This is a genomic window from Microcoleus sp. PH2017_24_DOB_U_A (assembly GCF_020738205.1).
GTDB lineage: Bacteria > Cyanobacteriota > Cyanobacteriia > Cyanobacteriales > Microcoleaceae > Microcoleus.
The window spans coordinates 1-45,009 of the sequence record NZ_JAEQCT010000081.1 but is presented as its reverse complement, the minus strand read 5'-3'; the positions used below and the strand labels follow the sequence as shown (position 1 = coordinate 45,009).

General features: G+C 45.3%; 37 protein-coding genes and 1 pseudogene. 21 read left to right on the top strand and 17 right to left on the bottom strand.

Going from position 1 to position 45,009, the window contains the following annotated elements; translation table 11 throughout:
- Nucleotides 1-717 precede the first annotated feature (717 nt).
- Nucleotides 718-2,475: a DNA repair protein RecN gene (gene recN / locus JGK07_RS22520; protein WP_293224884.1), complete on the bottom strand. Its 1,758-nt coding sequence runs from the start codon at nucleotides 2,473-2,475 to the stop codon at nucleotides 718-720.
- Nucleotides 2,476-2,487: 12 nt separating this feature from the next.
- Between recN and JGK07_RS22515 the strand changes: the two genes are divergently transcribed.
- Nucleotides 2,488-3,960 (top strand): TAXI family TRAP transporter solute-binding subunit, encoded by a 1,473-nt coding sequence (locus tag JGK07_RS22515; RefSeq protein ID WP_293190495.1) that lies wholly within the window; start codon nucleotides 2,488-2,490, stop codon nucleotides 3,958-3,960.
- 576 nt (nucleotides 3,961-4,536) lie between these two features.
- Here JGK07_RS22515 and ruvB read toward each other — a convergent pair.
- A complete protein-coding gene (ruvB, locus tag JGK07_RS22510) occupies nucleotides 4,537-5,637 on the bottom strand; it encodes a Holliday junction branch migration DNA helicase RuvB (protein WP_293196652.1) in 1,101 nt (366 codons plus the stop codon).
- Nucleotides 5,638-5,708: 71 nt separating this feature from the next.
- Here ruvB and JGK07_RS22505 point away from each other — a divergent pair, with 71 nt between their 5' ends.
- From JGK07_RS22505 to JGK07_RS22475, 7 genes are all read left to right on the top strand, one after another.
- On the top strand, nucleotides 5,709-6,248 hold the full coding sequence (locus tag JGK07_RS22505) for a hypothetical protein (RefSeq protein WP_293224886.1): 540 nt from the start codon (nucleotides 5,709-5,711) through the stop codon (nucleotides 6,246-6,248).
- A gap of 326 nt (nucleotides 6,249-6,574) precedes the next feature.
- On the top strand, nucleotides 6,575-7,381 hold the full coding sequence (locus tag JGK07_RS22500) for an ABC transporter permease (RefSeq protein WP_293190518.1): 807 nt from the start codon (nucleotides 6,575-6,577) through the stop codon (nucleotides 7,379-7,381).
- A gap of 308 nt (nucleotides 7,382-7,689) precedes the next feature.
- On the top strand, nucleotides 7,690-9,102 hold the full coding sequence (locus tag JGK07_RS22495) for an ABC transporter ATP-binding protein (RefSeq protein WP_293183314.1): 1,413 nt from the start codon (nucleotides 7,690-7,692) through the stop codon (nucleotides 9,100-9,102).
- A gap of 15 nt (nucleotides 9,103-9,117) precedes the next feature.
- Nucleotides 9,118-10,638, top strand: a complete 1,521-nt coding sequence (locus JGK07_RS22490; protein WP_293196651.1) for a class I SAM-dependent methyltransferase — start codon at nucleotides 9,118-9,120, stop codon at nucleotides 10,636-10,638.
- Nucleotides 10,639-10,814: 176 nt separating this feature from the next.
- Nucleotides 10,815-16,178, top strand: coding sequence for a glycosyltransferase (locus tag JGK07_RS22485; RefSeq protein ID WP_293196654.1), 5,364 nt, complete (start codon nucleotides 10,815-10,817; stop codon nucleotides 16,176-16,178).
- Between the two features lie 278 nt (nucleotides 16,179-16,456).
- Entirely contained in the window at nucleotides 16,457-17,182 is a 726-nt protein-coding gene (locus JGK07_RS22480) for a bifunctional 2-polyprenyl-6-hydroxyphenol methylase/3-demethylubiquinol 3-O-methyltransferase UbiG (protein WP_293183318.1), read from the top strand.
- Nucleotides 17,183-17,310: 128 nt separating this feature from the next.
- Complete coding sequence (locus tag JGK07_RS22475; RefSeq protein WP_293183320.1) at nucleotides 17,311-18,591, top strand: glycosyltransferase family 4 protein; 1,281 nt, start codon at nucleotides 17,311-17,313, stop codon at nucleotides 18,589-18,591.
- A 178-nt stretch (nucleotides 18,592-18,769) separates the two neighbouring features.
- Here the strand turns inward: JGK07_RS22475 and gatC are convergent, their stop codons facing one another.
- Both gatC and JGK07_RS22465 read right to left on the bottom strand, forming a co-directional pair.
- Nucleotides 18,770-19,051, bottom strand: a complete 282-nt coding sequence (gene gatC / locus JGK07_RS22470) for an Asp-tRNA(Asn)/Glu-tRNA(Gln) amidotransferase subunit GatC (RefSeq protein ID WP_293128462.1) — start codon at nucleotides 19,049-19,051, stop codon at nucleotides 18,770-18,772.
- 229 nt (nucleotides 19,052-19,280) lie between these two features.
- Complete coding sequence (locus JGK07_RS22465; RefSeq protein ID WP_293183322.1) at nucleotides 19,281-19,802, bottom strand: photosystem I assembly protein Ycf3; 522 nt, start codon at nucleotides 19,800-19,802, stop codon at nucleotides 19,281-19,283.
- 674 nt (nucleotides 19,803-20,476) lie between these two features.
- On the opposite strand from JGK07_RS22465, the gene JGK07_RS22460 reads away from it, so the two are divergent.
- The 4 genes from JGK07_RS22460 (at nucleotide 20,477) to JGK07_RS22445 (ending at nucleotide 24,190) form a co-directional block, all read left to right on the top strand.
- Nucleotides 20,477-21,409 (top strand): glycosyltransferase, encoded by a 933-nt coding sequence (locus JGK07_RS22460; protein WP_293183324.1) that lies wholly within the window; start codon nucleotides 20,477-20,479, stop codon nucleotides 21,407-21,409.
- 311 nt (nucleotides 21,410-21,720) lie between these two features.
- Nucleotides 21,721-22,410, top strand: a complete 690-nt coding sequence (locus JGK07_RS22455) for a class I SAM-dependent methyltransferase (protein ID WP_293152513.1) — start codon at nucleotides 21,721-21,723, stop codon at nucleotides 22,408-22,410.
- 177 nt (nucleotides 22,411-22,587) lie between these two features.
- The gene (locus tag JGK07_RS22450; protein ID WP_293183326.1) at nucleotides 22,588-22,749 is read left to right on the top strand and encodes a hypothetical protein; all 162 of its coding nucleotides are present in this window, start codon (nucleotides 22,588-22,590) and stop codon (nucleotides 22,747-22,749) included.
- A 124-nt stretch (nucleotides 22,750-22,873) separates the two neighbouring features.
- Nucleotides 22,874-24,190, top strand: a complete 1,317-nt coding sequence (locus JGK07_RS22445) for a hypothetical protein (protein ID WP_293183328.1) — start codon at nucleotides 22,874-22,876, stop codon at nucleotides 24,188-24,190.
- Nucleotides 24,191-24,509: 319 nt separating this feature from the next.
- Here the strand turns inward: JGK07_RS22445 and JGK07_RS22440 are convergent, their stop codons facing one another.
- Nucleotides 24,510-24,776 (bottom strand): hypothetical protein, encoded by a 267-nt coding sequence (locus tag JGK07_RS22440; RefSeq protein ID WP_293183330.1) that lies wholly within the window; start codon nucleotides 24,774-24,776, stop codon nucleotides 24,510-24,512.
- Between the two features lie 172 nt (nucleotides 24,777-24,948).
- Nucleotides 24,949-26,124: a SpoIID/LytB domain-containing protein gene (locus JGK07_RS22435; RefSeq protein ID WP_293183332.1), complete on the bottom strand. Its 1,176-nt coding sequence runs from the start codon at nucleotides 26,122-26,124 to the stop codon at nucleotides 24,949-24,951.
- A 397-nt stretch (nucleotides 26,125-26,521) separates the two neighbouring features.
- Here JGK07_RS22435 and JGK07_RS22430 point away from each other — a divergent pair, with 397 nt between their 5' ends.
- Complete coding sequence (locus JGK07_RS22430) at nucleotides 26,522-27,460, top strand: ribonuclease Z (RefSeq protein WP_293183334.1); 939 nt, start codon at nucleotides 26,522-26,524, stop codon at nucleotides 27,458-27,460.
- Nucleotides 27,461-27,660: 200 nt separating this feature from the next.
- On the opposite strand, the gene JGK07_RS22425 is transcribed toward JGK07_RS22430, so the two are convergent.
- The gene (locus tag JGK07_RS22425) at nucleotides 27,661-28,047 is read right to left on the bottom strand and encodes a hypothetical protein (RefSeq protein WP_293183336.1); all 387 of its coding nucleotides are present in this window, start codon (nucleotides 28,045-28,047) and stop codon (nucleotides 27,661-27,663) included.
- A gap of 74 nt (nucleotides 28,048-28,121) precedes the next feature.
- On the opposite strand from JGK07_RS22425, the gene JGK07_RS22420 reads away from it, so the two are divergent.
- Nucleotides 28,122-28,415 carry a type II toxin-antitoxin system RelE/ParE family toxin gene (locus JGK07_RS22420; protein ID WP_293183338.1) on the top strand — a complete coding sequence of 98 codons (294 nt, stop codon included), beginning with the start codon at nucleotides 28,122-28,124 and terminating at the stop codon, nucleotides 28,413-28,415.
- Entirely contained in the window at nucleotides 28,412-28,726 is a 315-nt protein-coding gene (locus tag JGK07_RS22415; protein WP_293183340.1) for a hypothetical protein, read from the top strand. The genes JGK07_RS22420 and JGK07_RS22415 overlap by 4 nt, the downstream gene beginning before the upstream one ends.
- Nucleotides 28,727-28,817: 91 nt before the next feature.
- Here the strand turns inward: JGK07_RS22415 and JGK07_RS22410 are convergent, their stop codons facing one another.
- From JGK07_RS22410 to JGK07_RS22380, 7 genes are all read right to left on the bottom strand, one after another.
- Nucleotides 28,818-29,393 (bottom strand): hypothetical protein, encoded by a 576-nt coding sequence (locus tag JGK07_RS22410; RefSeq protein ID WP_293183342.1) that lies wholly within the window; start codon nucleotides 29,391-29,393, stop codon nucleotides 28,818-28,820.
- 135 nt (nucleotides 29,394-29,528) lie between these two features.
- Nucleotides 29,529-29,762 (bottom strand): hypothetical protein, encoded by a 234-nt coding sequence (locus JGK07_RS22405; RefSeq protein WP_293183344.1) that lies wholly within the window; start codon nucleotides 29,760-29,762, stop codon nucleotides 29,529-29,531.
- 23 nt (nucleotides 29,763-29,785) lie between these two features.
- Complete coding sequence (locus tag JGK07_RS22400; RefSeq protein ID WP_293183346.1) at nucleotides 29,786-30,832, bottom strand: ATP-binding protein; 1,047 nt, start codon at nucleotides 30,830-30,832, stop codon at nucleotides 29,786-29,788.
- Nucleotides 30,833-30,866: 34 nt separating this feature from the next.
- Nucleotides 30,867-31,274, bottom strand: coding sequence for a hypothetical protein (locus JGK07_RS22395; RefSeq protein WP_293183348.1), 408 nt, complete (start codon nucleotides 31,272-31,274; stop codon nucleotides 30,867-30,869).
- A gap of 56 nt (nucleotides 31,275-31,330) precedes the next feature.
- Complete coding sequence (locus tag JGK07_RS22390) at nucleotides 31,331-31,909, bottom strand: hypothetical protein (protein WP_293183350.1); 579 nt, start codon at nucleotides 31,907-31,909, stop codon at nucleotides 31,331-31,333.
- An 18-nt stretch (nucleotides 31,910-31,927) separates the two neighbouring features.
- Nucleotides 31,928-32,269, bottom strand: coding sequence for a hypothetical protein (locus tag JGK07_RS22385; RefSeq protein WP_293183352.1), 342 nt, complete (start codon nucleotides 32,267-32,269; stop codon nucleotides 31,928-31,930).
- A 21-nt stretch (nucleotides 32,270-32,290) separates the two neighbouring features.
- Nucleotides 32,291-32,722 carry a hypothetical protein gene (locus JGK07_RS22380; protein WP_293183354.1) on the bottom strand — a complete coding sequence of 144 codons (432 nt, stop codon included), beginning with the start codon at nucleotides 32,720-32,722 and terminating at the stop codon, nucleotides 32,291-32,293.
- Nucleotides 32,723-33,157: 435 nt separating this feature from the next.
- Between JGK07_RS22380 and JGK07_RS22375 the strand changes: the two genes are divergently transcribed.
- On the top strand, nucleotides 33,158-33,688 hold the full coding sequence (locus JGK07_RS22375) for a LuxR C-terminal-related transcriptional regulator (RefSeq protein ID WP_293196649.1): 531 nt from the start codon (nucleotides 33,158-33,160) through the stop codon (nucleotides 33,686-33,688).
- A gap of 256 nt (nucleotides 33,689-33,944) precedes the next feature.
- A complete protein-coding gene (gene secA, locus JGK07_RS22370) occupies nucleotides 33,945-36,761 on the top strand; it encodes a preprotein translocase subunit SecA (protein ID WP_293241850.1) in 2,817 nt (938 codons plus the stop codon).
- Between the two features lie 239 nt (nucleotides 36,762-37,000).
- On the opposite strand, the gene JGK07_RS22365 is transcribed toward secA, so the two are convergent.
- Both JGK07_RS22365 and JGK07_RS22360 read right to left on the bottom strand, forming a co-directional pair.
- Nucleotides 37,001-37,294: a DUF3288 family protein gene (locus JGK07_RS22365; RefSeq protein WP_293184890.1), complete on the bottom strand. Its 294-nt coding sequence runs from the start codon at nucleotides 37,292-37,294 to the stop codon at nucleotides 37,001-37,003.
- A 163-nt stretch (nucleotides 37,295-37,457) separates the two neighbouring features.
- Complete coding sequence (locus tag JGK07_RS22360) at nucleotides 37,458-38,006, bottom strand: tetratricopeptide repeat protein (RefSeq protein WP_293184891.1); 549 nt, start codon at nucleotides 38,004-38,006, stop codon at nucleotides 37,458-37,460.
- 278 nt (nucleotides 38,007-38,284) lie between these two features.
- Here JGK07_RS22360 and JGK07_RS22355 point away from each other — a divergent pair, with 278 nt between their 5' ends.
- On the top strand, nucleotides 38,285-39,025 hold the full coding sequence (locus JGK07_RS22355; RefSeq protein ID WP_293225944.1) for an SDR family oxidoreductase: 741 nt from the start codon (nucleotides 38,285-38,287) through the stop codon (nucleotides 39,023-39,025).
- Between the two features lie 179 nt (nucleotides 39,026-39,204).
- Nucleotides 39,205-40,188 (top strand): NADPH:quinone reductase, encoded by a 984-nt coding sequence (locus JGK07_RS22350; protein WP_293184893.1) that lies wholly within the window; start codon nucleotides 39,205-39,207, stop codon nucleotides 40,186-40,188.
- A gap of 124 nt (nucleotides 40,189-40,312) precedes the next feature.
- Here the strand turns inward: JGK07_RS22350 and JGK07_RS22345 are convergent, their stop codons facing one another.
- Nucleotides 40,313-42,352 carry a protein kinase gene (locus JGK07_RS22345; RefSeq protein ID WP_293190504.1) on the bottom strand — a complete coding sequence of 680 codons (2,040 nt, stop codon included), beginning with the start codon at nucleotides 42,350-42,352 and terminating at the stop codon, nucleotides 40,313-40,315.
- A 565-nt stretch (nucleotides 42,353-42,917) separates the two neighbouring features.
- Here JGK07_RS22345 and msrP point away from each other — a divergent pair.
- Nucleotides 42,918-43,901, top strand: coding sequence for a protein-methionine-sulfoxide reductase catalytic subunit MsrP (msrP, locus tag JGK07_RS22340; protein ID WP_293184895.1), 984 nt, complete (start codon nucleotides 42,918-42,920; stop codon nucleotides 43,899-43,901).
- A 279-nt stretch (nucleotides 43,902-44,180) separates the two neighbouring features.
- Nucleotides 44,181-44,912: pseudogene (locus tag JGK07_RS22335) on the top strand (serine/threonine-protein kinase); the annotation flags it as partial.
- Nucleotides 44,913-45,009 lie beyond the last annotated feature (97 nt).

Genomic DNA, 45,009 nt, shown 5'->3' with positions numbered 1-45,009 from the left:
TTTGAACCTCCCCAGGGCTAAAGCGACGGGGATTCGGGCCCACCCAAAAGGGCGACAGTGGGACATTCAAATATCCCTCTAGACCCTCAAGCTTGTGGCTATTGGGCTTACTTTTTATTTGTTTGTTTTCCGAGTCCATCACTCTTGCCAGATAGGTACGCTCCTCTACCTGCCTTTATTTGCCCTTTAAGTATTCTGGGTTAGCGTGCCAGATATCTCGGTTGCCGGGATTTCTCCGCACTAGGTTGATTCAACACGTAGTGTGGCTGAAGCCGCGCACTCGCTCCAAGGCGACTGAAGTCGCTAATCGGCTAGACCCCAGCCTTAAAAGGACGGGGCTTGCGCCTCGTTTTTCGGTCATTTTCAGTGTAACCTCCGACTCGGAAAAAAAGTCCGCCTTTTGACCCCCCGATCGCCTGGAGGATCAGATTAGGCTTTGAAGAACTGAGTTTGACGCCGTTCGATCGTCGGTTGTCAGTTGCAGTTTTTTTGCAGTTTTGGGCATTGAAACTGGTTTTTTAAATCTCCATATTTCCTTCAAACCGTTTGGGAGACTCGGAACGGTGAGTAAAAGAAGAGCAAGAAGACTTTCGTTATCTATCGCGATGAAGTCAGAAGACATACACAGCAAGCTCGATCGCGATTCATATTTTACGTTAAGTTTAGGTGGATTTACTGACAAGACTATTTTTGATTGGCGATTCGGGAGCAATGCTGCTACTTTGAGGGTTTGGCCGACTGACTTTGGCGCAATCCGGCGGCTTCGACGAGTAGTGATTCGGCGAAGGCGATCGCCTCTGTGGCCGATCTGCCGCTGGCGAGTTGGGCGAGTTCTTCCCGTCGCTGCTGGCTGTTGAGGACGGCAACTCTGACGACAGTCCGTTCGCCCGGTTCGGAGTTGGCTGCTTCGCCGATAGTTGCTTCGGCTGCGATCGTCTGTTTGTTGACGCGAAAATGACAATCAGCCATGGCGGCGATTAGCGGCTGGTGGGTGACGCACAAAACTTGGTGTTTGTCGGAGAGTTGATAGAGCTTTTTGGCGATCGCACCGGCGACTCTCCCGGAGACTCCGGCATCGATTTCGTCAAAAATTAGGGTTCCGGCGCTTTCAATTTGGGAAAAACAGGCTTTGATGGCGAGTAGAAAGCGGCTCATTTCTCCCCCGGAGGCGATCGCCCCTAAAGGTTGCAGCGGTTCCCCCGGGTTGGGGCTGAAACAAAAGGCAATTTGGTCAGCACCGGTGGCGGTTGGGCTACAGGGCGAGATCTCGACTTGAAATTGGACTTTTTCCATAGCTAAGGGCTTAAGTTCTCCCACGAGGTGGGTTTCGAGTTTCAGGGCTGCTTCGCGCCGCAGGATGGTGAGGTGGCTGCAAGCGTCTTTTAATTGCTCTAGAGCAGTCTGATATGCGAGTTCTAAGGCTTCCATTGACTCGCCTCCTTCTAAAAGTTCGTTTAGTTCGTTTTGGATGCTGTGGTAGTAGGCGATCGCTTCTGAGAGCTGCCCGTATTTGCGGCAAATTTGTTTGAGTTCGCGAATCCGATCTTCTACTTCTTCGAGTCTTTCGGGATCTGCTTCTAATTGTTCGCCGTAGCTGCTAATTTGGCTGCTGGCTTCTGTGGCTTGAGCTAGGGCGTCGCTGACCATTTCTAAAATTGGTTGCAACTGGACATCGTAGACTACCATGTCGTTTAAAATTTCCTCGGCTTTGCTCAACAAGTCGGCGGCTGAGGCGCTATCGCCGTCGTTTTGGTAAAGGGCCTGGTGAACTCGGTAACTCTGCTGCTGCAATTCGACGACGTGGCCGAGGCGGATTGATTCTTGTTCTAGCTGTTCGAGTTCCCCGCCGTCTTCGATGTGGGCTTCGCTAAGTTCTCGGACTTGGTATTCTAATAAATCCAGTCTTTGCAGCCGCTGTTGTTCCGACTGACGCCTGCGGTTGAGGGCTGTTTTGGCGCTGGCAGCCCCCAGCCACGCGGTGCTGGTTGTCGATCGCGCTTGAGTGAGTTTTTTACCACCGTACAAATCCAGCCATTCTCGCTGGAGAGTTTCTTGGCCGAGGTGGACGGTTTGGCCTTGGGCCGTAATTTCCACAAGCCGATCGCGCAGTTGCTCCATTAACTGGCGGTTGACGAGAATTCCGTTCAAACGCGATCGACTCCGCAAAGCACCGCTAGATACGTTAATTTCCCGGCTGCAAACGGCTAAATTGCCATCTATGGGTTCGATTTCTTGCTCGAAGAGCCACTTGGCGGCGGATGAGTCTAATTCAAAGGTAGCTTCCAATATTGCCCGCGTTGCTCCGGTGCGAATCGATCGGCGATCGACTTTCCCGCCCAAAACTACATCGATCGCATCTAAGATAATCGATTTTCCAGCCCCGGTTTCCCCTGTAAATACGTTCAAACTCGGGCCAAAGTCTAGATCCAGGCGGTCAATTAGGGCAAAGTTTTCTATTCTGAGGGATAGTAACATGGGGAATTGGGAATGGGGAATTGGGAATGGGGAATGGGGCATAGGGAATGGGGAATGGGGCATTGGGAATGGGGCCCGCGCAGGGCATTGACTCCTCCCCTATCGGGCGCGTCGAATTTCCCGAGTCTTCTTTTGATTTTCAACTACAATACTTGTAATTTTGCCATTATCGATCGAGTCTCAACATCAATGCAAAGTAAATTACTGCTGCCCGTTGCTCTCTTAAGCTTTGTCCTGATTGGAGCTTTTGGCTGGAAGCTTCACCAAGACAAGGAGCGAGTCTATCAATTAACACTGGCCACGGGAACAAAAACTGGGAATTATTACCCTTTCGGACAGGCACTTGCTGATGTCGTCGTGAAACACAATCCGCGCATCCGCATTCAAGTTATTGAAACTCAAGGTGCTGAGGAAAATATGCGGAAGCTTGAGTCGAATGAGGCTCAGTTAGCGATCGTACAAAACGATACGGCTGCGGTACCTTCTGCTCGGGTAATAGCTTCGTTGTTTAAGGAAGTTTTTCATTTAATTGTTTCCGAACAGTCGGGAATTAAAAGTATTTCGGATTTAAAAGGCAAACATATTGCACTGATGGCAAGAGGCAGTGGTTCTTACAGTTCTTTTTGGTTGATGAGCGAACATTATGGTTTAAAAGAAACCGATTTTATGTTTACTCCAAATTCTTGGACAGAGGCTAGTAAATTATTTAGTAATGGGGAGGTTGATGCTATTTTTAGGGTACTGCCTCCCGGCAGCGATCTGGTTAGAAACTTGCTGCAAAATACGCAGGGAAAGCTAGTACAGATCGACCAAGGATCTGCCATGAAAATAAAGTTGCCTTATTTGGAAGCCGATATGATTCCTAAGGGTACTTACAAAGCCGATCCGGCTGTTCCCGATGCAGATTTGGCGACCGTGGGAGTGCAGGCTACTCTGTTGGCCCGGAAGGATGTCGATCCGGAGATCGTGCGGGAAATTACGCGGATTGTGTTCGAGTACCGCCGCAATTTGGTAGCTGCTAATTCGCTGGCGGCAATGATTAGTCAGCCTGGAGGAAATGGGGGTTTGGCTTTGCCCCTACATGAGGGCGCTCAGGCTTATTACGATCGCGAAAAGCCGGATTTTTGGGCGGCTAATTCCGATCTTATGGCTTTATATTTATCTATCGGAACGCTTTTCGCCTCTTGGGTTTGGCAGTTGCGCTCGCGCTTTGTAGAAAAACAAAAAAATCAAGCCGATCAGTTTAATTTGGCGATTTTAAGTTTGATTCAAAAAATTCGTCAAGCGAAAACTTCGCATGAAATTCATTTCTTGCAAGAAGAGTTATTTGAGATTTTTAACCAGGTGATTGTAGATTTGGACGAAGATCGGATTGATTCTGATTCTTTTCAATCTTTTACTTTTACTTGGGAAACTGCTATAAGAATTGCGCGCGAGCGAGAAAAGATGTTGCGGGAGTTGCGTCTGGCTTCGGATAGTGTGTGATTGATTGTGATAGACATATAGCCTTTACCAAAAAGATGAGGTATGTTGTTGGGATGCGAGCCCCAAGAGCGCTTGCATCGCAACTACGTACCAAGAAAGGTATGTTGTTGGGATGCGAGCCCCAAGAGCGCTGAAGCGCAACTACGTACCAAGAAAGGTATGTTGTTGGGATGCGAGCCCCAAGAGCGCTTGCATCGCAACTACGTACTAAGAAAGGTATGTTGTTGGGATGCGAGCCCTCTTAAAATTTGTTAGATAGCAAGTTATATCAATTTCGGTTGTACTGTCAGGTGATGTTGAATGTTAACTGTTGACTGTTAATTGTTTACGGTTTAAAGAATACCGATGCAACCGGAAACGATATAATGTATCAATCAACAACATGACGAGTTTCGTGCAGGGCTTTGTGATAGAATTTTCAGTGATGATTGAGAATTGCCTTTCCTGATGCACTGTAGCGCTGTTTGTCAGGTGCGTCGCTGTAAGATTATCGATATTTCTTTGGGAATTTTCGAGGGCGACGCACCCTACGACTGTTCCATCGCAATTATTTAAGCACGCTCCATCTAACGCACCCTACAATAATTTAGGTGAGACAAAACCTAGGTGTTTCCAAGCAGCGGCTGTGGCAATTCTACCCCGACTTGTTCGCTGCAAAAATCCGATTTGCATTAAATAAGGTTCGTACACATCCTCAATTGTTTGAGTGTCTTCTCCTGTAGAAGCTGCGAGGGTTTCTAAACCCACGGGGCCGCCGTTAAAGTTTTCGATCATTGCTGTCAAAAGAGACCGATCTGTCCAATCCAAACCTAGCGGATCGACGTTGAACAATTCGAGGGCGACGGAGGCAACTTCGGCGTTGATTGGCTTTAAATTTTTGACTTCGCTGTAGTCTCTGACTCGGCGCAGCAAACGGTTGGCAATCCGGGGTGTTCCGCGAGCGCGGCGGGCAATTTCTTCGGCTCCTTCTGGGGTGATTTGAGTGTCAAGAACTTGGGCGGTTCTTTGGACAATTAGACTAAGTTCGTCTATTTCGTAATATCGCAGTCTTTGGATCAAGCCGAAGCGATCGCGCAATGGAGATGTCAGCGACCCAACTTTGGTGGTGGCGCCTACTAAGGTAAAGGGTTTCAGCGGAATGCTGCGGATTTTGGCGCTTTTTCCTTGACCGATCGTAATATCTAAGCGGCAGTCTTCCATCGCTGGATACAGGATTTCTTCTGTAACTTTCGATAATCGGTGAATTTCGTCGATAAACAGCACGTCGCCTGCTTTCAGGTTGATTAGCAATCCGACAATATCTCGCGGTTTTTCTAGGGCGGGGGCTGTGGTGATTTTGCATTCAACTTCCATTTCTGCTGCTAAAATTAGCGACATTGTGGTTTTGCCCAATCCCGGCGGGCCGTAGAGTAACAGGTGATCCATCGGTTCGCCGCGGGATTTGGCTGCTGCAATTGCGATCGCCAAAACTTCTCTCAAGTCTTTTTGCCCGATATATTCAGCTAACCGCTGGGGCCGGATTTTGTCTTCTTGTTTGCTGTTGATTTCGTCGGGTAGTTCTTGCGATTCTAGTAGCGATTCCGTCTCGGGTTTGGCGGCTTTTTTCCGGGGTGCCGGGGCTATGTCTTCGGGTAGATTTGGGTCGGGTGGTTGTTGTTTGGAGGAGATAATTGCCATAGTTATTTGCGATCGGGCAATGGGAATTGTTTACAATTGTGAGCGGAATCATTACCAGTATTGAGTTCGCTATGAGTATTCCATCTTCTTTATTAGCCTCGGAAAGCATAACTTTTGAGGGGGCGATCGAGCTGACTCAATCTTTATTGCCCCAAATTGAGGGTTCACGACTTTCAGAGGCCCAGATCGAGCAAGCAGTGGCCTCTCTGGTGAAAACTAAGAACGGTGCTCGGGGTTTTTTTGTTACTTATCTGACGGACGAGGGACAGGTGGCAGACAGGCCTTCACCCGGAGCGATCGAGGCGCTGCGATCGGCTCCTGAGATCGTAGCAGAACTGCTGGTGAAAAATTTAGCGATGTCGTCGGCGATGGTTGTCTATCATTCGCGCCATCAAAGCGAGGAAAGAGCCGCGGGTTCTGCTAGAGTGCAGGGGCGATCGCACAATTTGATTCAAATCCTGCAAATGCCCGCCTGTAAAGCTGTAGCGTCCGAAATGCTGGAAAGTTTGCAGAATGCTAGCGGCGAGTACGAGGAATTTTTTGAACGGTGGGGCTACGACGACGAGCAAAAACTGGCGATACGTTCAGCAGTGAGTCAGGCGATCGGGTAAAGTAGACCTCTAGCAAAAATAGCTAGGATGGGCTACAGTCCCGCTCAAAAAATTGATTAAAAGGACTTTTGCAATTTTGTCTCTTATTTTCTTCAGTCTGCGGAGGCAGACTTCGTTTGTCTAGACGCGGTTTCAACCGCCGAGTCCGATCTTTGCCAGCAGATGCTTGATCAAAGCGGCGGGGCTGTGGAATAATTGCGGTTTAGCAAAAGCTGCACAATCGTAGCTGGAGTTGATTTAGGTGTGAAGGTTAGTGAACGAGGGCGAAAAAATTGCTGAGAACGGTGAAAGGAGTTGCCCAAAAAGCCCGATCGGCTCGCGGCAGGATGCCCGCAAGCAGCCAACGGTGGACGAAGCTGCATCTACTGACAACATTGGTGCGCCGGGACTTGGAAGCTCAATACAAAGGTTCGATTCTGGGCAATTTGTGGCCGCTGCTGAATCAGCTATCGCAATTGGTGATTTACACTTATGTATTCTCGATCGTCCTCAAGGTCAAGCTCCAACTTGCAGGGTTCCCCGAAAACAGTGACATTACCTTTGGAGTCTGGCTGTTTGCAGGTTTATTGCCTTGGAGTGCCTTCACCAGCGGTTTGATTAAATCGGGAGTATCCGTGGTTGGGCAGCCAAATTTAGTCAAAAAAGTGGTATTTCCCCTCGGTTTGCTGCCGCTAGTGCCGATTTTGACCGCTTTTATTGAAAGTTCTCTCGGTTTAGCAGCTTTGATTTTGATCGTAGCAGTGTCCACGCAAAAGCTCAACGCTACTTTATGCTTGCTGCCACTGGTTTGGGCGCCTCAGTTGCTGCTAACAGCGGGCTTGGGATATTTGACAGCGGGCTTGACAGTGTTTTTGCGAGACATTCCTCAGACATTAGGTGTTATTCTAAATTTTTGGTTTTATTTGACGCCGATCGTCTATCCAGCATCAATCATCCCCGAAGAATGGCGAGCGTGGATATTTTGGCTCAATCCAATGGCCGCCATCTCCGAGATTTACCGAGATCTGATACTGCTTGGAGAAGTCAAGCATTGGGGTGAATGGGGTGTCGCCACCCTGATTTCTGCTGCTATATTTTGTGCAGGTTTTGCAGTTTACCGCCGTTTGCGCCCCGCTTTTGCTGACGTGCTTTGACAGTTGACAGTTGACAGTTGACAGTTGACAGTTGAGGGCGACCTCTACCTGGAAGTCCGAGGATTCGAGTAATGAATCGTCTTTTTTTGATTTCTCCCTACAAGGGTTCCGGCTTTAAACCAATTTCTCCTGGTAAACTTATTTGAGATCGCAAGTCAATCTAAAATCTAAAATTCCAATAAAGGTTTGTAGTGAGGACTCGCATTCCTCATAAAAATCTGAGGACTAAAGTCCTCACTACAAACCTATTTTTAGTGAGATCGGACATAATATCAATCTAAAATCTAAAATCTAAAATCTAAAATCGGATGACAGAAAATGTAATTTCACTAAAAAATGTTTCTAAATGCTTTAAGCGATACGATCGTCCAGGAGACCGCTTAAAAGAAATTATTTACCCCAGCAAAAAACTCGCTGACGAATTTTGGGCTCTCCACGACATCAATCTGGAAATTCCTCAAGGACAAACTCTAGGAATTGTCGGCCGCAACGGTTCGGGAAAAAGCACTCTTTTGCAAATAATTGTGGGGACTTTGACGCCCACCACCGGCAGCGTGGATGTGAAAGGACGAATTTCCGCTTTGTTGGAACTTGGAAGCGGATTTAACCCGGAATTTACCGGGCGGCAAAATGTATTCTTCAACGCTCAAATACTGGGATTCAGTCAAAAAGAAACTGAAGCAAAGTTTGACGAAATAGCTGCTTTTGCTGATATTGGAGATTTCATCGAACAGCCAGTCAAAACTTATTCCAGCGGTATGTTTGTCAGGCTGGCTTTTGCTGTTGCGACTAGCGTCGAACCGGATATTTTGGTGGTTGACGAAGCACTTTCGGTAGGCGACGAAGCTTTTCAGCGCAAGTGTTTTGCCCGCTTGCAAAGCATTCAAGAAGGTGGCGGCACGATTTTATTTGTCTCTCACGCTGCTACTTCGGTGGTGCAACTTTGTACGTCAGCAATTTTAATGGATAGCGGAGAATTGCTGCTCGCTCACACGCCGAAGGTGGTAATTTCTAAGTATCAAAAGTTGATCTATGCAGATCCAGATAAAGTATTGGGGCTGAAGTCAGATATTCGATCGCTAAATCAACTCACAAAGCAAGAAAGTGACAACAATCTTCAGGATGCTAATTTAGAAAGCACAAAGACGGAGGTGAAACCCGAGCAATATCACTCGAAATCCCAGGAACATTATGATGAATTTTACGATCCGGGGATGATACCGTCGAATACGGTGAGGTATCCGTCTCGCGGAGCGGAAATTATCAACCCCCACATCGAGACTCGGTCGGGAACTGTGGTAAATCACTTGATTGGTCGTCAAGATTATGTTTACACTTACTCTGTCACTTTCTCGCGGTCAACTTCCAAGGTGAGGTTTGGAATGTTGATTAAAACGATTAGCGGTTTTGAGTTAGCTGGTGCTTCTTTAAAGGCTTCCAGTCAGTCCGTTAGGTATGTGGAAGCGGGAACGACAATTGTCGTGAAGTTTCAGTTTAAATGTTTGCTAAATCCTGGGGTTTATTTTTTGAATGCGGGGGTTGTGGGAACGGTAGATGAGGATTTAACTTATCTGGATCGCTGCGTTGATGTGGCGATGTTTAGAGTTCAGTCTTGTACTGAGTCCTGCGGTAACGGCATCGTTGACTTGCTGATCGAACCGTGTTTAACTGTTGTTAATTCTGATTCTCTGGTGAAAAAGGCGTCAACCGAAGTCATCTAAAATTCTGTGAAAACAATGAGCGAGAGCAATTTAGATTTAGTCCAAAATCCGGTAATCGAAGCATTTATTCGAGAGCAAACTAAGTTTCCCGAAGATTTTAAACTAAATATCTGCGAAAACGATGAAATGTATTTGTTTGCGTTGAGCAATGTCAAGGACGATCGCGATCGGGCTTTGGTGCGCTATTATTCGCTGGGGCGCCGCATCCTGGATACGGTTAAACAGGTTGTGGATTGGCATTTTGGCAGTTTTGAAAATGTACCATCTTTTCTAGATTTTGCCTGCGGTTACGGTAGATTTACACGGTTTTTGATTCAGGAAATGCCGCCGGAACAAGTTTGGGTTTCTGATATTTATGCTAATGCGGTTAAGTTTCAAGCTGAATACTTCGGCGTTAGCGGTATTGTTTCGACTGGCAAACCAGAAAATTATTTAATCGATCGCAAATTTGACTGCATTCTGGCTAATTCTTTTTTCAGCCATATGCCGGAAAGAACTTTTACAAGTTGGTTGCAAAATTTGTACGATTTGTTGACTCCTAACGGTATTTTGATGTTCAGCGTTCACGATGAGTGTTTGCGTGCTCCTAATGTAGAAATGCCTGCTAATGGTATTCTGTTCAGCGCCCTCAGCGAAAGTCAGTCTTTAGATAAGGAGGAATACGGCACAACTTATGTAACTGAAAAGTTTGTCAGAGAAGTTGTCGATAAAGTTAGCGCAGGTAAGGCTTTTGTTCACCGCATCGAAAAAGGTATATGCAGGTTTCAGGATTTGTATGTTGTCACAAATCAACTATCTAGAGATTTTTCGGAGTTGAAATTCAATCAGCACCCGGAAGGATATGTTGATGTTGCTGCTTTTACAAATAAGGAGAATTTGTATCTGGAAGGATGGGCGGCAGATCTGAATGGCGGCGGTAAAATTGAGGATTTGCAAGTGCTGGTAAACGGTGAGTTTGTGCAGAGGTGCGAGCCTTTTTACGATCGCCCGGATGTGGCCGGACACTTTGAAACTGATGTGGCTTTGCAGTCGGGTTGGAACTGTTATTTACCGAAAAACTCTGTGGCGCCGCAGGATGTGTTAACCGTTAAAGCAATCAATAACTACGGTTTGACATGGATTTTGGAAACTTGCACTGTGCAATCGCTGGTAAGGCAAAAGCAATCGCGGTCTTTGTTGGGGTCTACTCAACTCAAACTTCAATTGGTTGAAACTCAGCTAGCTGGGGCTAAGATAGAATGGGAGCAAAGTCAAAGTAAGTTAATGATTACTGAAACTCAGTTAGAAGAATCTCATACTAAGTTGGAAGAAACTCAAAATCAATTAATTTCAGTTCACTCGCAGTTGGAACAAACTCAAAGTCAGTTAGTGTCTCTGCAAATGCAGTTGGAGAAGACTGAAAATCAGTTGATGAATGTCAAGCAAGAACTAGAGAAATCGCAATGTCGAGTTGTGGCGATGGAAAGTAGCAAGTTCTGGAAGCTGAGAAGCACGTGGTTTCAAGTCAGGCGAGCGCTCGGTTTAGCGGGAGAATAAGACAAGACCATTTTAGATTTTGGATTTTGGATTTTGGATTTTAGATTGTGGATTGGAGATTGGAGATTGGGAGAGATGAGGGACTAAGTGTTGGGATATTACCTATAAGTTGCATTTTGGGCTAAATCGTGTAGCGAGTAAAAATGGTGTGGGAATTAGGGCGAGGGAGAGAAATTGTGAATATGAATGACAGCAAACCGTCGGTTTTTATTGTTACTGGAATGCACCGTTCCGGTACATCTTTAACGGCTTCTTTGTTTCAGAAAGTCGGAGTTGATATTGGCAAACAGTTGGTGGGCCCGGCGGTGGGAAATGTGAAAGGTCATTTCGAGAATGTTGATTTTGTTGAGTTTCACAAGAGTGTTTTACGATCGCACGGCATAGATGAACTCGGCTGTACGTTTGAACAAACGATTCCGGTAGCAGCGGAATATGTGGAAATTGCCAAACGGGCGATCGCGCAAAACCAACAAACTGACAACCATTGGGGCTGGAAAGACCCGCGAACCGCCCTGTTTTGGGATTTTTGGCTAAATTTGCTTCCCACAGCCAATTTCATCTGCGTTTATCGATCGCCCTGGGAAGTCGTGGATTCGCTGTACCGCCGCGGAACCGATGTCAGCTTGCTGCAAAACCCCGAAATGGCAGTAAAAATGTGGATTCACTACAACCAAAAAGTCTTAGAATTGTCCGAACGTTTTCCCGATCGCTGTCTGTTGGCCAACGTTTACCCGATCGGCAACACTCCGGAATTTTTTATCGATCGAGTCAACGACAAATTTAACGTTAATTTAGGGGCGATACCTGCCGACAATTTTGAAGAATCTTTATTAGTCAACGATATTGTCAAAAGTCACAGACCAAGTTTAATAGAACAATATTTTCCCGAAGCCTTAGAACTATATCAAGTTTTGGAAACCCAAGCTGGCAATCTGGGCAGCGAATCGAATTCTGCCAGCGATAAAATTATTCATTTTCCAGCATCTTCTGTCGGGCCTTTTGAAGATTGGCTAAAAATCCGCTTGCTGGAAAAACAGCAAAAAACCAGCAATTCCGAAATCAAACAGTGGCAAGAAGAATTTCACCAAGCCCAGGCGAAAGTGTTGGGATTGGAGGCAGAATTAGGAGAAACTCAAGTACAACTTGCAGGCAAAGAATCAAATTTTCAAGAAGCTTTAGCAAAACTGCTCGGATTAGAAACAGAATTAGGACAAACTCAGGCACAGCTTGCCGGTCAAGAATCGCAATTTCAAGAAGCTTTAGCAAAAGTCCTGAAGTTAGAAACAGAATTAGGACAAACTCAGGTACAACTTGCAGGCAAAGAATCACAATTTCAAACAGCTTTAGCAAAAGTCTTGGAATTAGAAGCAGAATTAGGACAAACTCAGGTACAGCTTGCCGGCAAAGAATCGCAATTTCAAACAGCTTTAGCAAAAGTCTTGGAATTAGAAGCAGAATTAGGGAAGAGTCAGGTAAAATACGAAGAAAAAGAATTCAAATTGGAGCAAAAGTTAGCTGAGTTACTGTGGTTGGAAACAATACAGAGTCAAACTCAGGAAAAATTAAATGAAAGTCGGGAAGACTTAGAAAAATCGCGCCAGGAAACAGAAAGAGTGCGGGCAGAAATTGAGGCAATCAAGTCTTCTGACTGGTGGCAAATCCGAGAAAATTTGTGGGGTTTTAGGCGCCGAATCCGTGACCTCTTCCCGAAATATATTTTTTCGTTAGACCAACCCACTACTTGGCAAATTAGCGATTCCAATCTACTAATTGTGGGCTGGGTATTTAACACAAAAATTGAGATTAAAGCAGTGCGCGCCCGAATTGATGACAAAATATTTTCGGGCGTTTACGGCATAGAAAGAAGCGATATAGCGATAGCACATTCTAATATTCCGGCTGCGAGGAAAGCGGGTTTTACTATTGAATTGCAAGCGCCTGCCGGACGGCACGAAGTGGTACTAGAAGCCCAAGAAGCAGGCGGAAATTGGCATCTCTTGGCAACTTATCCGCTGTTGGTTTCAACAATTCAAGCATCGTTAGATGTACCCGTGGTGTGGGAACAGCGTCAGGGTCAAATTTTGTTCGCAGGTTGGTGCTGTCACCACGATCGCAAAATTGCTAAATTAAGCTTTGTGTGCGGAGATATTTCTGTAGAATGCGCCTACGGTTTGCGGAGAAAAGATGTCGGCGAAGTGTTTCCCGACTGGGTTAACAGTTCGGAAAGTGGCTTTGAGGCACTTGTCGATTTGCCGCCAGGGGAATGGCAAGTTTCGCTGCAAGCTGAGTTAGATACCGAGGAAATTTTGTATTTTCAAGCGCCACAAATATTGACTGTGCGGCGCTACCATATTTGGCAGCGAAGTGCTGATAAATTTGAGGAGTTTTCGAGTTTTGTAGAGGCAATCCGGCAGCGGGCTAGGGAGAGAAAACAGCGTCTGGGCAGAATTGTGCCGATGCCTTGGGAAATTGTCAAGGTGATGCGCCAGTTGGGGAAGATTTACCAACAGCAAAAACAGTTGACTGCGCCGGGGGATTTGCTACCGCCTGCGGGTTTTGTGGTGCCGAAACCGATTGATAGGTATGACGCTTGGTTGGAGGTGAATCAGTGGAATAGTCGATCGCGCGATTACTTGATTTCTCGGTTAAAATCCTGTGGGGAAGCGCTGCCCAAGATTTCGGTGGTCATGCCAGTGTACAATCCGCAGATAGATTTTCTCGAAAGTGCGATCGACAGTGTAATCAATCAAGTCTATCAAAACTGGGAACTCTGCATCGCTGACGATCGCAGTACCGACGCCACAGTTGCTGACACCTTGAAAAATTGGGCCGAAAAGGACGATCGTATCTGCATACAATTTCGCACAGAAAACGGCAACATCAGCGCCGCAACTAACAGCGCAGCCGCCCTCGCCACAGGCGACATCATCCTATTTTTAGACAACGACGACGAACTAACTCCCGACGCCCTAGGCGAAGTAGCGCTATATTTTGCCACCCATCCAACCACCGATTTTCTCTACTCAGACGACGACAAAATCGACACCAAAGGTCGCCGTTTCGCCCCACAATTCAAACCGCAATGGTCGCCAGAACTGCTGCTTTCCTATATGTATCTCGGTCATTTGTGCGCCGTCAGAAAACAGATTTTTGAAGAAATAGGTGGCTTGCGCCTCGGTTTTGAAGGCTCGCAAGATTACGATTTTGCCTTAAGAGCAACCGAAATTTGTCGCCACGTCGCGCACCTGCCTTTAGTGCTGTATCATTGGCGAACTGCACCCGGTTCTACAGCCATATCTGGGGCCGCAAAACCCGCCAGTTTTGGCGCAGGTCAAAAAGCAATCCAAGATGCACTAAACCGCCGACAAATTAATGGCAATGTCGCTCAGCACGCCTGGGCTACCAAAGAAAATTTGGGCATCTTTGCCCAAGATTTCCCGGATGACGGCCCGTCAGTAACGGTAATTATTCCTACTAAAAATCAGGTGAAATTGCTGAAAGCCTGTCTAGATTCTCTGGAAACTACAACCTACAAAAACTTTCAAATTGCTGTCATAGATAATGAAAGCGACGATCCGAAAACTCTAGAATATTTAAAGCAATTAACTTGCCAAGTTTTGCGAATCAAAAATCCTGGTGGCAAGTTTAGTTTTGCAGCAATCAACAACCGCGCCGTCGAGAAAGTTGACAGCGAATATGTATTGTTTTTGAACAACGATACTGAAGCAATCAACCCGCGCTGGCTGAGTCAAATGGTGGGATACGCTCAAATTCGCGGCGTTGGTGCAGTCGGCGCGCGACTGTTATATCCCGACGGTAGAATTCAGCACGCGGGAGTAATTCACGGCCTCCATCACGGTTTGGCCGGTCACGCTTTTAAGCTGATGGATAAGGAGAATCGAGGCTATCTTTCTCAAGCGATGGTAACGCGAAATTACTCGGCGGTAACTGCTGCTTGCACGATTACTCCCCGTCAATTGTTCTTAGAATTGGGCGGCTTTGATGAGGATGATTTTGCTGTTGCTTACAATGATGTCGATTACGGATATCGATTGTTAGAACGGGGTTATCGGTGCGTGTATTGTCCCGATGCGGAGTTGTTGCACAAGGAGGGAACTTCGAGAGGTTTTACTGACAATCCTCAAGAAGTTGCGGCTTTTCGGCGCAAGTATGCGGGGAAAAATGACAGCTTTTACAGTCCTCATTTGTCTTTAGAAGATGAGTATTTTCATATTCAACCCCGACGGGTTTTTATGAAAGGAGAGGGAAAGAAGAAGGAAGAAGGAAGAGGGAAGAAGGAAGAAGAAAGAGGGAAAAAGGAAGAGGGTTATACATTGGAAGTTTCGGATTCTGGTTTGTTGGTAGCCAATACAAACAATTCTATTCATCCTCTTAAGGTTTTGATGTGCAGCAATTCGCTGGATTTTACGGGGGCACCGCTGCATCAGTACGAAATTGCGGTGAAATTGGCGGCTGAGGGTGTGATTTTGCCGATCGTACTTTGCACGACAGACGGCCCCCTGCGCCAAGCTTACGAACAACAGGGAATTGAAGTCATTGTACGCGACAATCCCCTCGAACACATCTACCAGCGCGATGCTTACGATGAAGCTATCCGGAGTTTTAGTAAGGAAATTGAAAGTTTAAAAGTAGATGCAATTTATGCCAATACTTTAGAAAACTTCTTTGTAGTTGATGCGGCGCGAGAAATCGGAGTTCCGGCGGTGTGGAACGTGCACGAAAGCGAACCTTGGCAAACTTATTTTAACAGGTTTGGCTCGGAGATTGCGGCGAGAGCTTTGGAGTGTTTCCGCTTTCCTTACAAGGTGATTTTTGTGGCGGATGCAACGCGTGACAGGTATTTGCCTCTCAACAGCCACCACAATTTTACAGTGATTCACAACGGCTTAGATTTGAGCAAACTGGAAAATTCCGAGAATTCTGAAGACGCTAGAAACACTTTAGGTGTGGCAGCGGAAGATGTGGTATTGTTGCTGCTGGGAACCGTCTGCGAACGTAAAGGCCAGCAAGATTTAGTTCAAGCACTTTCACTTTTGCCTGAAAAATGGCACAATAAGATTAGGTGTTTCATTGTGGGCGATCGGCCGAGTATTTACAGCAATAAATTAGCCGATATGGTGAACGCATTGCCGGAAGAGTTGCGACAAAGGGTGACAGTAGTCCCGGAAACCGGGGAACCAGGAAAATATTACAAAGCGGCGGATATTTTTGTTTGCACTTCTCGTGTCGAAAGTTTTCCGCGAGTGATTTTGGAAGCGATGGCCTGCGATTTACCAATTATTACATCGCCAGTCTTTGGAATTAAGGAACAAGTGAGGCCGGGAATTAACGGTTTGTTTTATACGCCGGATCGTCCGGATCAATTACTTGCAGCTTTGATTAGTTTGTTGGAGGATAAATCTTTGCGCCAGCAGTTAGCTGGAAATGCTAAATATGTCTTGGATTCACTCAATACTTTTGAGGAGATGACTCAAGCTTATGCAGACATTTTCTGCGAAGCATATTTCAGCAGTCATTAATGATGGGCCAAACAGGTCATTGGCCAAACAGGTCATTGGCCAAACAGGTCATTGGGCAAACAGGGCATTGGTAGAACAGGTAATTGGTAATATCAAATCTGGCTGTACCGGAATTATCAAACCGCAGAGAACACAGAGGACACAGAGGAAGAGAATGGAGAGATGAATCATTCCAATGAAGACCGGATTTGATATAATTGGTAGCACAGGGCAAGGAGAAACGAAGACTTGCGGAACATATTCAAAATCCAGACATCTATACTATAAAATAATCAAAAATGAACGATGAAAAAATGACCGATCGCCCAAGAGTAGATTATGAAACAGCCTGGGACAGTTACGCCCAACAGTGGGAAGAAACTAATCCCGAACTTTCCCATATTGGGGACGAATGGATAGGTAAAGCTGCTGGTGCGGCCAACTCCTTAGCCGAATACGAAGCACTGATAGAACAGGAATTTGTTGCACCGTACATCAAAAAAGAACATACGGTTTTAGAAATTGGTATCGGTGGCGGAAAAACTGGTTCGCTGTTGCTGAAATATTGCGATCGCCTAATTTGCGCCGATATTTCCAGTCAAATGCTGCAAGCCGCGCGATCGCGCTTGGGAGTCGATCGCGTTTCCTACGTCAAACTCGACGGTTTAACATTAGACGGCATCGCCCAGGGTGCAGCCGATGTCTGCTTTTGCTACGATACAATGGTACACGTAGAAGCCGTAGACATATTCAACTACCTAACTCGCATTCCCAAACTGCTGCGGGGCGATCGCATTTGCGTCTTCCACCACGGCAATATTCTCAGCGAATTAGGGTGGCAAAAATTCGCCGGCGAGTGGGACAAAAACTTGCTGGGACGCAGAGATGGCACTGCATTCTCAATAATGACAGATACAATTATGGAAAAATTTCTCAACCATTTAAACTATGAAATCCTCCTGAAAAATACATCTTCAGTACCGCGAGATTGCGTCTGGATTTGCAAAGCACCATTAAACAGTTGACAGTTGACAGTTGACAGTTGACAGCGATGTTTTTAAAGCAGTCTCACACCTGCTGGAATTATAACTAATCGATCGAACATCATGTAAATCCTGTTCATCTTCCTTCCTTTTTCCTTCTTCCTTCTAAAATGAAAGCATTATTTCTCCACCCCAACTTCCCCGCCCAATACCGCCACATTATCACGGCTTTAGGCGCCAATCCCAAAAATCAAATTGTTTTCGGCACTAAAAACGAGCGTCCAGAATGGGACATTCCCGGAGTTCGCAAAGCAGCATTTACCCCCAGCCGCGAACCCCACGCCCAGACTCACCAATACGTGCGCCCTTTAGAAAGTGCCGTCATCTACGGACAAGCCGTATTTAGAATGGCCGAACAACTCAAAGCTGACGGTTTTGTACCCGATGTGATCTGCGGACATTCAGGTTGGGGGCCGACACTATTTGTCAAAGAAGCTTTTCCAAATACGCCACTTTTGTGTTATTTCGAGTGGTTTTATCACGCCATTGGTTCCGACGCAGATTTCGATCCGGCGGAACCTTTAAGTGTTGACGATATGGCGAGAATTAGAATCAAAAATGCGCCGATTCTGATCGATTTATATTCTTGCGATTGGGGTTTGTCGCCGACTTATTGGCAGCGATCGCAATTTCCGCCAGAATTACAACAAAAATTATCCGTACTCCACGACGGCGTAGACACCGATTATTTTAAACCAGATCCCGGTGCTAAACTAATTTTACCGAACTTAGATTTGTCCGGCGTTGATGAAATTGTCACCTACGTATCGCGGGGAATGGAACCTTACCGTGGTTTTCCAGAGTTCATTGAGTCGATCGCCTACGTGCAAGAACGCCGCCCCAACTGTCACGTTGTAATTGTTGGTTCAGACAGAGTTTGTTACGGCCGTTCTTTACCAAATGGCGAGTCTTACAAAGACCATATGCTCAAAAAAGTGCCGCTAGATATGTCGCGAGTACACTTTGTCGGGCCGCTACCTTACGGACTGTATTTAAAAGTAATTCAAGCATCCGACGTACACGTTTATTTAACCAGACCTTTCGTGCTATCTTGGTCGATGATTGAATCTCTATCGGCAGGATGTTTAGTAATCGGTTCCGATACGGGCCCGGTGAGAGAAGTTATCCGCGATGGAGAAAACGGTTTAATCGTCGATTACTTCTCGCCGAAACAAGTAGCCGATCGCATTGACGAAGTTTTAGACCATCCTACCCGCATGGCAGAAATTCGGGTCAAGGCCCGTCAAACCGCCCTAGAACGCTACAGTTTAGCTAATATGTTACCGCAGCAATTACAACTAATCGAGCAGGTTGCAAGTCGATCGATGCCGCCGACAGTTGGTATGCAGCCAGAACGGGAATTGGCCGCATCTTTTGGAGTGAGAATTTAGTGCGATCGTAAGGTACGCCACAAGCACCCTTAGGTACGTTGTTGGGCTTCAGCCCTCTTTCCTAATATTATAAAGAGCGCTGAAGCGCAACTACGTACCTAATTTGTCTGACGACAATAAAACCACCCTGCTGATTAAGGGGGGTTAGGGCGATCGAGTCAGGTACACAGCGGAAATTCTACATAATCTTAGGCACTTTAAAAAACTCCCCATCGCGATCGGGAGCACCCGCCAAAATACTCTCGCCGTTAGCAAACGGTTGCAAATCGTCCGATCGCATAACATTGCTAACATCGATCGCCCGAGTTGTCGGTTTTACCTTACTCGTATCCAGTTCGCTCAACTGCTCAAAATAATCCAAAATACCGTTCAGTTGACCAGTAAACTGCTCTTCTTCTTCCGGCGTTAATTCCAATCGGGCTAAATTCGCTACTTTCCGAACTTCTTCTTTGTCAATCATAAAAATTGGGAATTGGGAATTGGGAATTGGGCATAGGGAATTGGGAATTGGGCATAGGGCATGGGGCATGGGGCATGGGGCATGGGGCAAAGAGGCCAAACAAGTTATGTGTTATTTGTTATTTGTTATTTGTTATTAGAGAAACTACTAACTATTAACTACTAACTATTAACTATGCCCGATGCCCCATTCCCTATTCCCCATTCCCTATTCCCCATTCCCATCATAGTTAAAAATACACATCAATTTGCGATCGCCCTGTCGTCTTCAGCCAATTCTGCACCTCAATGTAATTGTTCGGCGCCAAACGAATAGCCTCCTTCCAGTAATCCGCAGCTTTATCAAACAGCCCTTCCGCCCCTTCAACATTGCCAGCTTCCTTTTCCCTTTCCCCTTGATAGTGGTAAATCACAGCAATATTGTTCAGCGCTTGCGGCATTCTGGGATTCAGTTCAAGCGCTTCGCTGTAATACTCCAAAGCTTTATCGTGTTCGCCGTTGCTAGTATGGATCAGACCCATATTGTACAATACATAACTGCGATCGTAAGGATCTTCTTCCAGCTTCAGCGCTTCAGTATAATTGTCCAGCGCTTCAGCATATTCGCCATCAGCTTGAGCCGACATACCATCCCGATAATAAGCAAAAGCTTCCTTCGCCTTCTTTTTCGCGGGCATAATCTTCAGGATGATATCAGCCATTACCGTGAAACTTTTGTCAATAAAGTTATCGTTGCGTTGAGTTCTTGGCATATGCGATTCTTTTCGTTAGTGGCTAATCTCAAAAATTAGCGGGTAAAGTTTTCCTATGAATACTTGCACAACAATTTTAGTTTAGAGTTGTGCTGAGAATGCGAAAAAGACTTGTGAGACACAAGGACAAACTTGACAACACGCGCAAGTCCTATCTATTGTAGATAACTATTGCAAGACTTGCAAAAAAAACATATTTTTTTTACATATTTAAACTTTTATTAAGTTTTCAAAGTTCAGCCAACACTGAAAAGCTTTTGGGAAAAAAGTAGGGTACGGTTCAATTGAGGGTAACAGTTTGCGAGCGATCGGTGTAAGGTGAAGGCTGTCGCCTTAGTCCTAATTCGCCCCCCAAAGCATGAGTCCGAGCCAATCAGTCTTGGGGTTGGCATTTGCTAGATGCGATGGCGCAGGGGTTTCAGCCAGATTTCACCATTGCTGATGTCGGGACGGGATTGAGAGCAGGTCAGAAAGAAGTCCTGCCTGATACTCCTTGTCATGGAGATATTTTTCAGATCCAACAACAATTTGAGACAGTTGTTGACAATTGCTAATTAGCATGGTAATGTCAGACTATTCCAGCGTAAAAAATGTTAATTTTTCAAGCAGGACTAAGCAGTCGGGGTAATTGTATTCATTTGTAGTAAAAATAAGTTGGAAGTATTAATTAGGTAATGTCGTATCGTATTGTTGCTTATATCACTGCCTATTCAGATAAAACTGCCCTTGAGCGGTGTATCGCTTCTCTTAAGTGTCAAACTTATTCGATCGAGAAAATCTTAATAGTCGATAACTCGCCTCATGTGTTGTTGTCTCCTGAAGAATTAGACGAATCTATTATCGTCAAATCTTATCCCCAAAACATCGGCATTTCTGGCGGTTTACGAGTGGGTATTGAATGGTCTATTAAAAATGAATTTGATTTTATTTGGACTTTCGATCAAGATACTGAACCTTCACCAGATGCTTTAAAAAGATTAATTGAAACCTATGATAATCTCAAAGAAGCTCATCAAAAAATTGGAATTATTGCTCCACTTCCTGTTGATAGAGTCACAGGACAACAATGGAATGGAATGATCTTAGATAAGTATCAACTAAAACAATTTCTTATAAACGATCAAATCCCTGAAATTTATAAATGTGATGCCGTTATTACAGCAGGTTCTCTTATTTCCATTCAAGCCGCTTACAATACTCCCTTTCCTAATGAAAATTTATTTATTGAAGCAGTTGATTGGGAATATTGTCTAAAATTAAAGAAACAAAATTATTCTATATTTGTCAATAGAAATATTGTTCTAAAACAACGATTTGGAGAGACTCAAGAAGTTAATTTATTTTATCCTAAAATAAAAATAATGCGATTGAATTGTTCTCCGTTGCGTTACTACTACCGATGCAGGAATAACACCTTTGTCGAACTTAGTCTCGCTATGGAGAACAAACTATTGATTATGTTTAGTATTCATAGAATTAAAATTATGATTAATTTAGTTATTAAAATCTTGCTATTAGAAAACCTATCAAGAAGATTGAAAATTTGGGCTTGTCTGCGCGGAACTTATGATGGTTTCAGAGGGAACTTAGGAAAAACCTGGGTATAATCTACAAGAATGAGTCCGAGCCAATCAGTCGCAGCCAGTTTACCGCTTGATGCTCGCCAGAAAATAGCGATCGTGATATTGGCAAAGACAAAGTACGCACCCACACTATTAGTAGCGTTGGCGATCGGTTACCAGAGGTAACGCACCCTACAGATAGATTCTTTGCGTAAGTCCTGTACTCTTTACCCCTTCCCCCTTCCCCCAACAGCAGTAACAAAAATACGTGGGGCAATGCGTGAGATATGTTATAGTAAACAGTCAGCCTAAATAGTTAGGTTTCAAATTGTTGTCTATTATCTCAGGAAACCGAAATGCTCAGAACCGATGTAATTCAAAAAATAATCGACAAGAAAAAAGCCCTGAGGTATTTAGAAATCGGCGTAAATAATGGCGATAGTTTTTTCCCGATCGAGATCGCTCAAAAGGTGGGAGTAGATCCTAGTTTTGCATTTTCTGAAGAACGTAAATTGGAATGGGCTAGTAAAAATCTATGTAATGCAACAGCGGAATATATAGACGCCACTAGCGATGCTTTTTTTGCAAGTGCCAATCCGATCGAACGGTTTGATGTAGCATTTATCGATGGATTGCATACCTACGAACAATCATTGCAAGATGTCCTGAATACCTTGGACAACCTCAATGAAAATGGCGTAATAGTCATGCATGATTGCAAACCACCCCATGTCCTCGCAGCCTGTCCAGCTCAGTCTCTGCAAGCTGCGATCGACATGAATTTACCTGGATGGGATGGCAACTGGTGTGGTGATGTCTGGAAAACGATTTGTTATCTAAGAAGTAATCGCAAAGATTTGCGAGTCTTTGTGTTGGATTGCGATTTTGGCTTAGGCATAGTTATGAAAGGAAAGCCTGATATCGATCTCAACCTGAGCAAAGATGAATTGGATAAAATGACTTATGAAGATGTTCTCAATGGTAAAGAAAATTTTCTTAACTTAAAAGATGAAAACTATTTGTTTGAGTTCTTAGAAACAATCTAATTCACTATCCACTATCCACTACTCACTATTCACTAATTTAATTATGCAAGCTGATATTTTTTATTAAGATGGCATTCGTCGCAGGTGGTTATATTCCGACACCCCCTGTATCTAGTTCAATTTTGACTCTGATCCAAGAATACAAATACCACTCAGAAACAAATGAGAATCAAGTAGATGTTTTCAATTGATCGACGCGACGAATTACTGGCGATCGCCGGTATTCTCGACCCAAAGCTGACAGCAATCGCTATCAGCTTTGATGTACCTTTAATGATGGCAGAATTTGCCGTGCAGTGCTACCTTAAAACTGCCATTTTTGAACCATGCCAAAAGTAGCAATGTTTTGCCCCAAAATCAAGGTCAGCCACAAAAAAAGCCTAAATTCTCCAGGTCTAAACCAGCTTTAATGCCCGCAACCTATAATTAAAAATAACCGCGTAATTTTCACAAAGAGAAACACATGGCTCCAAATCCCGGGATTATGCAAGCCGTCGAGCAACTTGGCTACCGCGTTACGGTTGGAGACGTGGCGGCAAAAGCTGGACTAGATGTCAATTTTGCCCAGCGAGAACTGTTAACGCTGGCCTCCGAAGCAGGCGGCAACCTGCAAGTAGCAGAATCCGGCGACATTGCCTACATATTTCCCAACAACTTTCGAGATATTTTGCGAAACAAATTCTTGCGCTTGCAGTTGCAGGAATGGTGGCAAAAAATCTGGCGAGTTCTATTTTACTTGATTAGAATATCTTTTGGCTTAGTGCTGGTAGCTTCCATCCTTTTAATTGTTGTTGCTATTACGCTTTTACTCTCCAGCATGAACAGCGACAATAACGGTGGAGGAGGCGGAAGCGGAGGCGAAAGTGGAGGTGGCGGCGGAGGCTTTTTCTTTTTTCCCTACTTCTGGAACGACTTAATCTGGATCTTTTACTGGAACCATGATGAACCATACTACCAGCAGCGATCGCGCGATCGCGGTCAAAAACCCCAAATGAGTTTTCTGGAAGCAGTTTTCTCCTTTATATTTGGAGACGGGAATCCCAATAAAAATCTAGAAGAGCGCAAGTGGAGCGATATAGCCACCGCAATTCGCAACAACCGAGGCGCAGTCGCAGCCGAACAAATTGCGCCCTATCTCGACAATCTCGGACAGGGATACGCCCGAGAATACGAAGAATATATGTTACCAGCCCTGGCCCGTTTTGACGGCCGCCCCGAAGTCAGTCCCGAAGGGCAAATCATCTATCATTTTCCGCAATTGCAAACCACAGCCCTCCTGCAAAATCCTCAACCAACAGGAACTTATTTGCGAGAAATGCTGTGGCGTTTCAGTCACGCCGACTCCGGCCAAATCATGCTCGCAGCAGGTTTAGGAGCCGTCAATCTTGTCGGTGCGCTGGTTTTGGGGAATTTATTAACGAAAAGTGCGATCGCAGGTGGATTCATCGGCTTCGTCAGCGGTATTTATCCACTGCTGCTGATTTACGGCGTCGGATTTCTGACAATTCCCTTAATCAGGTACTTCTGGATTCAGTGGAAAAATAGCAGGATAGAAGCTCGGAATCACGATCGGCAGCAGCGAGCCATGTTATTAAACCAACCCGATGCCAACTTGCAGCAAAAACTGGCCTACGCCCAGGAATTTGCAGGCGAAAACGTTCTGAGTGGAGAAGACTTAGCTTATACCACAGAAAGCGAATTAACTCAACAAGAACTCGAACAATCAGCAAAAATAGATGCTGAATGGCAGCGGCGAATTGGGCGATCGGATAATGTATAGCCCGAAGAATCAGGAATGCAGCACACAGATTTTTTCTTAGTCCACGGAGGTGGACTTTGTTTTTGTAGTCGCGGTTTCTAACCGCCGGAGACGAGAAGTCTTCTGAGAATTGATCTTAGGTACGTAGTTGCGCTTCAGCGCTCTTAGCTTATATTAGGAAAGAGCGCCCAAGCGCAACTACATACCTTCTATTGGCGTTGCTGATTTACGGTATGAACGACTCAATGTGAAAATGTGAAAAAATGAAACAAACCAGTCAGTCAATATAGCTGAATTTTCAAGTTACCCATTTTCATCCCCTGATTAAACAACGCCACAATCATTTATTTTGAATACTAGAATCTGTTGTTTTTCTCATCTTTTTAACAATCTTAGGGCGTTTAAAAATCAAACAATTTTGGTCGTATTTCGAGTCATGTCGCAGAGCCACAAGTTCCCACCCATCCTCCCCCAATTGATTGACAAATAGATGTAGCGAGCCTTGTTTCCAATCTCGCAGCTCCTCACCATTTACATATAAACTAATTAGCTTATTTCCAAAAGGATACATATTCGCATCCACAAATAAATACTCCCACTTTTGCATAGCAATCCTTAATTTAGTTAGTCAGTAGTCAGTTGGCAGTTGGCAGTTGGCAGTGGACAGTTAGTTAGTTATTCGTTATTACTTGTTATTGGTTATTTGTTATTTCTTACCAATGCCCCATGCCCCATGCCCCATGCCCCATGCCCCATGCCCCATCCCCCATTCCCAACAGTTACTGCACAGCAATTCTAGCCAAAGCAGCACCCCGGTAATAGTGCAACAAAATCTGCTGGTAGCCGTATCCCTGCCTAGCCAAATTGTAAGCCCCCCACTGACTCATGCCCACAGCGTGACCGAAACCTTTGCCAGCAACTTGAAAACCCGTAGGAGGCTTCCCCCTATTTTGGCCGCTAAAAATCCCGCCGTACTGAGGAATCACAGTAAAGCGGGTACTCCTTAAATTTAGAACCCGACGCAAATCCGCGCCAGTCATCACCCTAGAACCGCCATCCCCGACTACTTTCATGGATAAAACGCTGCCGTAAGCGGTAGTACGTTCTGGCTTCATCGAGATTACATTCCCCACACCAGAAATCTTGCTGCTCATTTGAGCGCGGGAAAAATTTTCTTTCCACTGGTAAACCGGCGCGCCTTGGTCGAAGTCAGGAACAGCCCGCAAATAAGGCAGGGGTTCCGTCCAAACATCCTCGACATTTTCCGTATGTCCGCCAGACGCCGAGTGGAAAACGGCTAAAATAATCTGACCGTTGTAAGTCAGAACTTGACCGGCGGTGGCATCCACTGCGGCATAAGTACCCGAAGATTCTGTTTGCAATCCTTTGTAAACCTGGGAAGACTGAGTGTCATCCACATCGTAAAGGTCGGTTTCGCTTTTGAGGCGCTTGTGGAGAGCGTAGGAACGGGCGGCGACTGCTTGGGCTTTCAAAGCCTCTTGAGGCCAATTGCCACTCATTTCGGCACCGAGAACGCTGTAGAGATACTGTTCGATATCGACATAGTTGACGGCGGTTAAGGCTCCTTTTTCGGGAACTAGAAGCGTGCGTCCCCGATACCATCGATCGCCAATCCAAACATAACCGTTTCCGGTCGGCTCGATCCAAATTTGATTGGCAGCCCAGCGGCCAATTGCCACAGTTCCCGATCGAAATTGAGCAGACTGAGAACTGTTGGCGGGCAGTTCCCCCAAATTGCGCCCGCTGCTGTCGCGGATTGCAGCCTTAGTAGAACTGCCGACTTTGATCTGACTCGTCCCGTCTTGTACCGCAACTCGCAAAATCAGCGCCGCCTGTGCTGGGGCTACCATTACCAGCCAAAACAACAGCGAAATCCAAAAGTAGCGTTTTTTTAATGTCGAAAGAACGGAAGTAAAGAACACTCCTGACTGCATTTTAAAATTTTCCTCCTGTGCTGTATGAGTTTGAGAATTTTTAAGAGTTCGGGAAGGTTCGGGAAAAAGGAAGGAGAACGGCAGAAAGAAAACGTTAGAATTGGGGGTGCATCTCAATGCAAGCAAATATATCTGTAGGGGCGAAGCATGACCGCAGTCAATATGGGATTATAACTAATAACTCATATACGGTCATGCTTCGCCCTCTTCAAAAACCAGATGCACCCAGAATTGGGTTTGGCACTTTGTGCGTCAAAAATGATTGGAGCGACTAGATCCTAGCAGCAACAGCGATTTATCTCGGTTCCTGCCTGCGAATATTTCCTTTATGTCGGATTCGCCGCACTCTGGATATTTGTAACATATTTTTTAAGATTTAATTGAGGTGATTTAACTCTTGCAGATTACATTTCTCGGAACTAGCTCCGGCGTCCCCACGCGATCGCGCAACGTATCCAGCATCGCCCTCCGCTTGCCCCAGCGAGCGGAACTCTGGCTGTTTGACTGCGGCGAAGGAACCCAGCACCAATTCCTCCGTAGCGAGCTAAAAGTCAGCCAACTGAGCCGTATTTTCATCACTCACCTGCACGGCGACCACATTTTCGGCTTAATGGGTTTGCTGGCTAGCTGCGGTTTGGCGGGGAATGTCAAGCGCATCGATCTTTACGGGCCTCCGGGACTTGAAGAATATTTGCAAGCTGGCGTTCGCTATTCTCAAACTCATTTTTCTTACCCCGTGAAGGTGCACAAAAGTCATGAGGGAGTTGTCTATGAAGATGACGAATATATTGTTAGCTGCGCTCCTTTGAAACACCGAGTTACTGCTTTTGGTTATCGAGTAACTGAGAAAGACCGTCCGGGACATTTTGATGTAGAAAAAGCGAAGGCTGTGGGTATTCCGTCGGGGCCAGTTTACGGTGAATTAAAACAAGGAAAGACGGTAAAATTATCGGACGGGCGACAGTTTAAAGGTAGTGATTTTTGCGGCCCGGATCAAGTCGGGCGAAAGTTTGTTTACTGTACAGACACGGTTTTTTGTGACAGCGCGGTGGACTTAGCGAAGGATGCCGATCTGTTGGTGCATGAAGCGACTTTTGCCCATCAAGATGCTCAAATGGCGTTCGATCGCCTGCATTCAACTTCGACGATGGCGGCTCAAGTAGCTTTGCTCGCTGGGGCGAAACAGTTGATCATGACGCATTTTAGCCCGCGTTACGCTCCGGGAAATGCGATCGTCCTGGATGACTTGCTCAAAGAAGCGCAGGCAATTTTTCCGAATACAAAAATGGCCTATGACTTTTTGACTTACGAAGTCCCTAGGCCTGTTGAATCGTAGGGTTAAAGTTAATCTGTAGGGTGCGTCGCCATCAAAAATTCTCGAAAAGATCGACTTTGATGTGGGTTTTTTAATTATACCGATCGCTCTGTTGAATTTGACAGTTGTTGCCATGCTAAAATTATAGAGCGATCGCACTTTCGGACAAAAAGGGCGATCGCTCTTTCGGAAAAAGAAACAATTGCGCTACACTCAAAGCATTATGAGACAGCTTGGATGTATTGCGTTACAGGTTTCAAATCGATATCATCGTTGGAAGTCAGTATTTTGAATAAATGCCAGGGGATGCCTGCTGCAATCAAAGCTTCCATCGCGCGATCGAGCTTTGAGAAGTCTTCATAGATGCCAACAAACTGACTAACGCAAGCTAAAGATTCATCTTTCGGGTCATTAACTCCCGTGTATTTGTACTGAATATCAAAACCTGCTTTTTCGCCAATTTCTTCGATATCCCAGTCTACAAGATTAAGATCGATCGCTTCAACGGCTAGGGCAATATGACCGGGCGGTATGGGGTCAAGAGGCTCGCAGCACCAGCCCTCAGAATTGTTCCATACACTTTGACCTTGAGATTCTCGAATTTTCATAAGTTTCTGAACACAAAATGTTACAAACTTGGTTATGATAATTAAGAACGACGATAGTTAATTTATTAACTTAAATGTACCAGATTGAATACACTCCGCAAGCAATACAAGACATAAAATACTTCAAGAAGCACGAGCAACAACAAATCTTGAGCGAAATTCCTGTGCAATTGCGATATGAACCGAGTGTTGAGACTCGCAACCGCAAGCGCACTCGACCTAATAGTATGGCGGAATGGGAATTGCGGATTGCGGAGTTTCGAGTCTTCTATAATGTTGAAGAACAGGTACAGATTGTGGAAATTCAGCGTATTGGCGAGAAAGAGGGCAATACTTTTTTATTTCGCGGACAGCAGGAGGATGTATGACAATTAAATGGAATTATCGAGTGTTTGTGGAAGATAACGGCGATTATATCATTCGGGAAGTGTTTTATGAAGCAGGTGGAGCGATCGCAGGATGTACTGAAAATGCTGTGGAACCTTGGGGAAAAAGCTTAGAAGAATTAGCAAAAAACATTGAGTGGTTTAAAGAAGCATTGACGTTACCCGTTTTGACACTCGCTGACATTCCCGAACCGCTTCGGAGATCGGAGTCAAAGCAAGAGCGAAGTGGCAATGTTTCTCATGAGGCATTGATGGCAGAGTTAGGTTTAGCTGAGCCATCTACTGTGAATTAAATGCAGAGAGCGATCGCACTTTTGGTTATTTGGACAATAAGGGCGATCGCGCTTTGAGATTGGGGATGGGAGAGGCGCGACCTTACTATAATTAACGGATGTTTGCAAAGAATCCCTCCATTTTTTGAACCTCTGACTGTTGAGCTACCTGTGCTTTTTGAAGATCGCTTTGATAGCTTTGTTCACATTTGATTTTACAATCAGAATAATTATCGTCTCCTATATCACATCCTGCTCCGCAAAGCATTTTTATTCCGGATTCAGCTACGACCACATCTCGTTGATAGCTTAAAATAGTGTAAGTTCGCCAGTAGAGTTTAAGATTTTGAACCAGTCTAGTTTTCTCAGCAACACAGCTATCATCAGATGAAATGCGTAGCAAAACTTGTTTGGCATTCTCAAGAGGAAAAATCATGCTAGTAGCTTTGAAGGCATCTACAGGAATATTTCCTATGGCAGATAGTGCCTCTGAAGTATCTATTGGACATGAAGAGCTAAATGTTTGAGGTTTTGAAGGAGGTACATTTGGAGATTCTGGAGTAGGGCTTAGACTTGTATCAGGGATTGTGGTCGATCGTGATTCAGTAGAATTGCAACTTGAAACTGCCCCGAAAAGCAACATAGTGATTGCTATTAGCATAAAATTACGTAACTTAAGCTTGTTCATGATGATTACTTGTTAGGAAAATATGGTGCGTGTTTGCAATAAACAAATAATTATTGTAATTGTAGGTACTGGAATTTTGAGATTAATGGAGAAAAGAGCGATCGAATGGGTGTGGGTTAGGATCGCTCTTCAAAACTAATTCACCTTATTTACCTTTCCTATGTTTGACTTATTACCATTTCTTGGATTATTTATTGTCCGCCAGTAATCGTCATCGAAATTTATGAGAACCTCTTGGCTTACATCTGCATCCAGACTATCGTAATACCACACAAAGTATCGATTACCACTCTTAGCCTGAACCAGTATTTTGTAGTAAAGATTCTCTAATCCAAATTTTTGCAAAACTTTAAATGATTCAGTAGCCATAAGCTCATGCTCCTGTGAATAGCTTAATTGTTAGTTTCTAAATTTTGTGAGGGAGGTGGTAACGGAACATTACCCTCCACGGGAGTCAGTTTATATTCTGGCTTTGTAGCTGCTTTGTTAGCCTCAATTATTTCAGTCATTGCCTGAATCAAGTGAGACTGTGTAAGCTGCTTTTGGTCTTTGGGTTTATCTTCTTTGGCAGCAGCAACTACACCTTGAAAAACAGCATTTTTGATGTCTCTTCCAGAGATTTGATCGAACTGTTTCGCCAGTTCTTCAAAATTTACCGATCGCTCTAAGGGAAGCTTGCTGGGAATCTGAGCTTGCCAAATTTTTACCCGCGCTTCTTCATCCGGTAAATCAAATTCTACTTTCCATCGGATTCTACTTATAAAAGCAGGATCGTAGTTGCGGATTAAATTCGTGGCAAAAATTACAATTCCTTCGTATGAAGAGAGTTGTACGATCATTACACTGCGGGTTAAGTTAACTGCTGTGTCAGTTGACTGGGTAACACTTTCAAGACGCTTTCCCAAGAAAGAATCAGCTTCATCGAAGAATAAAACTGCATCCTGTTCGCTAGCAAACTCAAAAGCTTTAGCAATATTTTTGGGGGTATCGCCAACATATTTAGACTCTAGTTGTTGGTAAGGTACAACTAAAATTTTCTTGTTCATCGCATGAGCTAGTGCTTCAGCAGTCAGCGTTTTACCCGTACCAGGAGGTCCAGAAAAGTTGATGGATAAAGCTTTGTCTAGCTTGTGCTTCTCGCTCATGCCCCACTCATTAAAAATTAAATCTTGATACTGAATTTCAGCCAAAATTAAATCAACCTGGCGTTTAGTTTTCTGGGGTATAACTACATCAACTAAAGTGTACTTAGGTTCTCTGAGGTATGGGCTAAAATCTATGGATGATTCTGAAGATTCGTTCCCTTTCTGTATTTTGTCGCCTAGACTATCCACAACTTTGTCGATCAAGTTATCAACTACACCACCTTTGCCATTGTTAGAGGTGGGGTTTTCTCCAGCAGCTTCCCGAAAAGCTCCTAATCTATCAATTCTTGGCATGATTTATTACCTAGATAAGAACATCAACTCAAAATCAATTATCCCAATTGGTCAAAGACTTTACTTCAGCTTTCGACCTAGTTTTAGGGAAATCCTGATTGTCTCCCTTGAATTTAAAGACTTGTGACGGCTTACTTTCAATATGTTTGGGATCCCAAATTTCCAGAATGATTTCATCCGAGTATTCTCCAGAGTACAAGATCGCATATAAAGTGGTTCCGCGTCCAAATTGTTCGATGAGAACGGGTGCGATCTGGGTTGGCCAGATGGTGGCTAATTTGTCAAAAACACTCTCCAAAGAGATTTTATAAGGTTGAGATACCCCAAAAAGGCGACGCATAAAATCAAAGCCATCACCTTTTTCAAACTTAGGTATTTCGCTGTTTTTATCGGGATACCAAGCATCTAATTTATTGTTGCGCGGTGCATCGTTTCGTGGCATGGTAATGACCTATTGTATTGAAATAAAAGATGGATATTGTCCTATATTATACAGTGTCAATCGACCTGAATAATTAAAGCATTAAAAAACAATTTTTGCCTCATTTTGCCATAATTGTCTACGCTATCAGTCATTTTTTCTACAAACTTGGCAAAGGGGTTATCAGCCAAGATAGATGGCAGTTCTGGTGCAGCAATAAACTGGATGAATAGCATAGTAAATAGCTCTTCCGCCGTTTTTTTCCATTGGTCGTATTCTCGACCTGTTAACTCGTTATCAAGCACATAGATTCTTTCTAACTTAGAAGAAAGAACATTTGAGCGAATTTCTAAATCGCCTTTATCAATCTTTGGAACTGCGTACCCCCTTTCAGAATCGCTGATATTTGTGTCGTATAGCCATATTTTAATGTATTGAAAATTGCAATCAGAGATACGACGACTCTCGCGAAAGATTTTTCTGACAATCAAATCATCAAAGAATCGTTGAACTTTTTCGATGACAACACATTGACCGTTGTTGAGTTTTTCACCAGGAAGTCCAAAAATTTCGATGGTATTTAAAATACCATTACTTTCAGAAGAACGAAAATCAATGTGAAGAAAAATTTTTTCAGGCTTAGGTGTGCGTGACATAGTTCACTCTCATCTAAATTAGTATGAATTCTGCAATTTGATGGTTTTTGTTTCTGACCGATACTTAGGGAGAGGAGAAATCTGAGGAGCTTGTTCTATGCTGAAAACTTGCGAGGGTTTGCTATCAGCATATCTAGGGTCCCAAATTTCCATTATGGTTTCACCTAGCATTGCTCCGGCATAGAAGATAACGTACAAACTGGCGACAAATCCAAAGGCTGCAATTAAAACACTAACAACAGCAGTTTGCCATATTTTTTGCAATGCCCAAACTAAGGCTTCGAGAAAAGCAGCAACAACCCTTCCTAGCCATTCAACTAACTGATCTAATAGACCACCTAACCATGCGAAAAGACCCATCAAATTTACCTCTTAACTACATTATGCTAGAGTCAGCTTAGTTACTATCGGATTCTGTTTGGTAGGCAACTGAACATCAGTTCCCGGTTCTAACATTCCGATCGAGCCTATAACTGATTGATTTTGTGACGATGTTGGATCGATAAATCCAAGAAATACTTCTCTACCCTCTCTGAAAACCGCTATCCACCACTCACGTCGATACCCAAATTCTTGGCGTAAGTAATACTCAATCTCAGACCAAGTATTGTCCAAAAACTGGGCTATATTTGCCAAAAGATATTGAGTAGCTTCTGTTACGTATCCCCAAATTTCTCTGGTAGCAGCAACTAAGTTCTCCCATAACTCCGCAAAAACTCTTGATAGAGCATCAATAACTGCACCAACCCCATAACCCACCGCTGCACCAAGAATGAATCCGGCAGCAGCTTGCAGTAAAATATCCCAAACCATTACTATTTACTCCAGGAAACGTATCGATTCATAAGAATGAACCGCATTAACCGTATGAAGTTGATGTCTTATCCAAACAGATCGAAGAAAGATACCTGTTGCCCGATCGCACGCACCCCAAACAAATACCGCAACGCCTAAGCATCCAGTACCAACTCGGCCCCGCACCAAGCAACATCTTGCTCCTATATATGTATTCGGTTTGAATCCCAAATTTTATGCAAAATCTGGCTTATTGTTACAAATCTTTACACTAGCCCATTAACTGCTGCTGTATCTGCACCCTAAGCTCTTGACAAGCAGCTCTATTTTTTTAAAGCAGAGCGATCGCCACATCCGTTCCTGAAATGATAAACTAAGTGTACTCAGATAACAACTAGCCAAAGCTATAACTTTAGTTAGGCTTTAGCTATCAACTAAGCGAGACATACTGCGATGACATCCAGCGACGAGATGTTTGCTGAAGCTGCGAATAACTGGGACTTGGAAAGGCTCTACAAAGCTATGGCAGAAGCCAAATGGCAAGTATCTCCCCGTGCCAGAAAGGGACTGACAGAACGGGAAAAGCTGTTTCTCCGAGGTTTGCTCTGCGGGCACAGTCCTGCGGAAATAGCTAGCCAACTCCATCAAAGTCGTAAAGGTGTTGAGGTTTATGTATCTAAAACTTTATATCAATACTTTAAAAAAATTACAGATGTACCTAACGAAAAGGTAAGCAACTGGAGAAATATTCACAACTGGCTAGAAGAAGCTGGATATAAAACTATGCCGTCTGTTAAATCTAACTCAAGCAATTATTCACCCCAAGTTCCATTAGTAAATATAGTTAACATAAGTTTGAACAATCAAAGTCATTCAATAACAATTGACATTCACCTCCAACTAACATTACCTTCGCTTTCAGAGCCAACCATCACAGAAGACATGGATACAAAAGATCGCCCCGACACCAACCAATCTAACTAAAAGCCGATCGCCTATAATAGAATCAACACTCATATTCTCAAACGCCATGCAATATAGCTTTGCCACCTGAAGTCGAAGCTAGGAGTGCAGCGCTTTCCTCACCAGCGGCAAATCCAAAATCGAGCGATCGCCCCCAACGACTCCTGAGCAAGACCAATGCTTGCTACAATCGGGAAAGGTAAACGCTGTGGCTAACACTACAGCCCGTAACCCCAAAAGCTAATAGCTAAATTATTAAAAATCTGCCTCTCCTGCCATGTTTAAAAATCTACTCGGCGACCCCAACGCTCGCAAACTGAGAAAATTTCAGCCTTGGGTAGCTGATATCAATATCTTGGAAGAAGACTTACGCGCCCTCTCAGACGACGACCTCAGAGGCAAAACAGCGGAGTTTAAAGAACGTCTGGCCAAAGCTAAATCTCTCAACGAAGAGAAAGAAATCCTCGATGAAATCTTGCCCGAAGCTTTTGCAGTGGTGCGGGAAGCGGGACAGCGAGTTTTGGGAATGCGCCACTTTGATGTCCAACTCCTCGGTGGCATCATCTTGCACAAAGGCCAAATTGCCGAAATGAAAACCGGTGAAGGCAAAACTTTGGTGGCGACGCTGCCGGCTTACCTCAACGCCCTCAACGGTAAAGGCGTGCACATCATCACCGTCAACGATTATCTCGCACGGCGGGACGCGGAATGGATGGGGCAGGTGCACCGCTTCTTGGGACTGACTGTGGGACTGATCCAGCAGGGCATGGATCAGGTGGAACGCAAGAAAAATTATAGCTGCGACATTACCTACGCGACTAACAGCGAAGTGGGCTTTGACTACCTGCGGGACAACATGGCTACTGTCATGGAAGATGTCGTGCAGCGTCCTTTTAATTTCTGCGTGATTGACGAGGTTGACTCGGTGCTGATTGATGAAGCCCGCACACCTCTAATTATTTCCGGCCAAGTGGAACGCCCCAGCGAGAAGTACATCCGGGCGGCTGAGGTGGCTACTGCTCTGAGAAAGGAAAATGAGGAACATTACGAGGTTGACGAAAAAGCGCGGAATGTGCTGTTGACCGATGAAGGGTTTGGTGAAGCTGAGAATTTGTTGGGCGTTACGGATTTGTACGACCCGGCTGACCCTTGGGCGCATTACATTTTTAATGCGATTAAGGCGAAGGAATTGTTTATTAAGGATATTAACTACATCGTCAATCTCGATCGCGAAGTGGTGATTGTCGATGAGTTTACAGGGCGGGTGATGCCGGGACGACGCTGGAGTGACGGTTTGCACCAAGCCATCGAAGCGAAAGAACACGCGGAAATTCAGCCAGAAACTCAGACGCTGGCGACGATTACTTATCAAAATTTCTTTTTGCTATATCCGAAGCTGTCGGGGATGACTGGGACGGCGAAGACTGAGGAAACGGAATTTGAGAAGATTTACAGTCTGGAAGTGACGCTGATTCCGACTAACCGGATTCCCAGCCGTGGCGACCTTTCGGATATGGTTTACAAGGCAGAGGCCGGCAAGTGGAAGGCGATCGCCCAAGAATGCGCCGAAATGCACGAAATCGGTAGACCGGTGCTGGTGGGTACTACCAGTGTGGAAAAATCCGAGTTGCTCTCTAGGCTGCTTCGGGAACTCAAGATTCCTCACAATTTGCTGAATGCGAAACCGGAAAATGTGGAACGGGAGTCGGAAATTATCGCTCAAGCCGGACGCAAAGGCGCTGTGACGATCGCCACAAACATGGCCGGACGGGGTACCGACATCATTCTGGGCGGTAATTCCGAGTACATGGGACGCCTGAAGTTGCGCGAGTATTTGATGCCCCGGATCGTGCGCCCCGATGATGAAGACGGGTTTTCCCTGGTACAAGCGCCCGGTATGGGCGGCCGCCCCGCAGCTCAAGGTTTTGGTCAAACTGCTAAAAAAGTCAAGTCTTGGAAAGCTTCGGCGCAGATTTTCCCGACACAGCTATCGAAAGAGGCCGAGCAACTGCTGAAAGGGTCGGTTGAATTGGCGGTGAAGGAGTACGGGGAGCGATCGCTCTCGGAATTGCAAGCCGATGACATCGTGGCTGTAGCGTCGGAAAAAGCGCCCACCAAAGACATCGTAATTCAAAAATTGCGGGAAGCTTACAATCTAACTCGCAGCGAATACGATGCCTTTACCAGCACCGAACACGATGAAGTTGTGCAGTTGGGTGGCTTGCACGTTATCGGTACTGAACGTCACGAATCGCGCCGGATTGACAATCAGTTGCGCGGCCGCGCGGGACGACAAGGAGACCCCGGTTCTACGCGGTTTTTCTTGAGTTTGGAAGACAATTTGCTCAGGATTTTCGGGGGCGAACGGGTGTCGAGTTTGATGAAAATGTTCGGTGTTGAGGAAGATATGCCGATCGAATCTGGAATGCTGACTCGATCGCTCGAAGGCGCTCAGAAAAAAGTCGAAACCTACTATTACGACATCCGCAAACAGGTGTTTGAATACGACGAAGTGATGAACAATCAGCGTCGAGCCATCTATGCGGAACGCCGCCGAGTCTTGGAAGGTTTGGACTCGAAGGAACAGGTAATCAAGTATGCCGAACAAACGATGGACGACATCGTGGGAGCATACATCAATCCCGATTTGCCTTCGGAAGAATGGGAACTCGACAAACTTGTCAGCAAGGTGAAGGAATTTGTTTATCTGTTAGCTGACATGACTCCGGATCAATTAGAAGATTTGTCAGTTGAGGAAATCAAAACTTTCCTCCACGAACAAGTCCGCAATGCTTACGACATGAAGGAAGCGGAAGTTAATGCCATCCGTGCCGATTTGATGCGAGATGCGGAACGGTTCTTTATCTTGCAGCAAATTGATACTTTGTGGCGGGAACACTTGCAGCAAATGGATGCTTTGCGCGAGTCTGTGGGATTGCGCGGTTACGGACAAAAAGACCCGCTGATCGAGTACAAAACGGAAGGTTACGAGCTGTTTTTGGACATGATGACGGATATCCGCCGCAACGTGGTTTATTCGCTGTTCCAGTTCCAGCCGCAGCCTGCAATGCCTGTTTCGGCTGAGATGGTTTAGAGGGATTTTGTCGGGACACAACAATGTTCGTTGGTGCCAAACAAACGTCAAACGCAGTCATAAACTGCTGTTTTGTGACTAGACCCGATCCCCCCTAGCCCCCCTTAGGTCGGGGGGGACAAGAAGCACTCAAAGTCCCCCTTTTTAAGGGGGATTTAGGGGGATCTAGACTAAGATAAGACGGCGGTTGAAACCGCGTCTACACAAACAAAACCCGCCTCCGCGGGTTGAAGACTGTATTAAGCCCAATCTTCTTGATCGCTTTTTTGTTTCCTGTAAACTTCACCATTAGCGTGAATTTTGCGGGTTTGTTCGTACAGAGTTTCTTCGGTATGATTCCATTGTTGCAGGGCTTTTTTTAAGTCTGCTTGGATATCTCTAGCGCCGGGAAATCCTTTATAGCGAATGATTAATCTTGCTAATTCTGATAAATTGTTGTCGGTTGGTTCTTTGCCTAATAAACTATCGACTGTGGCTCGATCGCGTTTGTATTGCGGGTGCTGTTGGTCTTGATTTTTTGTGTCTAAATCCATATTGTTTGTCCTGGTATATCTACTGAAATTTTGCTTGAACAATCTTATTTTATAATTTTTATAATAAAGAGAATGCTTTTTAACCGCAGAGGGCGCAGAGGGCGCAGAGTCAGAGAAAAGAGAGATTTAGAAGTTGTTTTGTTGCTCGTTTTTGGCTATTGATTTATGTGCCTGGTTTTTCTAAATTTGGCTGTAAGTTTAAAGCTTTTTGTTGATAAATTAAACCTTCATTGGTTCGCCCTTGCTGTTCTAATACTTTGCCTAAGTTCCAGTAAGCGGCTGCTAAGTCTGGCTGCATGGCGATCGCCTTTTGGTAGTATGTTATCGCTTCATCCAGCAAGCCTTGTTTGTAACACATACTGCCTAAGTTAACATAGGCTGCGACAAATCTAGGCTCGCATTCGATCGCCTTTGAGTACGCCCGCACCGCTGCGTCTGTCTTCCCTTGGGCTTGCAGGATATTCCCGAGGGTTTTGTAGGCGGGGGCGAAATTGGGTTGCTGGCGCAGGGTTTGGTAGCACTGGGCGATCGCCTCTACATATCTCTGTTGCGTATAATAAACTTCGGCTATCTTGCTGCGTGCCACCGCCACATCCGGTTCGAGTGCTAGTATTTTTTGGTATTGGGCGATCGCCTCCTCAAATTTTCCTGATTGCTGGAGTTTCTCGCCCGCTGACAAATACTGCTCTGTTAACTCGGAATTTACGGTCATATATTTTTAGTTTAACAGCCGAGTTTACTTTACCACAGGTGTTGGCTAGCAAGCGCAATTCCTACAGATATTCTGACTGTTTGAGATTTTAAATTTGTTTCTGTACCTGAATCGGAAACTACGCATGGAGGCTAGAAACCCGGTTTCTACGAATTTTGAATTGAGTTACGAGAAATCTCCGCAGAAACCCGATTTCTGAGGTCAGTCTGTATCGGCTTCCTAAAAAAATAGTATGATTGTTTAGAAGCAGCATCAACGCTAATTGGGGAGTAAATCTCATGGCATCACTAGCAGGAAAGGTTGCAATTGTGACTGGTGCATCGCGGGGAATTGGACGCGCGATCGCCCTCCGATTATCCCAAGAAGGCGCATCGGTTGTCGTCAACTACGCCAGAGGAACAGAAGCCGCTCAAGAGGTTGTATCCGCGATCGCACTCTCAGGCGGCACAGCATTAGCCGTACAAGCCGATGTCAGCAAAACCGCAGAAATTCGCGATTTGTTGGATCGCACTCTCGAAACCTATTCACAAGTCGATATTTTAGTCAACAATGCGGGAGTAATTCTTTACAAACCTGTAGCAGAAGTTACCGAAGCAGAGTTTGACAATCTGTTTGCAGTTAACGTCAAAGGCACATTTTTTGCTTGTCAAGAAGCTGCTAAACGCATGGCAGATGGAGGCAGAATTGTCAACTTTTCTAGTTCGACAACGGCGATAATGATGCCAACTTACGGGGCTTACGTGGCGACAAAAGGCGCGGTGGAACAGCTAACTCGATCGCTGGCGAAGGAATTGGGCGATCGGCAAATTACAGTCAATGTCATTTCTCCGGGCCCCACGGATACAGAACTTTTCACTGTCGGCAAAACCCCCGAACAAATTCAAAGATTTATGCAAATGACTGCTTTCGGAAGACTCGGAAAAGTTGAAGATATAGCAGATGTGACGGCTTTTTTGTGTAGCGAACAAGCCAGATGGATTACCGGACAAAATATCCGCGTTAACGGCGGAAGTGCTTGATTCAGTTGACAGTTGACAGTTGACAGTTGACAGCACTTGACAAAGGAAGGAAGAGGATTGGAGTAATGAATATTTTTTTTTATTTCTTCCAAAAAAGGTTCCGGCTTTAAAGCAATTATTTGTGATAAAGTAACGCGGGGCGGAGCGATCGAGATTGAAAACATCAGGAGAAAAAAACCGTGAAAGCTGCTTACTACGAACAACTCGGCAACGCGAAAGATGTCCTCAAAATTGGCGAAATCGATGTTCCAGAATTGGGCGCAAATGATGTGCTGGTTAAAGTACGCGCATCCGGAATTAACCCATCCGATGTTAAGCAGCGCAGCGGTTGGGGCGGACTCACAATGCGATACCCGCGAGTCATTCCCCACAACGACGGTGCGGGCATAATTGAAGCAGCAGGAGAAGGCGTGCCACAGTCTCGAATTGGGGAACGTGTTTGGATTTATGAAGCCACTTTGCCCCGCCAGTTTGGTACGGCGGCGGAGTATGTTGTTGTTCCCAGCGAACAAGCGGTTTTTCTACCGGAAAATACAGATTTTGCAGCGGGTGCTTGTTTGGGAGTTCCGGCTATGACTGCACACCATTGTGTTTTTAAAGATGGTGCTGTTACTGGGAAAATTGTATTGGTTGCGGGCGGGGCGGGCGCTGTTGGTAATTATGCGATCCAATTGGCAAAATGGGGTGGCGCGACGGTTATTTCGACGGTAAGTTCTGCGGAAAAAGCAGAAATTGCTAAAACTGCGGGAGCTGATTATATTGTTAATTATAAAGCTGAAGATGTGGTGGCGCGGATTAAGGAAATTGCGGGCGGTAAAGGGGTCGATCGCATAATTGAAGTTGATTTTGCCGGAAATCTGGAAATTAATCTCAAAGCGATCGCCCGTAACGGCACGATCGCCACCTATGCTTCTGATTCAAATGCAACGCCTCAAATTCCTGTGTACTCGTTAATTTACAAAAATCTTACCGTTCATTACGTCCTAGTTTATGCTATGGACAAAGCAGCGCACCAACAAGCGGCGGCAGATATTACGACTTGTCTGAAAGCTGGAGTTTTGCGACACGTTATTGCTGGGCGCTTTGGTTTAGACGAGATTGCGGCCGCTCATGAATTGCAGGAAAGCGGTAGTGCGATCGGCAATTTGGTTTTATTGAGGTAGATTTTTAGGCACGTAGTTGCGCTGTCTTCGCTCTTCGATTTGTTCAAAAGCGCTAAGAAAGAGCGCTTAAGCGCAACTACATACCTTGATTTAATTCGATCGCACCGAGAATCGATCGCCACAATCAAGGAGACAGTTGCCACACCTTGATCGTGTCGTCATAACTGCCGCTGATCAGAGTTTTGTCCTGAGGATTAAAAGCCAATTCCACCCAAGTAGAATGACCTTTCAGCGTGCCTTGCTCCCCGCCATCCATCGCCCACAGCTTGATAGTTCCGCTCAAATCGCTGCTGGCTAGCGTCGCCCCGTCGGGACTGAAAGCTACAGACTGAATTCGATCGGTATGACCGGCAAAAGTCACCTCACCGGACGGTTCGGGCCCGTGATCCGTGGTGATATCCCAAATCCTCACGGTATTGTCCCAGCCGCCGCTGCCCAAAATTGTACCGTCGGGGCTGATCGTAAGCGCCGAAACAGCATCAACATGACCAGTCAGAGTGGCTTGGAATGCCCCTGTTTTCCAATTCCACATCTCGATCCTACCGTCGCCTTTGCCAGCAAACAAAGTGTCTTTATAGGCACTGAAAGCTACCGAATGCACTTCGTCGGTTATCCCTTTGAGTGTTTGCAACTCGGCCCCGCCTTCGACTTGCCACAACTTCAAAGCATTATCTTTGCCTACACTGGCGAGGGCTTTGCCGTCGGGACTGAACACCACCGAGAACACGCCGTCTGTGTGTCCGTCCAATGTCCGAATTAACTGGCCAGAATAGAAATTCCACAGTTTAATCGTACCGTCAGCGCCACCGCTGGCGATCGTCCTGCCATCGGGACTCACTGCCACTGACCACACGGGCCCCAAATGTGCCGCCAAAACCTTGAGCACTTTACCGTGACGCTTGTGCAGCAGGTGAATTGTCCCATCGTTGTTGCCACTAACTATCACGCGGCCGTTGGGAGTGACTGCTACCGCCCACACCGGATTTTTGTCTTGCTCTGTCAAAGTCCGCACTGCGGGGTGTGACAGCGATGGCTCGCTGCTGAAATTCTGCATGGGGGGCGGGTCGAACCGAATGTCGGGAATGCTAGAAACAGGCTCATTGGAAGTGAAAGCCTCCGATACCGGAGATGGCAAGCGAGAACCGAGCACCAATGAAATCAGAGCAACTGCGGCTCCCCCCCACATAGCTAAAGTCCACTTGGGTTTGCTGACAATCACCTCTATCGGTGTCGGGCCGTATTTCATGTCTGTGAGAATTGCTTCGATCGATCGATAGCGTTTTGATGGTTCTCGCTGCACCATTTTGTCCAGGATGCGGCCGAGTCTGGCCGAAACTGGTACTTTCAAATAATCCCTCCAGGCCCAAGCGTCGGCTTTGATGTCAAACAAATCAAAGGGCGACATTCCCGTTAACAAGTGAATGCAGGTGACGCCCAAACTGTAGATGTCGCTGCTCTTAATTGCTTCACCTTTAATTTGTTCCGGCGCCGCGTATTCGGCAGAACCCGTCACTGTTTCTGTTTTCAGCGGCCCGCTGTTGGCAGGAATTGCGGAGCCGAAATCGACTAAAACTAGCCCGGATTCCTCCTCCCAAGAATCCAGATGCTCTTTCCCGACTATTGCTGCCGACGTTTGGGAAGATTTGCGGTGAACAATATTGGACGGTTTGATATCTCGGTGAATCAGTTGATTTTCGTGGACAAATTCCAGCACTGGTAACAACTCGCTCAGCAGATACCAAATGTGAATTTCTTTAAAAACGCCTTTTTCCGAAAGCCGATCGGCTAAATTGCGCCCTTCAATGTATTCTTGCACTAAATACTGGCAGCCTTCGACTTCAAAAGATGCCAGCAGTTTCGGTATTTGCTGGTGTTTGCCCAACTTGTCGAGAACTGAGGCAGAACCCAAAAATGTCCGGTTGAACTGGTTTTGACCGTCGGCGATTGACGGCATGGGGCCGCAGAACTGTTGAATGACGCAGCGGGGTTGCGCTGGTTGGTCTTCATCGGCTGCTAGGAAGGTGCGGCAAGCGATACTTTGACCGAGGGTGTGAAAGACTCGGTAGCGCCCTTTGAGCAGCAAGTTCGACTCGCAATTTGTGCAGGCTGTCGCGCGATCGAGATTTTTGGGATTTTGGCAATTGGGATTTATGCAGTAACTCATTTGTCTTGCCGCTGGAGACCCCCGTCCGATTTAAAGGGAGGAGTGGGGGAGGAAAGCGGGGCGGTGCGTGCCGCTTCCTGTGGACAAATTAAATAATTTGAATCTTTGCTTTATGATAATTGTTTCCTAGATTTTAGCCACAATTGCTTCGATCGATCGCGCGTAAATTATTGCTGAGACCTATTTTCCAAAATAATACAACTGTAGAAAAAATTTCCACCACTATCGAGTCAGTCATCCCCAAAATTCTTCAATCGTCCGACACTGCGGCAAGCAAGGGCGACCGCGCTGGCGACTTGTCAGTCAGCGTAGCCGAAGCAAGCCTAAGGAAGCCGTCGCAGTCTAAAATCTCTAATTGGTAGGACTTTTATTCGAGCGATGCTTAATAAGTCGATCGCACCGAACATGATTGCTCGGCTGGACTCGCTGTCAACGAATTACGGTATACTGTCGTTGTGGATACAGTAATTGCGGCGATGGAGTCAATTTCAAATTTCCAATCAACTGAAAAATTGAAATTTTGGCAACTTTCGCCAAACTAACTAATAACTTTTAACTATTACCTATGCCGTTAATTCGCGTTCCCAAACCTTGGGAAATTCTCGACTCACAAATTACCTCAGAAACAGCCTTTCTCAACCGCCGCCGTTTCATGACCAATTTAATTGGCGCCGGCGTGACGGCTTCGCTGCTACCACTTACAGGCTGTCAAAGCAATGACAGCTCAAAAACTGCTCTCGAAAAAAGCTCAACCCAAGCATATTCTGGCTTGAACCGGAATCCTGTCTTTGCGAAAGTCGATCGGGCAATTACCGACGAAGCCCTAGCTACCAAATATAACAACTTTTACGAATACGGAGGCACAAAATCTATTTGGCAAGCCGCCCAAGCTTTACCAACCGAAAACTGGAAAGTAGAAGTAACTGGTTTAGTCAAAAATCCCCGCACCTACGATATAGACGACCTCCAGAAAAAATTTCCCATCGAAGAACGAGTTTATCGATTTCGCTGCGTAGAAGCCTGGTCGATGGTAGTTCCTTGGGTCGGATTTCCCATGAAATTACTCATGGCTGATGTCGAACCGCAATCGAATGCTAAATTTGTTCGCTTCACCTCATTTTACGACTCAAAAATCACTCCCGGCCCCGGTTTGATGTCGCAATTTTATCCTTGGCCTTATACCGAAGGTATGCGAATCGAGGAAATGGCAAACGATTTAGCATTTTTTGCCACAGGATTGTACGGGCGGCGCTTACCCAAACAAAATGGGGCGCCGCTGCGGCAGGTGATTCCCTGGAAATACGGTTTTAAGGGCGCAAAGTCGATCGTTAAAATTGAATTTGTCGAAAAACAGCCCGCCACTTTTTGGAATACCATCGGCCCCAACGAATACGCATTTGAAGCCAATGTCGAACCCGACAAACCGCACCCCAGATGGTCGCAAGCCAGCGAACGGGTAGTCGGGCCCGGTAACAGTTGGTCGTGGGAAACTCGCCCAACTTTGCCCTATAACGGTTACGGCGAATATGTCGCAAGCCTTTACAGTTAGCGAAATTTCACACTCAGATAGGACGTATGGTTGAAACCGCGTCTACACAAACGATGTCCGGATGGTGCGCGGACAGAAGAAAAAACCTAATTTCAACCGCCGACTCTTCAACCCGCGCACCATCCGAGTTTTGCCTGTATAGACGCGATTTCAACCGCCCGATCTTATTCTATAGCGGTTCTCAAGCATGGTGAGATATGCCCCATGCCCTATGCCCTATGCCCTATGCCCGGTCTTATTCTAAGTTAATTTCCAGTTAATAAAAAAGGAAAATATGCAATGCTTGAAATTCCCGGCATTCAAACATTAAATAAAATACACGAAAATTCTATTTCAACAGTTTATCGAGGTATTAGAGAACAAAATCAACAGCCAATTATTCTCAAACTACTCAACGAAGACTATCCAACTCCCGGCGAAATCGTCCGCTACCGACAGGAATACAAAATTCTTCAAATCCTCAACCTGCCAGGAGTCATCAAAGCCTACGACTTACAAAAATATCGCAACACTCTCCTTCTAATCTTAGAAGATTTTGGCGGTTTCTCATTGAAACAAATGCAGGAACAGCAAAGCTTTAGCCTGTTTGAATTTCTCAATATCGGCATTCAAGCCGCCGCAATATTAGGACAAATTCACGCAGCAAACATCATCCACAAAGACATCAACCCCGGCAACATTATTCTCAACCCAGCCACAGGAAAAATCCAAATTATTGACTTCGGAATTTCCACCCTGTTAACCCGCGAAACTCCTACCATAAAAAATCCCAATATTTTAGAAGGAACTTTAGCCTACATTTCACCAGAACAAACAGGGAGAATGAACCGTTCTCTAGATTACCGTACAGATTTTTATTCCCTCGGCATTACTTTTTACGAACTGCTAACCAACCAATTGCCTTTTGAGACCAAAGATGCAATGGAATTGGTACACTGTCACATTGCAAAACAGCCATTGCCCATCAACAAAATCAATCCACAAATTCCTCCGGCTGTGTCAGCAATAGTGGCTCTCCTGACTTTATGGTGTATAATGTAACAAACAATACATTTACTGTCATGGACTTTTATTTAGACTATATATTAGACTTGCCTGGAGTCAAGAT

Excerpts from the sequence above, each read along its gene's own strand:
- recN (WP_293224884.1), bottom strand. The coding sequence starts at position 2,475 with ATGTTACTATCCCTCAGAATAGAAAACTTTGCCCTAATTGACCGCCTG.
- JGK07_RS22515 (WP_293190495.1), top strand. The coding sequence starts at position 2,488 with ATGGGGAATTGGGAATGGGGAATGGGGCATAGGGAATGGGGAATGGGG.
- ruvB (WP_293196652.1), bottom strand. The coding sequence starts at position 5,637 with ATGGCAATTATCTCCTCCAAACAACAACCACCCGACCCAAATCTACCC.
- JGK07_RS22505 (WP_293224886.1), top strand. The coding sequence starts at position 5,709 with ATGAGTATTCCATCTTCTTTATTAGCCTCGGAAAGCATAACTTTTGAG.
- JGK07_RS22500 (WP_293190518.1), top strand. The coding sequence starts at position 6,575 with ATGCCCGCAAGCAGCCAACGGTGGACGAAGCTGCATCTACTGACAACA.
- JGK07_RS22495 (WP_293183314.1), top strand. The coding sequence starts at position 7,690 with ATGACAGAAAATGTAATTTCACTAAAAAATGTTTCTAAATGCTTTAAG.
- JGK07_RS22490 (WP_293196651.1), top strand. The coding sequence starts at position 9,118 with ATGAGCGAGAGCAATTTAGATTTAGTCCAAAATCCGGTAATCGAAGCA.
- JGK07_RS22480 (WP_293183318.1), top strand. The coding sequence starts at position 16,457 with ATGAACGATGAAAAAATGACCGATCGCCCAAGAGTAGATTATGAAACA.
- JGK07_RS22475 (WP_293183320.1), top strand. The coding sequence starts at position 17,311 with ATGAAAGCATTATTTCTCCACCCCAACTTCCCCGCCCAATACCGCCAC.
- gatC (WP_293128462.1), bottom strand. The coding sequence starts at position 19,051 with ATGATTGACAAAGAAGAAGTTCGGAAAGTAGCGAATTTAGCCCGATTG.
- JGK07_RS22465 (WP_293183322.1), bottom strand. The coding sequence starts at position 19,802 with ATGCCAAGAACTCAACGCAACGATAACTTTATTGACAAAAGTTTCACG.
- JGK07_RS22460 (WP_293183324.1), top strand. The coding sequence starts at position 20,477 with ATGTCGTATCGTATTGTTGCTTATATCACTGCCTATTCAGATAAAACT.
- JGK07_RS22455 (WP_293152513.1), top strand. The coding sequence starts at position 21,721 with ATGCTCAGAACCGATGTAATTCAAAAAATAATCGACAAGAAAAAAGCC.
- JGK07_RS22450 (WP_293183326.1), top strand. The coding sequence starts at position 22,588 with ATGTTTTCAATTGATCGACGCGACGAATTACTGGCGATCGCCGGTATT.
- JGK07_RS22445 (WP_293183328.1), top strand. The coding sequence starts at position 22,874 with ATGGCTCCAAATCCCGGGATTATGCAAGCCGTCGAGCAACTTGGCTAC.
- JGK07_RS22440 (WP_293183330.1), bottom strand. The coding sequence starts at position 24,776 with ATGCAAAAGTGGGAGTATTTATTTGTGGATGCGAATATGTATCCTTTT.
- JGK07_RS22435 (WP_293183332.1), bottom strand. The coding sequence starts at position 26,124 with ATGCAGTCAGGAGTGTTCTTTACTTCCGTTCTTTCGACATTAAAAAAA.
- JGK07_RS22425 (WP_293183336.1), bottom strand. The coding sequence starts at position 28,047 with ATGAAAATTCGAGAATCTCAAGGTCAAAGTGTATGGAACAATTCTGAG.
- JGK07_RS22420 (WP_293183338.1), top strand. The coding sequence starts at position 28,122 with ATGTACCAGATTGAATACACTCCGCAAGCAATACAAGACATAAAATAC.
- JGK07_RS22415 (WP_293183340.1), top strand. The coding sequence starts at position 28,412 with ATGACAATTAAATGGAATTATCGAGTGTTTGTGGAAGATAACGGCGAT.
- JGK07_RS22410 (WP_293183342.1), bottom strand. The coding sequence starts at position 29,393 with ATGAACAAGCTTAAGTTACGTAATTTTATGCTAATAGCAATCACTATG.
- JGK07_RS22405 (WP_293183344.1), bottom strand. The coding sequence starts at position 29,762 with ATGGCTACTGAATCATTTAAAGTTTTGCAAAAATTTGGATTAGAGAAT.
- JGK07_RS22400 (WP_293183346.1), bottom strand. The coding sequence starts at position 30,832 with ATGCCAAGAATTGATAGATTAGGAGCTTTTCGGGAAGCTGCTGGAGAA.
- JGK07_RS22395 (WP_293183348.1), bottom strand. The coding sequence starts at position 31,274 with ATGCCACGAAACGATGCACCGCGCAACAATAAATTAGATGCTTGGTAT.
- JGK07_RS22390 (WP_293183350.1), bottom strand. The coding sequence starts at position 31,909 with ATGTCACGCACACCTAAGCCTGAAAAAATTTTTCTTCACATTGATTTT.
- JGK07_RS22385 (WP_293183352.1), bottom strand. The coding sequence starts at position 32,269 with ATGGGTCTTTTCGCATGGTTAGGTGGTCTATTAGATCAGTTAGTTGAA.
- JGK07_RS22380 (WP_293183354.1), bottom strand. The coding sequence starts at position 32,722 with ATGGTTTGGGATATTTTACTGCAAGCTGCTGCCGGATTCATTCTTGGT.
- JGK07_RS22375 (WP_293196649.1), top strand. The coding sequence starts at position 33,158 with ATGACATCCAGCGACGAGATGTTTGCTGAAGCTGCGAATAACTGGGAC.
- secA (WP_293241850.1), top strand. The coding sequence starts at position 33,945 with ATGTTTAAAAATCTACTCGGCGACCCCAACGCTCGCAAACTGAGAAAA.
- JGK07_RS22365 (WP_293184890.1), bottom strand. The coding sequence starts at position 37,294 with ATGGATTTAGACACAAAAAATCAAGACCAACAGCACCCGCAATACAAA.
- JGK07_RS22360 (WP_293184891.1), bottom strand. The coding sequence starts at position 38,006 with ATGACCGTAAATTCCGAGTTAACAGAGCAGTATTTGTCAGCGGGCGAG.
- JGK07_RS22355 (WP_293225944.1), top strand. The coding sequence starts at position 38,285 with ATGGCATCACTAGCAGGAAAGGTTGCAATTGTGACTGGTGCATCGCGG.
- JGK07_RS22345 (WP_293190504.1), bottom strand. The coding sequence starts at position 42,352 with ATGAGTTACTGCATAAATCCCAATTGCCAAAATCCCAAAAATCTCGAT.
- msrP (WP_293184895.1), top strand. The coding sequence starts at position 42,918 with ATGCCGTTAATTCGCGTTCCCAAACCTTGGGAAATTCTCGACTCACAA.